A 49,067-nucleotide genomic window follows, 5' to 3' on the forward strand; every position below is an offset into this window, starting at 1 on the left:
CACGCCGCCAGCGTTCGTCCTGAGCCAGGATCAAACTCTCCATAAAATTTATGAAGAACTTAATCAAGCTCTCAATTATCTATTAAAGAAATTGCCGATTGCTATGTTGTTCATACCAATCGATGTTTATTAAGAAACTAAAAGTTTCTTCAAACATCTGGCTTAATCATGTTGCATGATTATTTTGCATTGTTTAGTTTTCAAAGAACAATCATTGTCGCACTCTTCAGAAGTGCCTGTCGCTTCAAGCGACTCATTTATCTTATCACCAGCAGTTCAGCTTGTCAAGAACTTTTTTAAATTCTTTTTTGAAGCTTTTCGGAACTCTTCAGTGCCTCGCCAATCAAGGCTTCGCTACACTGTTTTGTGTCCGTGTCTGTCAGCGACTTGTATTATATTACACGAGTCGGAAGGATATGTCAACACCTTTTTTTAAAAATCATGAAAAAAGTTTAAGGATTGGCTTTCAAGCCCCTTTCGTCAACCGCAGCTGGCACCTTCCCCGCAAGGCAGGATTGAGAGCCGAGATGCTATTTTATTTCTCACACGCCTATACGCAGGCATATGTGCATATATATGTTGCCAAACATTCCATCTCCGTAGTATCCTAATTCCAAGGAGGATTGATTATATGGAATTCTTAGACCTCGGCACAACCGCCTTTTTGATATTCTTTGGCTTTATGGCCGCTTTCATAGACTCGGTGGTTGGCGGTGGCGGCCTGATTTCCGTCCCTGCCCTCTTATGGACAGGCCTGCCGCCAGTATTGGCCCTGGGCACCAACAAGTGCGCTGCCGTGATGGGCTCCCTGACCAGCTTCATTACCTTTGTACGCTCCGGGAAAGTCGATATCTATCTGATGAAGCGCCTCTTCCCCCTTTCCTTCCTTGGCTCGGCTCTGGGGGTATTCGTGGTACAGATGGTGCCACCGGATATCCTGCGCCCGCTGGTCATCATAATGCTGATTGCTGTTCTTATCTATAGTATAGGCAAAAAAAATTGGGGCAAGGAAAACAAATATGCCGGCATGTCCACAAGGCTCCTGTTCCTTTCTGGCATCGTCGCCTTCTCACTGGGCTTCTACGATGGCTTCTTCGGTCCCGGTGCCGGCTCGTTCATGCTCTTCGGCCTGCTCATGGTCGGCTTCGACTTCTTAGGTGCTGCCGCCAATGCCCGCACCTTGAACTTTGCCAGTAATATCTCCGCCGTGATCTTCTTCGGCGCTCTGGGACAAATCGATTTTTCCCATGCCATTCCCATGGGACTGGCCATGATTGCCGGTGCTTACTGCGGCGCTAACATGGCCTTGAAAAAAGGCGTAGGTTACGTGCGCCCTTTGTTCATCACCATCACAACGATACTGATCGGCAAACTCGTATATGGCTTGTTCTTCTAAACGGACAACAGGATGAAGCAAAGCCCCCCTTGCCTTATGGCAAGGGGGCTTTGCTTCAATCACTTGATCATCATCCACGTCCCGGCCGTGATCAGTACGGCCCCGATTGCAGATTTCATGGTAAATTCTTCATGGAGGAACAAGATGGCCAGTATCAGCGTCAACACAACGCTCAATTTATCCACCGCCACTACGGCTGAAGTTTCCCCCAGTTGCAACGCCTTGAAATAACACAGCCAGGAGGCGCCAGTAGCAAAACCGGATAAAACGAGGAAGATCCAACACTTGCGGCTGATGTCCGCTATCCCGCTTTGAGCATTGGTCAGGAACACCATTCCCCAGGCCAGCACCAATACCACCACCGTGCGGATAGCTGTCGCCAGATGAGAATTCACGCCTTCGATGCCGACTTTGGCCAATATTGCCGTCAACGCAGCAAATACAGCCGATAACAACGCCAGTAACAACCACATAAGCAGACCTCCTGTCTCCAAACGTAACCTTTCCTGCTTTATATTGTAGCACAGGAAAACACGTCCAGATAGTGACTACCGCCCTTGACAACTCTGAGAAGTTTTGTCCGGCATTACTCCTGCGGCTTGATCAATCCATTCTGGTAAGCCAGCAACAGATTATACAGATCCGTAATCTCGTCCTGTATGATCTTCCCTTCATCTGTGTCCCCCAATGTTGTCCGACACGCCTGCAGTTCCACGGTTTCTGATACCGATTCAATATCCTGGTTCTCCTTCAGAGCTTCCCGGACATCCGCAATCTTCTGATGCTGCAGGAGACGCAGGCCACGGGAATTGGAAATCAGCGTGTAGCCGGAGATTCCCGTCTTGCTGTGGTACGCCTTGCAAAAACCACCGTCAATGATGATGGCCTTGCCCCCCGCTTTTACCGGTGTTTCCCCCTTCTTCACCTTGACCGGCACATGCCCGTTGATAATATGACCTTTCGCTGGATCAAGACCAAACTCTTTGAGCACCATAGCACAAGTCTTTTCGCTGTTGATGTACTTGAAATAGGGATCAGACGGCTCCTTCCAGGTGCTTTCATCAGCAATCAGCGCGCGTTCAAAGGTCTTGAATTCCCGCCCCGATACTGGCGACAGCCGTCCGCACCAGAGGAAATACATGAAATCCACCGCACCGGATGTATGGTGCAGATAAGCCTCCCGGGCCATGCGGTCGCAATAATCAAACCAGGCCCGGCCTTTCAGCTCCTGCCCGTCATAGGACACAGACCGCATCGTGCCATCTTCATTGAGCAGCACACAGCCATGAAACAGCAGATTGCCGTTGTAGCGGGTATAGAGACTCCCCTTCTGATAGAGGTAATCCACATGCTGCTGCAACACGGCACTCTCCAGGAAATAAGATTTCAGATCCGCAATGATGGCCGCTTCTTTCTCAGTCAGCCGATAAGGATCATCTGTATCCTCATCAATCGTGGGAAAGTACGCACTTTCCAGTTCATAACGCCTGCCATCCCCCAACACAGCATGGGATGAGCGAAAATCGATCTTATCGAGAAGCAGCCGGCTGTCCATCTGATATTCCGGATGACGGCGGATAAGCTGCCCCTCCAGCTTGAACATCATCATCGTGATGGCCTTTTCCGCGGCCTTGATGGGATTGGCATCCGGATAGCTGCGGGAGGCAAAAGTGGTCAAAGGCCGCAAGCTGATGCCATAACCACGTTCCAGCACATCGGTATTGTTGTAGCGCAGGGAATTGCGCACTACCGCCGCGATACAGGATTCATTGCCCAGTGCCGCCCCCATCCAGAGCACATCATGATTGCCCCATTGGATATCGACCGAAGGATGTTTCATCAACAGATTCAGGATGGCATCCGGCCGGTTTCCCCGGTCGAAGAAATCTCCGACAATATGCAGCCTGTCAACCGCCAACCGTTTGATGAGCACGGTAAAGGCCTCGATAAAATCCGCGCCGCTGTCGATCTGCACGATGGTATTCAACAGCCGCTTATGATAGACAAACTGAGCATTATCCGCCTCAGGCCGTGTATTCATCAATTCCATGATGACAGACTCATACCGCTTAGGGATAAAACCGTGGACTTTGGAAACTGGATACTTATAGCTCATCAGCTTAGACAGTTCCAGTAACTGCGAAAGATTCTTCCGGTACCATTCTGGCGTATTCTTATGAACACTCACCATCTGCTCAATTTTTTCCTTGGGATAATAGATCAAGGTGCAGAACTCCGCCTTCTCCTCTTCGCTGAGACGTTCGCCAAAGACATAGTCCACCTTTTCCCGGATAACCCCGGAACAATTGTTGAGAATATGAAAAAATGACGCATACTCTCCATGCAGATCGCTCATAAAGTGTTCGATGCCCTTAGGCAGTGACAACCGTGACTGTAAATAAATCAACTGTTCATACACGGATTCTTTGGTTGGATATTTCTCTGCCAATAACCGCATAATCTTATTTGGCCTGCCCTTAGCTGCTGCACCACGTACCATCTTTGACCGCCCCCGTATTATTATTTACATTTATTCAGTTTTATTTTACCATAGATTGGGCGTGAATGATATAGGTCAGAATGACCACAGCCATCGAAAATAAATATTCTGCTACAGAACCTACCTTAAAAAGCCTGACTCCTACTTTTTGCCAGGGCAAAAGAAACGGCACTTTGCCGCAAACAGCATCTTCAGCGATATGCAACAGGGCGCCGATAGCCAAAAAGCTGATTCCCCGCTCCACATCAGCACCATGTGGCAGCAGCCCCAGCTGCATGATTGCATAGATTGCAATATAGATGACCGGCCAATGCGACCAGCCGCGATGCCGTGCCCGCCAGCTCCAATAATCCGCCCCTGGCCGTCCTTCCACTTTATCCGGCAAGATGGCACCGGCCATCGAAAAAACGGCTGCCAACGGGTCTCCCGTGGCCCCAAAAACGATAACCCCCGTTACGATTTCATGATTAACCCATTTCATTAAGCTTTCCTGACTCCTTTAATATTGGTCCATTTTTACTTATTCTAACATATCAACAAGCTGAAATTCCATATGCTTCAACCCCTGACTTAACATTGCTACCACTGCATTCTTATAGTATAATGGGGGTACTTAAATGAACGGAGATAACGCAAATGGATGATTATACTTGGCAAAAGCGGCTTAGGGCACGACGCAGCCGGGAACACCGGCGGCTTTACTTCGGCTTTTTCCTGCTAGCCGCCATCATTGGAGCAACGGTGTGGTATTTCTTCTTCTATATACGCACCCCCGAATATGCTCTGCAACAGATTCAAACCGCCATCACCGAACATGACGAAGAAACGTTCAAGCATTATGTAAATGCGGAACTCCTTTCCTCCCGTGCGTATGATGATCTGACCATAGACCTTTTTGCCTATGACTCGGAGCTGACACCGAAAACCAGGTCCATGTTCGAAAAGTTCTATATCCTGATAAAGCCGCAGCTGGCCGAAGGTATGGAAAATGCAGCCCTGCAGCGTATCAGCACCGGCAGCTGGAGCCTGCCCGAAGGCACGGATATCCTGAAAGGACGCCAGCTTGGCATAGACTTCGAACGCTTTATTGAACGCAGCCAGATCCGCAACACAACGATCACAGGCATTGGCAAGGTGGAACACTCCGGCCACAGTGCTACAGCAGAACTGACGATAAGAGAGGATTACACCCAAACCGAGTTCACGCTGCAGCTGGCTATGGAACAAGCGGAGGACGGACATTGGCAGGTAGCCTATATCAAGAATTATAAAGCCTATCTGGATCAGATATCCCCCTTGCAGAACAAAGACATTGCCGACTACATCGCAGCTACCAAAAAAATCGTCAACGACAGCAATGAAACCTTTGAAGTGTATCAGAATCACTTCAAACGGCTGAACAGTTCCAAAAATGGTCATCTCTCTTCTCAGCAAAAGCAGAACATCGCATCCCTGATCGAGGGAGATATCATCCCCAGCCTGCAGGAACGGCAGACCCAGCTGGATACTGTAGAAGTCCCGCCAGGAGCTCAATATCTGGCCCGTCAGCGGCAACAGGCCACGGAAACCAGCATCAAGGCCTGGCAGCATTATGTAAAAGGCCTGCGGGAAGACAATCCTGCCGAATTCGCCACAGCGGAAACCCTCCACAAACAGGAATTGGCCATCGATCTCCGGGTACAGGATATAATCCGCCACACGGCCATCAGTAAGAATATCCCCAATCTGCCCTGATGATTTACTATGGTTCTTTATGGTTTCGCTTGACTTATTAGTATTTCGTAGTAAAATGTAACTAAAGAACTTGTGTGAAAATTCGTAAATACAATCAATTAACTTATGAACCATGCAATTATACAATGAGGAAAGGTGGCTCGATACTATGACTGCAGCAAAGACTTTGTGCCAGGTTCTGCTGGCACCCTTCTCCGGAAAAACCATGGAACTTGCCTCTGTTCCCGACCCTGTATTTGCCGAAAAACTCACAGGTGATGGTTTGGCCATCGAACTAAACAGTGATACCGTACTAGCCCCCTGTGACGGCGTGATTTCCCTGTTTTTCGACACAAAACACGCTTTTGCCATCACCACAGACGATGGCATCCAGATCCTGGTGCATGTGGGGCTGGACAGCATCATCCTGAACGGTGAAGGGCTAACGGCCCTGAAAAAATCCGGAGACCGTGTAACCGCCGGCACTCCCATCATCAAACTTGATCTGGATGTGCTGAAGAAGAATTCCATCAATATGATCTCACCTGTATTGATTGTCAACTACGATAAGGTATCGGAATTGAAGCCCCGTTCGGCCGGCTGTGAAGTTGCCGCCGGCAATGATGAAGTATTGCAATACGCCATAGCCATATAAGAAAAAGCCGCCTATAAGGCGGTTTTTTTATGCACATCAAGGCCCGGCCCTAACGTTGCAGATACATGTTGATTTCTTTCTGCACCTGGCTCAGGGCATTGCTTAGCGAACTATTCTCCTGCAGCACATGGTACAACCGGTTATCAGCCAGATTCATCGCCTCTTTATAACGAGGGAACTTCGGTTCCGTCATACAGTCAACCATGACCTCACTGACGGTTTTAAGGTCCATCTTCTCGCTGCCCGGAGTTGTCTCCATTAATAATTCCTGGGCACGATCGGATTCCACTACATCCCGCCGCACTGGCAAGGCTTGGGATTTCGTCAATACCATTTCCTGGATCACAGGATCATAGCAAAGCGTCTTCAATAACTCCCAGGCCAAACGCTGTTCACCGCTGCGCGCACTGATGCCCACCAGCATGGTCTGCATGATGGAAGAATTGCTACCCGAAGGCCCCGCAGGCAGTTTGATGCAGTCCCATTCAAAAGAGCTGTATTTCTTTATGCGCCAGGGATAAGGCTTATACGTCCGATACTCCGCAAAAGTAAACGGGCGGAAAGCCACCTTTCCCATATCAAAGTCCTTGGCTGTCACTTCCTGCCCCTGACTGACAGCATGCAGTTCGGCCATAAAGCGCATGACTTCCTCCATGTTCTGGCTGGAAAAATCAGCACTCTTCCCATCTTCAGAAAAGATGCGGGCATCATTGGTAAGTGCCGCTTTGCGCCAGGTATAATCATACACCCCGAACTGATCCAGCCGGCCATCCCCATTCGTGTCCTTTGTAACCGCCTTGCAGATGCGCAGGAAATCCTGCCAGGTCCAGGTATTGTCAGGGATGGGTATCCCCTCTTTGGCCAGCAGGGTCTTATTGACGAACATCAGTGTAGTCACGGAACCTACAGGCAAAGCATAACTGATGCCCTTGCAGCGTCCATCCTCCAAGGCCTTGGGATAATAAACCGATGGATCAAAATCCGCATCTTTATTCATCACCCGATCCAAAGGCAGCAAGGCACCAATGGAGGCATAAAGATCAAAATCCTGACTGGGAACCACAAAGATATCCGGCTCCTCCCCCTTCAGCAGGCGCTCTGCCAACCACTCGGAATAATCATCCTTGCGGATGCCGCTGACATACTTCACCCGCACACCAGGGTGTTCTGCTTCAAAGCGCTTGATGCCTTCTTCCAGCAGGGCATAGGAATCCCCTTCTGGCACATTCCAGTTGCTGCCAGCAAAAAGACCGACCGTCAACACCTTCGGCCGCGTGAGATACCAACCCAGGAAACAGGTCATGAAGACCAGGAAAGCTAAATATAGCGCAAACCCACGCTTCACGATACATCCACCTCAGCAGCAGCCAGTCCTGTCTGCACGGCCCAGATTGCCAATTGCGTGCGGTCCCTGAGCCCCAGTTTCGACAACGTACTCGACAGGCTGTTACGCACAGTGCCCTCCGAAAGATTGAGCTTTTCTGCGATTTCCTTATTGGATAAGCCATGCCCCACCAGATGCGCGATATTGCGTTCGGTACGGCTGAGTCCTTCCGTCGCCGGATTGGGCTCCACGGCACTGCTTCCCTGTGCCATCTGGTTGAAGAACTTCACCACCTTCGTGACTATGCCGGGATTTATCATCGCCCCTCCGGATACCACGGTCCGGATCGCCCCTGTGAGTTCAGGAACCGATACGCCTTTGAGCAAATACCCGCTCGCACCATATTTCAGCGCATTGAACACATATTCATCATCATCAAACGTGGTCAGGATTATGATTTTCACATTCGGATAAAGACGCTTCACTTCCCGGGTTGCTTCCACGCCATCCAATTCCGGCATGCGCACATCCATCAAAATAACATCCGGCAGGTCCTGCGTCAGCATCTCCATCAGGATCTGCCCATTTTCCGCCACACCTGTTACCTCGATATCCTCATTCTGATCCAGGACAATTTTCAGGCTTTCCCGGATAAGTTCCTGATCATCGGCAATAAACACCTTGGTCATTCTCATGCCTCCCGATTATTCTCTATTGCATTTTTCCCCATAGGAATCGTGGCTTCCAAAGTAAAGCCATTGTCGCTCCAATAGCGCAGCCGCCCATGCAAGAGCGCCAGCCGTTCCTCCATATGCCTGAGCCCGAAGCCCTGCTGTATCTCAACACAGCCTGCTCCATTGTCGGCAATGATGATATAAAATCTTCCCGGTTCCAAACCGCAGGTAACCGTGACTTTAGTTGCCTTCCCATGACGGCGGGCATTGGTGATCCCTTCCTGTACAATGCGATAGATGACCTCTTCTTCATCTTCCCGCAGTTTGTCCGGCCAGCCCAATTCCACCAGATGGATCTCCACGCCCGAAGAAGCTGCAAATTCCGCGATAACTTTTTTTATAGCCTGTTGCAAAGGCATTTTTTCCAGATCATCCGGCCGCAGCTTCTTCACGGAACGGCGCACATCCACAATGCCATGCTGCGCCGTTTCCCGAATCTTCTCCATCTGCTTTTTCACGGTGCCGGGAGCCGCATCCACCAGAACCAGGCAGGCATCCAGCCCCGCCACGATTCCCGTCAGGGTATGCCCCAAAGTATCATGGATTTCCCTGGCCAGACGGTTGCGTTCCCGCGTTTCCGCATTGCGTTCTGCCTCGATGGCATAAGCACGCAAGCGCACATTCGCCTCTTCCAGCTGTTTATTCAAGCTGGCGATCCGCTCCTTCTCATGATGTTTGTTCTGCACCAGCAACACCAGGTACAGGACAAACAACACGATATTCAAGGAAATCAGTCCGTTCTTTATCGCCAACAAAACAGACTGCACCTCGGGGCGGTAATACGCGGCATAGACATCGAAAGGAGCTACATGCCGCTGGAATATCGCCAGATTATAATTGGCCATGAAATATAATCCCAGCATGGCCCCCAAAAGCAGCCAGCTCTGATTCTCTTCATGATAACGATGCATGAGATCCGCTACAGCCAGCAGGACCACACCATCATAGGCCAGGTTCAGGCTCCGCATCAGCAACATGCAGACACCGATCTCTGCGGCAAAGACCAAATGCCGCTGCCCGCTCGTAATGCCACCATGACGATAGAGCTTTCCCAACAGCAGCAGCAAAGCATAAGCCCCCACTGCCGCCAGGAATCCCCTGAGTGCCGGCAAGGGCACGATCGGCAATGTTGTCAGGAACGCATGCGCCGACATGGTGTTGATTATCTTCTCCTGCGTCAGGCTCATAAACCCTGCCATCATCAGAACGACAAAACCATTATAGAGCCCCAGCAGGCCATAAAGCCATTCCAGACGCCGTTCCTCTGGTGTATAGGTTTCCGTCATCAATCCCATCCTCCCATGTCGGCGTTGATATTTTCCTTCACCAGCAACTGCGTAGGCAAGCGCAAGATCTTTGGCACCGGTTCCCCAGCCAACAGCTTATAAGCCTGCGCCACAGCCTGCTTGCCAAGGTTCCGCGGAGATTGCCCCGCCGTAGCCATCATATGGCCCTGCCGGATCATCTCCCTGGTTTCCGGCACACCGTCAACACCGTAAACCAGCACCTTGTCCAATCTCCCTACGGTCTGCAAGGCGGCCATCGCCCCCATCGCGGTGGGGTCATTCAAGGCCATCACCACATCGATTTCCGGATGACGACTCAGCATTTCCTGCATAGCCGGCATCGCCTGTTCCAACTGCCCTTGGCACTCAGCCTGTGCCACGACCTTGAAAGACGGATTGACGGCAACTCCATCTAAAAACCCCTGGATGCGCTCTACCGAAGACCGGGTTTCTGAATGTTTCAGCAAGGCAATATTACCAGACTTGGCATTTGCCAGCAAGTGCCTGGCACACTGCTGCCCTGCCATATAATTATCCGAAACCACCGTAGTGGCTACATAATCATCATCCTCCACATTGGTATCAATCGCAATCACCAGCACATGTGCCTCCTTCGCCAATTGCAAAGCCGGGCCAATGCGCTGCCAATCCACGGGATTGATGAAGATAACCTCCACGCCGCTGTCAATCAGCTCTCGTACAGCCTCCTCCTGCCGCTCCACCGACAAGACGGGGTCCCGGGAAAGCAGGACATCCCCCCGCTTTTCCACCTCCATGCGGATTTCCTCATCCACGATCTCGTAGAAAGGATTATTCAATGTCATATACACCGCCCCAAACTTACGCCGGTGTTCCAACTGCCGCAAAGAAAAATCCGTCTGCAGGATCTGCCACATGATAAGCCCTGTCAAAAAAAGGGTTAAGGCCCCCATTACGCCCCAAAAGAGTCGCTCGCCCCGTTCCATATCCTAAAATTTCCGCCTTTCTTCTGCCAAGTCTTATAAAATCTAACGCCATTATAACCCTGATATCCGATTTTTTCCATAGGCAATTTTCCCCGCTTGCAGTTGACGATATATCATTGCTTCGTTATAATTAAATGGTTGAATTGTAATTATTATCTCAAGGATATAAATACCAAAGGAAGTGTTGTATTGTGAAAAAAAACCTCCTCTGTGGCCTGTTGGCGGCCCTGGCTTTGCTCACGAATGTGCCTGCAGACGCAGCTGCAACCAACGCTGGTGCAAATGCGGTGGAAGTCCAATCCAATGAGACGGCCCAGCCGGTAGCCAATGGCTATGTAGAAGCCAATGAAATCTTTACAACCGCCGGTCTCACGCGCGGCCAGCTGACCGGAGATTACCGGCTGGCTAAATACGATGTGATCCAGCTCAGTATCCTGGGTTTCCCTCAGGGGCTTGACTATAGCACAGGCTCCACCGACAGCAGTGGTAATACCATAACGATCGGCCCGGACGGCAAAGCCACACTTCCTTATGTAGGTGGTATCAAACTGGTTGGCCTGACGCTGGATGAAGCCAGTGAAGCCATCAAGGAAAAACTGTCACAATACATCAAGATCCCGAGCATGGTCGTTTCGGTAAAAAACTATGGCCCACGCCGCGTATACGTGATGGGCGAAGTGGAAAAGCCCGGCATCCAGGACATGAATATCGATAATCTCAATGCCTATGCTGCCATAACATCCGCAGGCGGTTTCACCAAGCGCGGCCGCAGCACGCGGGTACAGGTTATCCGTGTAGTAGACGGTACCATGTACTATCGTCAGCTGAATATGAAAAACTTCATCCGCCGTCACGACCTGACACAGAACGTCAATCTTCTGGATGGTGACATCATTTATGTGCCAAAATCCAATGGTATCAGATGGCAGGAAGACATCCTCCCGTATTTCCAGGCTTATACCTATTACAAGGCAATAACGGACTAAGGAATACAACAAAAAAAGCAGCCAACGGCTGCTTTTTTTGTGTTCATAGATATTCTTCAAAGCGCTCCATATCCAGCACTTTGATGCTCTTGCCATCCACGGCGAGGATTCCCTCCCGTTGCATGGCCGACAGCTCTCTGGATAGCGAGGGACGCGTCACCGCCAAATAAGCCGCCATAAACTCCCGGCTGCCACTCAGTTCCAACTCACGCCGGCCCTGCATTTCAATGAACAGGAAACGGACAATCTTTTCCCGCAAAGAGCCGCTAGCCAGAACCTTGATCTTATTGTGCATGAAATAGGCTTTACGGGCAAAAATACGCATGAGATTACGCTGGATTTTCAAGGCACTGCGGCTAAGCTCCCCGCCGGCATCCCAGGTGAACAGGTCACTGGATATTTCCAGCAGGAGCACCTTGGTGACAGCCTCCACATACATATCATAAGGCTGCTTCAAGACCTCATAGACTTCCCCGAACATATCCCCCGGCTCATTGATTTCCGACAGGAAAATCCGCCGTCCCGAGAATGTATCCTTGAGGATATGCACTTCCCCGGAAAGCAGGATATAGAGGGAATGCGGCATATCGCCCTCATGGAAGACAATATCGCCCTTGGGATATTCCCGCAAGCTCACCTGAGCCGAGGCCAAAAGTTCCCGTACTTCTTCATCACTCATGCCCTGCGCCAGTGAGCACTTCTTGAGCAGCGGCATGAGTTTTTCTTTGGCTTCATTCGCCATAGCTTACTCCTGCATGAGAATCTTTTCGATTTCGACGATATACATGGTGTGATAATCGTCCTGATACCAACGCTCATCCGCAGCCTTGTCGATGAAGCACTCCTGCTTCAGTTCCTGCGCATAAAGCTTGCGGCAGAGCATGGTCACACGGGCTTCATCATAATAAGTCCGGCCATTGTCATGTTTGACGGTCAGACCTGCTTTGGCAATCTTGTCCTCATCCCGGCCGGATACCGTACCAAAATAGTTCATCATCTGCCGGCGGTCTTCACCGAACACCGAGATGGTCAGCCCATCAGCCTTATCCACGAATTCCTTGGTATAGCGCGACGGACGGATAAAGACATAGGCCACAGGTTTGCCCCACATGATTCCCATGCCGCCCCAGGACGCGGTCATCGCATTGCTCTTGCCATCGGCTTCGCCGGTCAGCAGCAGCCACTCCTTGCCGATTACCTTGAATACGCTTTCATTGAAATCATCCGGGCGTATCTCTTTTACTGCCATTTAGTTCATCCTCTCTGCAAAATAGGGTAAAATCATCTGCTTCTGCGTCTAATTTTACCCTATATGCCTGTAAAAATCCAGCCAGCCTTACTTGACCTTTTTGTCGAGCTTCACCTTGTCGCCATAGATGGTCTTGAATTCATCTTTCATCGAAATGGTATCCCAGCCGCGTTCCTCTGCCAGCTTCTTGAGCTTTTCAGCCTTGGCCGGATTGCCCAGTTCCCGCTCGGTGTCATCGCAAAGCACGAAGAACGAGGCACTCGGGTAAGGATTATTCTGCAGGGTATATTCCAGCATGCCACTATCGCCAGTGGAATTGCCGAAAGCCAGCACCGGCTGCTTGCCAATCTCATAGAAAATGCTGAAAATCTTGTTGCTCTGGCCATTTTCCCCGGCAAAGACACCAGAACGGACTACCTTTTCCTTATGACGGTCAAAGAAATGATGGTCGGGCGCATCCGTCCCCTGATTGCTGGTCACATAATGTACATTGGAGCCAATCATCTTATCCCGGGGCACATCCAGCACGCCTTCCACGAGGCAGCGCAGGATTTCCCGTTCACAAGCAGAATCCATATAAACCGTGAACCCATTGTTCCGCAGATAGGAAACCACTTCCACCATGGGCAGATAATAAGCTTCGCCCCGCTTGAGGTTCGTCAGTCCGATTTCCTTGGTTTCCATGAATTTCTTGACATACGCAGCATATTCATCGGCAGTCATGCCTGCATAGGATTGATGCAGTACCTTGCCCATCCGTGCATTGAGTTCCTTCGGGATTGGCTGCTTGCCTAAGATCAGCGGCTGTACCGCCTTGGCTACTTCCACCATCTCCGGTGTAGGCTGATAGTTCTTGTCCTCCAATACACGGTGCAGGAACATCATTTCCTGGAAATAATAAGGTGCCGTCTCACAGTAAAGGGTACCATCTAAATCAAAAGTGGCAATACGTGCCTCGGGCGGAATATAATTCTTGCTCTGAGGATTCGTTGCCTCTTCCACGAATTTGACGATTTTCGCCTTCGTCGGAGAATTGGGCTGCCAATACTTGAAATCGCTGGCTGTCGTCACCTGGATTGCCGCCAGTTCCGCCCGGCTGGCAGCCTGCGTATAAGTGCTGCCGCCCGCAATCCCCAAAGCCAGCGCGCCAGCCAAAAGGCCTGATAAGATCTTTTTCTTCATGATATCCTTCCTTTCTACGAGCCAAACACAACTTAGCAACATTCATATTTTCTCTCCGGAGAGGCTTTTTTCCTTCCTTTATCCCGGAAACTGCCCCATCTATCCACTTTTACACAAAAAATCCACAAAAATGGTGAGTTATCCACAGTTTTGCCGTGGATATCCACCATATTTTGTGGATAACTTACATTTTTATACAATTTAGCTTATTTCTGTCCTTTGAGGGCATCATCCAGGGTATGCCAGGCCAGGACGGCACATTTTACCCGGGCAGGCATATGGGACACATTCCTGAGGGCCAGCGCTTCGTCCAGCTCCTCCAATTCATCTTCATCCACCAGTTCACCCTTGATCATGGAGATGAACTTATTCGCCAACCGCCGCGCGTCCGCCACGCTCTTGCCGCGGATGAGTTCCGCCATGATATCCGTGCTGGCCTGAGAAATGGCACAGCCAACACCAGTGAAGGCCGCATCTTTGACCACGCCGCCTTCCACCTGCAATTCAATGGTGATTTCATCGCCGCAGCTGGGGTTCTTCCCCTTCATCTGACAGGTCGCACAGCTCAGCTTGTGCTTGTGGTCAGGGTTGCGGCTATGCTCTCCTAAAACTTCCGTATACACATCATCAAGCGCCATATCCTAGGACACCTCTTACTTTCTTCAATGATTCAATCCAGCGGTCGATATCTTCACGGGTGTTGTAAAGATAGAAGCTGGCCCGGCAGGTGGCGTTCTGCCCTAAATAGCGGTGCAGGGGCTGGGCACAATGATGGCCCGCCCGCACGGCTACACCGTCAGCATCCAGAATGGACGCCACATCATGCGGGTGCACATCCTTCACGTTGAAGGCGATGATGCCCGTCTTGTTCTCCCGCGTACTGTCACAGCCGTAAAGCTCGATAAACGGCAGTTCCCGCAGCTGCGGCAGTGCGTAGTTCAGCAAGTCCGCTTCGATGGCTTCGATTCGCTCAAAGGAAATCTTTTCCAGATAGTCGATGGCGGCCACAAGGCCCGCAGCACCACCCACATTCTGGGTGCCGGCTTCAAACTTGGCTGGCACTTCCGCCCAGGTGGATTCCTGCTCTTCCACATACTCAATCATATCGCCGCCCCGCAGGAAGGGTTCCATGGCATCCAGCAGCTCATATTTGCCATAGAGCACGCCAATGCCCATGGGGGACAGCATCTTGTGCCCCGAGAAAGCGAAGAAATCACAGTCCAGCTCCATCACATCCACGGCCATATGGGCCACGCTCTGGGAACCGTCCACCACGCAGACAGCCCCTACGCTATGCGCCTTCCTGACGATGGCCTTGACGTCATTCTTGAGCCCCAGCACATTGGACACCTGCGTCACGGCCACGATTTTCGTGCGCTCGGTAATCTTCGTCTCGATATCCTCAGCCGACAGGTTGCCGTCCTCTTCGAGATAGATATATTTAAGGGTTGCTCCCTTAGCTTTAGCGACCATCTGCCAGGGCACGCAGTTGCTATGATGCTCGGAGATGGAAATGACGATCTCATCCCCGGCCTGCACATTGTGCAGGCCATAGCTGTAAGCCACCAGATTCAAGGCTTCCGTGGCATTCTTCGTAAAGATGATTTCCTCAGGCCGCTTGGCCTTGATGAACTGCGCCGTGCGCGCCCGGGCCCCCTCATAGATGTCCGTGGCCTTAATGGACAGGGCATAAGCGCCCCGATGGGGGTTGGCATTGCAGCCGCCATAGTAGCCGCAGATGGATTGGATCATCTGTTCCGGCTTCTGGGTGGTGGCGCCGTTGTCGAGATAGGCCACCTTGCGGCCATTGACTTTATGGTTCAATAAGGGAAAATCCTTTAAAAATTCCTGTGCATCAGCCATGGGAAAGCCTCCTCTGCAAATAAGCGTCAATCTCTGCTTTCAATCCATCATCATCAATGCGGTCAAGGACAGGCTGGAAGTTCGCTTCGACCACGAGTTTCTGGGCTTCCGCCAAATCCAGGCCACGGCTCATCAGATAGAAGAGCTTGTCCTCGTCCATCTTGCCGATGCTCACGGCGTGATGGCCGTCCACATCATCCTCATGGGACAGCATGATGGGCACGCTGCGGTTCTGCACATGGTCGGACAGCACCATGACTTCCTCGTCCTCGCGCCCCACGGAGCCCTTGGAACCCTCGAGGAAATCCAACGTTCCCCGGAAAGTCTTTGCCGCGCCGCCCAAGAGTGCGCCCCGCACCTGCATATTGGCATCGGTGCGCTTGCCGCCCTGACGGATGATATAGTTCAAATCTATTTTTCGTTCGCCGTCGCCAAAGTACAGGCCCCAGACATCGGCCACACTGTCAGGGCCAGCCATATCCACGGTGAGTTCTGCCGCCGTAGCTTTCGCCCCGGCTTCCACGGTGGTATAGCTGAATTTTGCCCCTTTGCCCACATAGACCTTGATGCGGCTGGTGGCCGCTTCCTTCTCGTCCACCAGCTGGGCATAGATCAGCGTCAGCTCACCACCATCGGCGATATGGGCCTGCACTTCCAAGGCTCCGCCCTCCCGGCGATCCAGCACGATGCGCTTGTTTTCCCCAGACTCCACGAGAATCTTTTCCGTTCTGACCTCCGCACTGAGGTTTTCGGGAACCTTGACCTCATTGACATTCAGCCACCGCCAGGTGCGCATGGGAATGGCGGAAAAAATTTCTTCACTTATCATATTTATCCTCCTTACCCCATGGTACCTTCGAGTTCGATATTTACGAGGTTGTTCATTTCGAGCGCATATTCCAACGGCAGTTCTTTGGCAATCGGCTCCACGAAACCACGGACAATCATGGCGCGCGCTTCTTCCTCATCAATGCCGCGGCTGGTCAGATAGAAGATGGCTTCATCGCTGATGCGGCCAATCTTGGCCTCATGACCGATATCCGCCTCATCCCCCTCGATATCCATGACCGGCAGCGTATCACTGCGGGACAGATTATCCAGCATCAAGGATTCGCAATTCACGGAACACTTGGCATACGGCGCATTTTTCGTGACCTTGACCGCACTGCGGTAGGTGGCCTTGCCGCCCGCCTTCGAAATGGTGCGGGTGTTGATATTGGCCGATGTATGGGGCGCCGCATGGATGACGCTGGCCCCTGTATCGAGATTCTGCCCCTTGGAGGCAAAGGTCACGCCCGTGAACTCACAGCGGGCGTTTTCCCCGTGGAGCACACTGCAGGGGTACAGACAGGAGATATGGGAACCGAAGGAACCGGACACCCATTCAATCAGGCCGTCCTTCTCCACCAAGGCCCGCTTGGTGTTGAGGTTCATCATGTTCCGTGACCAGTTCTCAATAGTCGAGTAGCGCAGCCGCGCCCCCTCCTTGACGAAGAGTTCCACGCAGCCCGCATGGAGGTTGGTTACATTATATTTGGGTGCCGAGCAGCCTTCAATGAAGTGCAGGCTGGCATTTTTCTCTACAATGATCAGCGTGTGCTCGAACTGGCCAGCCCCGGCGGCATTCAGACGGAAATAACTCTGCAAGGGCATTTCCACATGGACGCCTTCCGGAACATAGACGAAGGAGCCGCCCGACCAGACCGCACCATGCAGGGCCGCAAACTTATGGTCTTTGGGCGGTACCAGGGTCATGAAATATTCCTTGACCATGTCGCCATGCTCCCGCAGGGCCGTTTCCATATCGGTGTAGATAACGCCCTGCTTGACCATATCTTCCTGGATGGAGTGATAGACCACTTCGGAATCATACTGCGCCCCCACACCGCCCAGCGAGGTCTTTTCCGCTTCGGGGATGCCCAGCCGGTCGAAGGTATCCTTGATCTCTTCAGGGACTTCCTCCCATTTGCCGGTCATCTTGGCATCGGGCTGCACATAGGTCACGATATCGTCCATATTGAGGTCTTCAAGCGACGGCCCCCAGGTCGGCAACGCCAGAGAATTGTAGACCTCCAGCGATTTCAACCGGAATTCCGTCATCCACTCCGGGTCGTTCTTGCGCCGAGAGATATCCCGTACGATTTCCGGCGTCAGGCCGCTATGGGATTTGTAGACCGAATGGTCTTCGTTCTTGATGTCGTAGAGGGTACGTTCAATGTCCTCCACATAAGTCTTCTTCTTTTCCGCCATAGCTGCCTCAACCTTCCTGCTCTGCCAGGATATGCGTGAAACCGCGGCGATTGATGTCTTCGATCAGTTCCGGGCCGCCTTCTTCCACAATCTGGCCATTCATGAGCACATGCACCTTATCCACCTTGAGATGTTCCAGGATGCGGGTGTTATGGGTGATGATTAGGCAGGAGTTATCCTTATTGTGGAACTTGGCCACGCCTTCCGATACGATCTGCACCGCATCCACATCCAGACCGGAATCCGTCTCGTCCAGCAGGGCCAATTTCGGATTCAGCATCAAAAGCTGCAGGATTTCCGTGCGCTTCTTCTCGCCGCCGGAAAAGCCCACATTGAGGTAACGCTGGGCATATTCCGGATTCATCTTGAGTTCCTGCATGGTGGCCTTGAGTTCCTTGCGGAAGGGCAGCAGCTTCACTTTCTCGCCGGTGATGACCTGCTTGGCCGTGCGCAGCATATTCTCCACGGTGATTCCCGGAATCTCCTCCGGTGTCTGGAAGGATAAGAACAGCCCTTTGCGGCTGCGCTCGAAGGTCTTCATCTCCTTCATATCCTCGCCCTCAAACTCCATGGAACCACTGGTCACGGTATACTTGGGATGCCCCATGATGATATTCATCAGTGTGGACTTGCCCGAACCATTAGGCCCTAAGATAACATGCACTTCCCCCTTGCCCACGGACAGGGAAAGCCCCTTCAAAATCTCCTTATCCTCCACACCGGCATGGAGGTCCTTGATTGCCAACAGCTGCTCTGCCATTTACAAACTCTCCTTTTAAAAACAACAGGGTAAACCTGATAAAACTTACGCTCATTTAATCCTTAGTATTTTTGTCAGGATTAACAATTCCTATTGTAGAGTGTTGCTAAAAAAAAGTCAATAGATACTACACGCATGCATAAACAATTCATATAATTGATATTCATTATCGCCGTTCTGAGACACCAAAGAAAAGTCACACCACGTCCCCTTAATCTTGCAGGAATTTCCCCCCTTATCACGAATAGGAAGTGTAAGAATAATCTCGCAGAATTCTCCAAGGAGGAGGGGGGCCTTTCATGCGGTACCTCACACGGATAATCATACTGACCATCATCATAGCGATAAATTTTCTGCCCCCATGTCTGGGGGCGGAATTCTTGCGCCAAAATCTGCGGGTAGGCTTTGATGATACCGCCGGCAATTTCTGGCAAGGAAGCAGGTTGCTCTACCATGGCGCAGCCTATGAACTCACGGAATACATGGGCACCTACATGAGTGTACATGTCAACTACACCCGCGGCACCTTGGCCGATAATCTATTGCGCCTGCATAGCGGCAGCCTGGATTTTGTCTATCTGCCTGAAAACGGTCAGCCGACCAACCCCAGCAAAGGTCCCACTGACCTTCCTCCCAATACGATTTTCGTCCCCCTGGGTCAGGGTTTTGGCTGGCTGCTGGCAGATGAATACCGGACGGATCTAAAAGAACGGGCCCTGCAGGCCATGGCAGAAATCAAAGAAGTCAATCCCTTGTTCCCCAACAGCCTGCTGGAAAAATACCATGTAAAAGGTCATGCCCTCAACCTTACCCCGGAAGAAAAGGCGTACCTCGCTGCCCATCCGGTCATCCGCACTATGGTGTCCCCCCGTCAGCCTCCCTATACCTATTTTGAAAAAGGCGAGGCCAAGGGCATTATTGCTGACATCATCAAACGGTTGGAAGCTGATCTGGGCATCACACTGGAAATCATTCCCGAAGAGACACAGCACACCATGATGCAACACCTCACAAACGGGGACATCGACATGGTCATGGATTTCTACACCGACCATAACTGGGCCAAAGCACATAATGCGATCCTGACCTTCCCTTACCTGACCCTGAATTATGTGTCCGTTATGCGCAAAGACAGACCTTTGCCAGAAACGCCTACCGTGGCCTGCGCCCGCACCCATTTCTACACACACGATTTCATTGAACGGACCTTCCCTCCGGAACAGCTGCGCTATTATGCTGACGTGCCCGACTGCATGGCCGCTGTCAACCGCGGCGAGGCGGATATGACCTTCGTCAAATCCGTAACGGCTCAAAGTGATATATACCGCGGCAGTTACTACAACCTCTACACCAACGGCAACGTGGTCTTCAGCCACAAGGTCTCCATTGCCATCAGCGATACGGCCGACCCTCTGCTGTTGAAGATCCTCAACAAAGAAGTTGCCCATATCGACCCGCAGGATATTGCCAGCATTGTCAACAGCCAGGTCTACGGCGTACAAGCGCAGGATACCTTGAAGGCCTTTATCTATCGCAATCCCTTTATGTCCCTGTGCCTGTTGGGCGGGGTACTGTCCATCATCATCATCGGACTGCTCTACTTCATGCAGCTGCGGCGCAAATATACGGCTGAACTCTGGCGGCAGGCCAACGTCGTCACAATCACGGATATCTATAACCTGCATTGGTTTGCCCAGGAACTCCCCAACGCCATCGCCTACTACCAGGAAGCCCGGAAAAATGGCGAGTTGTTCGTGCTGGTCGTTTCCGCTCAGCGCGTGGCCTTCCTGAAGGAGCTTCACGGCACCCAGACCTATGCGGACTGCATCGAGCGCAGCTTGCAGGAATTGACCAAAAAACATCCCTGGATTCTCCGCTATGGGCTCTCTGCCGAAATCACCCATGTGTATATGCTCTGCCAAAAACCACCGGGACTGACACTGCGCCAATCTGCCGAGCAGATAGAAAAGGCCATCCGTATCATTCCCGTCAATGGCATTCCCACAACGGTCACGTATCATATCGGCCTTTGCCCGGTTCCCCGCAATGGCGACATCGATGCCAGCCTGCTGATGGACAACGCCATGATGGCACGCAATGAAATCATCGGCAAAAGCAATACCATCGGCATCTTCAACACCAATATGCATGATGAAATGCTGAAGCATCAGCAGATGGAACTCTATATGGAAAAAGCACTGGAGACAGGCGAATTCCAGATACACCTGCAAGCCAAATACGATTTGAACACCCGGAAGATCTGCGGTGCCGAAGCCTTGGTGCGCTGGCAAAGTCCGGAACTGGGCTTCCTTATGCCCAACCACTTCATCCCTCTCTTTGAGCGCAACGGCTTTGCCATCAGGCTGGATTATTATGTATTGGAGCTGGTCTGCAAATGCTTGCAGGAACGCCTGAAGAAAAAACTCCCTGTCGTTCCGATTTCAGTCAATCAGTCCGGTCTCCATATCTCCGAACGGGGCTATCTGGCCAGCATACAAGCCATCGCCGATTGCTACAAACTCCCCCGGAAACTGGTGGAACTGGAGCTGACGGAAACATCTTTCATTGATTTCAACACCAAAACAGAAAACGAAAACGCCTTGCAGATCACAAGGCGCTTGAAAAGCATGGGCTTTGCCCTCAGTATGGATGATTTTTGTACTGGTTATTCCTCGATTGCCATGCTCAGGAACCTGCCCATGGACATCATGAAAATCGACCGCAGCATGCTGCTGTCCGCCGAGCAGGATGAACGCGCCCTGACCATTCTGAAACAGGTCATCCAATTAGGGCAAAACCTCAGCATGCGCGTACTGGTCGAAGGTATTGAAACCGAAGCACAGGAGCGACTGCTCAAGGCCACCGGCTGCCATATCGGCCAAGGCTTCCTCTTTGCCCATCCCGTTCCCATCGAGCAGTTCTTTGCCAAGCTGGACAACAGCCTCAAGCCTTGATGGCCCAGCGCAATTTGGTGGAATGAGCGCGGCTGTTGCGATAGCACTCCTCCCGCGTGGGGCGGATGACCTCCTGAGAGATTTCCCGATAGATTCCCTGCTGCTGAAAAGCTTTGAAGGCCTTCTTCACGATCCGGTCCTCGCCGGAATGGAAGGTCAGGATGGCCGCCCGGCCGCCAGCTTTCAATGCCGCTGGCAGTTTTTCCATGAATTCGTAGAGAACTTCATATTCGTGGTTGATGTCAATGCGCAGTGCCTGGAATACACGGGCACTGCTTTTTTTCGTGAGTTCTTCCCGGGCCAAAGCCTGCTTCTTCGTGCTATAGCCTACCTTTTCCTTGACCTCAGGCGGCAGCTCGACCTTAGCCAGCGCCTTGGCCACTTCCTCATAAAGCTCTTTCGTGGTCTTGATGGGCCAGCGGCGGCGGGTTATCTGGCGGGCAATCTCAGCGGCATAAGGTTCATCCGCATTTTCCCGCAGCATGCCCTCCAACTCTTCCTTGGAAATGTCCGCCAGGCGTTCTGCCGCCGTAATCCCGGCTTCAGGATTAAGCCGCAGATCCAGCGGCCCGTCACTCTTGAAGGTAAATCCTCTTTCAGGATTATCGATCTGCATGGAGGACACGCCTAAATCGGCCAGCACGAAATCAAAGCCGCCCACCTCTGAGGCCAGCTTGTCAATCTCGCAGAAATTCATATTCCGCAGCTGCCAGATTTCTTCGCCAAAGCCCGTCTCCCGAATCCGTGCCTCGGTCTTCTTCGACTCAATGGGGTCGATATCCCCGCTGTAGAGCCGCCCGCGGCCTTCCAGCTTTGCCAGCATGGCCATGGTATGACCGCCATAGCCCAGGGTGCCATCAAAGCCCTGCTCGCCGGGCTGAATGGCGAGGACATCGAGAATCTCCTCCACCATGATGGGAATGTGCATCCCCGCAGGAGTATTGCCCTTGGCGATGACATGGGCCACTTCCTCCCCATATTTTTCGGGGTTCAGCTCCTTGTACTTCTCCGCAAAATGCCGGGGATATTTGCCGCTGTAATGGATGCGGCGCTTATGCTGTTTCTCTTCCATCTTGTTGCTGCCTTTCCTCTGCTTAAATATTTCTGCCCCTAACTATAACACAGGATGGCAGCCTTCACAATATTTACCAGCTCTTGACCAGCTCCATATCGAAGGGAACTTCCTTGTAGAGACTGTCCTCGTCTTCCATCAGCTGCTGGAAAGCGGCCTCCCGCCGTATGTACCCCTCGTCGTAACCCAGATAGGACTTATAGGAACGCAGGTAGCCTTTTCCCATGCCTTCCCAGCTGCGGGTCACATTCTGCAGGCGCTTGCCGGCCGTATAGGCCACATTCAACGCTTCCCGCAGGGTAAGCAGCCCGGAAAGATAGCCCCAGCCGGCATTCTGCAAAGTGCGCAACAGCTGCCAAAGGAGATTTTCCCCAACCATATCCTGAATCGTCTCAATCAATTCCGCCCGCGTGGTAATTTCCCAGGAATCCCGCAGGATCTGCCGGCCATATTCCCGCCCCATAGGGTCAAAACGCGGCATGCCGCCGAATTCATGGACATCCATGCCATTGGCCATATTGTTGATGGCAGCGACGGCGCAAAGCCACTTGCGGAAATTCTCGTCCACCTCTTCCCAGGTCAGGTCATCCTGAGGACGGCGGATAAGCTTATCCTCCTCTGCCTGCCACTGGCGCAGCTGCGCCAGCACCGGCCGTTCCAGATGGGCACGGAAATCGTCCTCCTTCTCCCGCAGGGTATTCAGGCCGTACTGGTAGACGTCCTGCCAGATGAGCCAGGAAAAGAAGCGATATGCCTCCTCATGATAGAGCTGGAAACGATAGTCCTTGTCTCCCTGCATGCTGACCTCCAGGTACTCCACCCCCTCGCCCCGATAATAGATATTGAACCTCTGAACATCATTGGACTCATAGACCTGATCATAACCGGTCATGGTCAGCTTGTCATCCGGCTGAAGTTCAATGGTGCCCTCATATCCCCGGCTCCATAAACGGCTGAAAAATCCCTGTTTGCCCAAAAACTTTGCCTTAACGGAAAATGCTTCCATCCTTATCGCCCCTTCTTAAAGACATTCACTCCACTCACTGGTATCGTACATATGCTCCACTTCTTCCTGCGCCGGTTCGTAGCCTGCCTCGGCCGCCCGCTTGAGCACCTTGCGATAGGCAATCATCTCGCCATCTTCCTTGTAAAAATGGGCCAGCGCAAAGGCCCCTTCCAGATTTCCTTCCCCAGCGGCTTCGCGCACCAGCATGCGGGCTTTTTCATAATAAGCAGCGGCATCCTTGGCTATATAGGCTTTGGCCAGCATGACCCGGCCTTCATTCTGCCAGTCATTATCCACGCATTCTTCATAGGCCACCCGCTCCAGACAAGGGATAGCCGCTTCCAGATCATGCCACTCGCCTTCCTCATCAATGCAGAGATGCGCCCGGGCCAGCATGGCTTCATAATCCCCCATAGCGATGCTTTTCTCATAGCAGGCCACGCCTTTTTCGTAATCCGGTTCCGTGCCGATTCCTTTCAGATAACAGATGCCCAGTTCCAGCCAGGCGGCCGAATCGCCCATATGGGCAGCCTTTTCCAGATAATGCAGGGCCTGCGCGCCATCACCCTGAGCATTTTCCTTGTGGAGCTTGCCCAGAGAATACCAAGCCGATACCACATCGCTCGCATCCTTTGTCCGGGTCGCATTCAGAAACCAGATGGACGCTTCCTTGATGTCGTCACTATGGATGATGCCCAGCAGATTCATGGCATGCCCGCAGCCCAATTCTGCCGCCCGTTCCAGCACCGCAATCCGGCCCGGCCGGTCATCCTGCTGCTTGCATTTCTCAGCCAGACGCAGATAGTGATTCCACTGGCTCTTCTTTTCGGCATCTTCATCAGCCTGCCAATCCTGCCCCTGCAGACCTTCGTTTCCAGCCCAGCCTGCAAGGCAGGCCAGGGCCTCCGCCTGCTCGGTCACATCTTTGCAGACATAGTGGCCGCCCAGATACGCCTGCAGATAATAGCCGCTCAGGCCGTAACCCACAGCCAGATATTCGCTATCCGAGGTTTCCTTGTCCAGCACCACCGTTCCATAGCAATCCCGCGTCAGCAGTTCCAATGCCGCCCGCAACTCCTCTTCTCCGTAATGGACAAAGCCAATGCTCCGGCCACTGGGCAAATCAAGGGCCAGCCTCCAGGGGCGCCGCTTATCTGCCTGTGCCGTGCGCCGCTCCTGCCAGCCGCGAATTGTTTCCCCGTTCAAGGGGCCATCCTCTTCTTTTGTCTGGCTGTACAGCGTGATGGGATTCCGCTCCCAGGACATCTTCTCCAGCATGGCCTTGAAGCCCCCGTATTCCGTGGCCTCCTGCCGATATTTCTCCGCCATTTCCGCATCCCGGGGAATGCCGCCATAACCATTTGCATAGACCTCGGCCATCAGGTATTGCAGCAAAGCCCGCTTATAACCGGGCAGCAATGGCTCAGCTTCCTCCTGGCTCATTTCCTCCTGAATCGACAACGCCGCCAATTTCTCATCTGCCGGCGTGCCCTGCCCATAAAGCTTGCAGTAGCACATCATGGGCAACAGGACATCATATACATAAAAACCATGGAATTCCGCCCCCCTGGCCAATGCCCGCTCACACCATTCATAAGCTTTTGCAAAATCCCGCGGGAAAAAATCGCCCCAGAAATAGATATCGGCCACCTGATACATGGAATTCACATGCCCCTGTTCCGCCAGCGGCAGTAAATATTCCTCAAAAGCCCGCTGGGGATTCGCGGGGATGCCCTGCCCATGGCGCAACATGTAACCCAGATTGAAACGGGCATTGTCCAGCCCTGCTGCTGCAGCCTTTTCATAATAAGTCCGGGCCGCTTCATAGTTCTGCTGGTCATACAGATCTTCCCCACGGCTCCAAAGGACATGGGCAAAGCCCGCCTTGCAGAATCTGTCCTCCAGCTTCCGGTAATTGGCCACCAACTCCTCATTGCACTCTGCCTGCCCAATTATCCGCACACAGTCCTTATAAAGGTCAAGCGCCCAAGCCAAACCGCCCTCCAGGGCTTCCTCCAGATATGGCAGGGCCTTCCGGGCCCGCAACAGCGGAGCCTCTTGACTATCCTGCCCCAACAGGAGCGGTTCGGCACCATATTTATAAGCAGCCCCGACGAGGAAAGACATCATGGGTTCCCCATCCTTGCCCGTATAGGCCTTGGCCTCCTCCCAGGCGGCCTCTACCGATTCCCAGTGCGCCAGCAGTGCCTCCTGCTCCGTAGGGTAAAACCAGCGCTGCGCCACCGCGCATACTGCCCCTGCCGCGCTGCCGCCCGCAATGCTTTTCAGAATGTACGCATGTACCGTTTCCTCATCATTGACCTGCGGCAGGCCGCTGTTTTCCCATACGGCCCCCTGCCCCATATAGGTACGGGCCAGCAACCCCCAGGCATCTGCGTCGCCTGCTTCTGCCGCCTGCTGCAGCATATCCTGCCCCCGGCGTGCACTGTCCGCATCCGCATGACCCCAAATCAGTTCCACTGCCTCATGTACCGCTGGCGTAAATCGTTCCCCCATGTATCTGCCACACCCTTCTGTAATAATTTATATTATTTACCCTACAATAAAATTATTAAATTGGCATTAAATTAGTGACAATTACAATATAATAGGGAACATCTCCGCCGATTTTCCCGGAAATGTTCCCTAAAAAAACAATATTAAATGTCAAAATGACGGGTCAGCGTTATCGCAATGCCGTCTTCATTATTCGTAGCCGTGATTTCATCAGCCATCGCCTTGAGCTCGTCACAGGCATTGCCCATGGCTACGCCGTAACCAGCGAAGTCCAGCATGCTCATATCGTTCTGAGCATCACCAAAGGCCATAACCTCGGACTGTTCAATTCCCAAACGCTCGCAGGCCTGCTCCAGAGCACTGGACTTGCTCACGCCCTTCATCGTGGCTTCATAGAACCAGGGAGCCGACTGCACGAAGGACAGCTTATCCTCGAACCCCCTGCGGATATCAGCCAGATGCGGCACGAGGATGTCATTGGGGGCTGCCGTCAGGATCTTCACGGGGGAGAAATCCACGGCATCGGCGATATTGTCCACGATCTTTACCTGCATATTGTTGTTGCGGCACTCATCCATGACCTTATGACGGCGGGCATCCGTGGTATAGATGTACTTCCCATCATCCACGATGGGAGAAAGCTCCGGCCATGCTTCCAAATGGCGCAGGAACGATACGGCCGTCTCATTATCGATGGCACTGTCAAAGAGGATCTTGCCCGTGGTGGCATCCTGAATGCGGCCGCCGTTATAGGAAATCCGCAAGCCATGATAATCCTCCAGGCGCAGGGCATCGGCTTCCCGCTGCAGCCCTGGTGCCTGACGGCCCGAGACCAGCGCCACGATCACGCCCTGTTCCTGCACCGCCATCAAGGCATCGCGGGTACGCGGGGTAATAATCTTATCATCATTATTGAGCGTACCATCCAAATCCAACGCAATCATCTTATATTCCATAATTTACATTCCTTTCGTCAAAAAACAACAAAACCAATATAACACAAAGCCTGTCAGCTAGCAATACGCTGACAGGCCTTTTGAAACAAGGTTACGCAGATTCATGTTCCGGGACAATCATCAGCCGGAAGACCAGATAGCCCAGCCCATAGCCGATGATCATCATCACACACATGGGAATTGCCGTATTTTCTCCGGCAATCCCCACCAGCGGCATCATGCAGCCGCCTAAAATCATGGAGAAAAAGCCCAGCAAAGCGCTGGCACTGCCCGCATTCTTCCCCTGACGCGAAAGCGCCAACGAAAAGCTGGACGCCCCCAGCACGGACAACGGCGTAATCGTCAGGAAGAGCACCGGCAGGATAACGGCCATGCCAGCCCCCATTGAAAAAGCCAGCAAGAGGAGTACGGAACCAGCCAGAGGTACCAGCAGAGCCCCCCGCATCATCACCACATCGGCTACGCGCCCGGCCAGCCGCGCAGGCAGTGCGCCCGAAACCATCAGGCCAGCACCGATGCCGCCAAAGATCAGGCTGAACATCTGCGGCGATACCTGAAAGATATTCTGAAACACGAAAGACGAACCGGACAGATAAGAAAAGAACGCCCCAAACACAAAGCACTGCACCAGGCAATGTCCGAGAAAATAACGATTCCTGAGCAACATAGGGAACTTGGCGAAGGAATCCCCGAGTCCCTTGAGGCGCTTATCCGCAGGCAGGGTTTCCTTATAGACAAGCGTGGCCAGCAGCTGGAAAAGCCCCACTGCCACCAAAAGCACAAACACGCCGCGCCAACTGGCAAACAACAATATCTGCCCGCCAATCACCGGGGCAATGATGGGGGCCAGTCCATTGACCATCATGAGCATGGCGAAGAACTTCGTGAGCTCCGGCCCCTCGCATACATCACGGGCAATGGCCTTGGAAATCACGATGCCACTGGCCCCTGCAAATCCCGATACAAAGCGGAAGAACAGGAATACCATGATATCCTGCGCCCAGACACACCCTATGGTGGATAAGGTAAAGAACAACATTCCGATAGCCAGCGGCCACTTGCGCCCATAACGGTCACTGATGGGCCCGGCAAAAATCTGCCCCAGAGCCATGCCCAGCATGGTCATGGTCAGCGTCAGCTGGGCCAGTGAAGCCGTGATGCCCAAATCCTGCTGCATGGTGGGCAGCGCCGGCAGATACATATCCGTGGCCAAGGGTGCCATCGCCGACATCAAGCCCAAAAACACCGTCAGCCAAAGTTGTTTGCCCTTAGACATTGCCATATATTTATACCCTCCTGTCAACATTCCGATAAAGGGTTATTATAACACATTTCTTTCCTATTTCAATCAAAAAATCTTTCCCCGTTATCCACAATCGTCAGAAAAATATCAATATCCAAGCAAGCAAAAATCTTACACTTATCCACATTGTGCACAGTTTTTCCTGTGGAAACTGTGGATAAGTACCGTTTTTTCTGAAAAAACACTGAAAAATCGCCACGAAATCATCACTTATCCCTCTGTATGTTGTGGATAACTATGTGGATACAGCAGCGGCCCCCTTCAGACGGAAGTGAGTCCGCAGGACGCAAAGAGGGTAGCTCCTGAAGAGCCGGTTACTACCAGCCCGTCAAAGAGTTACCCTCTTCGGTCACTTACGCGACCACCTCCCCCTCAAGGGGGCGGCATGATATTTCTTACAGCACCTTGCTCAGGTAAGCCTTGATTTCGTCACCGTCTTCCATCTTCATCACGTCAGCGAGGATTTCCTTAGCCTTCGTGGAGCTGATGTTGCGGATTTTTTCCTTAACGCGCGGAATGGACGGAGCACTCATGGAGAGCTCGCTGATGCCCATAGCCATCAGGATAACAGCAGCGTTCGGATCGCTGGCCATCTCGCCGCACATACCAGCCCAGATGCCGTTCTCACGGGCGCTGGTGATCGTGCGCTGGATCAGCTGCAGTACAGCCGGGTTGAAGTGGTTGTAGAGCTCAGCGATGTTGGCATTACCGCGGTCGCAAGCCAGCGTGTACTGAACGAGATCGTTCGTACCGATGGAGAAGAAGTCCACGTACTTAGCCAGAACCGGCGTCATGACAGCAGCAGCCGGCGTCTCAACCATGATACCAACCTGAACATCTTCCGCATAAGCCTTGCCTTCATGCGTCAGTTCGAGCTTAGCTTCTTCGATGAATTCTTTAACCTTCTTGAATTCAGCCACGTTGATGACCATCGGTACCATGATGCCCACCTTGCCGTATACACCAGCGCGCAGGATAGCTTTCAGCTGCGGCAGGAAGAGATCCTTGCGCTGCAGGCTGATGCGGACTGCACGATAGCCCAGGAACGGGTTTTCTTCTTCCGGAATGTTGAGGTACGGCAGGGGTTTGTCACCGCCGATATCCATCGTACGGATAACGCAGAGGTTGCCCTGGCACTTTTCAACAGCTTCTTTATAAGCCTTGAACTGGTCTTCTTCGTTCGGGATGTCCTGACGGCCCATGAACACGAACTCAGAACGGAACAGGCCTACACCCTTGGCACCATATTTCAGGGCGTTGTCCACGTCCATATGCGTACCGATGTTAGCCATCAGGTCAACTTTCACGCCGTCCGTGGTAACAGCCGGCAGATCTTTGAGCTGTGCATAGTGAGCAGCCAGTTCCTGCTGCTTCTTGATCTTTTCGTTGTAACCAGCCAGTTCTTCTTCGCTGGGGTTCACGATGATCTTGCCTTCTTCACCGTCCATGATGACATGGTCGCCATCAGCGATCTTATCGATACGGTCTTCCTTGTTCAGGCCAACAATGGTGGGGATAGCACGAGCTTTAGCGATGATAACAGCATGAGCCGTCGTGGAGCCGGAACCCAGGATAACACCAGCGATCTTGTCCGTCGGCATACCTGCAATAACAGAAGGTTCGATTTCACGGCCGCAGAGGATAACCTTCTCATCACCCAGTTCCGGTTCCTTTACGCCCAGGATGTACTTAGCAACGCGCTTACCCACGTCACGGAGGTCAACGGCACGGGCTGCGAAGTATTCATCTTCCATCATCTCGAACATCTGTGCCTGTTCTTCAGCAGCTTTGAGCACAGCCTGCGGAGCATTAGCCTCTTCATCCAGCTTCTCCTCGATTTTCTGTGCCATCATCGGGTCCTGCACCATCATGCGATGAGCTTCCATGATGGCAGCCTGCTCTACCATGTCCTGTTTCTGCAGGCGTTCAATGTTTTCACGCAGGGTTTCTGCTACGGCCGTCAAAGCGTCCTGAGCCTTCTTGCTCTCTATTTCCTTGCTTTCGGGCTGATAGTTCACCAGATAACCATCCAGATTCTGGCCTGCCAGCATGATTTTACCGATGGCGATACCGGAAATAACGCCTTTACCTCTGATTGCGTCTGCCATTTTATTTCTTTCCCCCTGATATAGATACCATAAATGTTATTGATTCGTAAAAAACGCCTTCCTCCAAAGTCTCCATTCCTTGGAAAGAAGGCGCCCTAACCCGAAGGTCAAAAATTATTCTTCGCCGAACTTGGAATCAACGAGTTCCTTCAGAGCCTTAACTGCATCTGCTTCATCCGGACCGTCAGCAACAATCGTGATTTCCGTGCCCTGTACGAGACCCATGCTCATGATCATGAGAATGGACTTAGCATCTACAGTCTTGCCTTTAGCCTGGATCTGAACCTTGGACTTGAACTTCGTAGCCGTCTGTACGAAGATGGATGCCGGGCGGGCATGGATACCAGTTTTGTTTTCGATCGTTACAACTTCCTGAGTCATTTGAAAATCTCTCCTCTTCACATAACATATCCTAATCGCTTACAGCGATCTGCGAACATGAATTTATTTAACTGCCCTATATAAATGCAAACAGCGTGCCAACTTTTGAAATCTAGGTAAAAATTCCCCAAAATAAGTCCTGTGTCCTATTTTCAGGGGTTCTGCCAAAATGAAAAATAATATTTAATCCCCTCACTATGCAGGGGAACAATTATTATTTTGGTAAATTTTACCAATTTTATTGGTTTTACTGGTAAAATTTACCAAACATGGTATTTTTTACCAGCATCAGGACAATCCATATTTCCGTGCTTTAGCGGCAACGGTCTTATGGGTAATCCTGAGTTCCTTGGCCGCCGCGTTGAAGCTGCCACACTGTTTGAGCGCCTTGGCTATAATGCGCTTCTCATATTCCTCCCAAGGCAAAACAGCACTTTCCTCATCCAGCTGCCGGACTTCCCGATCAGCAGCTTCTCCTTTTATATAGGAAGGCAGCGCTGCCACCGTTATGGTATCGCTGTCCATCAGGGTGATCACCCGCTCGATGACATTTTCCAGCTCCCGCACATTTCCCAGCCACTTGTAACGCATCAGGATGTCCATCGCCTCGGGAGTGATGCTGCGGACAGCCTTGCCGGTAGTCACGCTGATCTTCTCAATGAAGTGCTCGACGAGCAATGGGATATCATCAATACGCTCCCGCAACGGCGGCAGGATGATGGGAATGACATTGAGGCGGTAATAGAGATCATCGCGGAAGGTACCATCCTTGACCATATCTTCCAGATGGCGGTTCGTGGCCGCAATGATGCGCACATCCACATGGACGGTTTCCTCGCCGCCCACGCGGTCAAATTCCTTCTGCTGCAGGACGCGCAGGAGCTTGACCTGCATCTTCTTGTCCATCTCCCCGATTTCATCGAGAAAGATCGTGCCATGGTCAGCCAGCTCAAACTTGCCTAATTTTCGCTTGACCGCGCCCGTGAAGGCCCCCTTCTCATGGCCAAAGAGTTCCGATTCCAAAAGCGTCCCGGGGATGGCGCCGCAATTCACCCGGATAAACGGCCCCCGCCGCCGCTCACTGGCATAATGGATTCCTTCGGCGATAACCTCCTTGCCTGTGCCGCTCTCGCCGCGGATCAGCACCGTAGCACCGGAATTCGCCGCCTTTGAGGCCAGCGCCAGCACATCAATGACCTTGCCGCTCTTGCCGATATAGTTAGCAAAAGCATTGGCGGTCTTCTTCGTGCGCAGAAGTTCCTGTTCCAGATATTCTGCCTTGGCCGATACCTGTGACAGGCGCGCCATCAGATTCTGCAGTTCCGTAATGTCCTTGATGACCGAAACCACGCCTGCAATCTCACCATTGACGAATATCGGATTGACATTGGCCACAACAGTGGTACCATCTTTCTTCCGGCTGATACTGCCAATGCGCGCCACGCCAGTACGCAGGACAGCACAACGATTCCCTTCCGGAGCCGTCTTGAAGACATTCTGTCCCATGACCATTTCCGGCGTTTTATGGACAATCCGCAAATAAGATGGATTGACATACGTGATCTCACCAGTACGATCCACCACACAGATGCCATCCTGCACTGCCTCCAGGATCATTTGCAGGCGTTCCTGCATCAAGGCATTTTCATGCAGGAGCTTATCCATCTCATGGATTTTTCCTGGCTCCCGCATCTCAAAATCGCCTTCCAGGAAGCGTACCATCTCATAAACGGCCTGTCGCCCGGCATCACCTTCGGCGGACACAAAAAGAGAATCCCCCTTGCCGATTTTGAGCGCCACCAATTTCATCAGGCTGCGCATCTCAAACCGCTCACTGCGCTGATTGCGCAAAAAAAGCGGCGTAGCATATTTCTCGCTGAGTTCCTGTGCCCGCTGGACAATCATCGCTGCGATGCGGGCGTGTATGCCGCTGTCATGATGCACCACGGCTTCCTGTTCATACATCACTTTCCATCGATCCTTTCTGCTCTTCATTATACTACAAAGACTTGCTAAAATCAGTGATTAACCAAAGGAATACAAAAATTTATCTGCCCAAATCCGTCAGAATATGATATACTGTGGGAGAAGGTTTGCTAATTTTGCACAAATGTGTAAATACTGGCAGGAAATTTTCTATAATTGTCGAAAAGTTTATAAGATGGTGAGTATAATGCTCACTTTCAGGAAGAGGTGAGAAACATGACATTCATCCTGATAACAGGCTCCATCATGACCATCAGCATCTTCCTCATATATCGACTATGTCACTTTTTTGATATCGAAATGAAGTGGACTTCGTTGGTGCTCTGTGCCGTGATGGCTTTTATCGTCAATGGCATGGCTATCACCATGAGTCCCTTCCTGGACAAAGGACACTATCTACGTCTGGGGATATTAGTCGTGACGGCAGCGGCAGTGGTAACTATCTTCAATGAACGCATGCTGCGCCGTGAGGAAGTCGTTGCCAATGGCTGTACACTTTTGCACACCGAAGCCCTGCCTATCGAAGATCAGCCGGAACCGCCTGCAGAAGACACCGTCTTCGAGGCCCGACGCAAAAAGACAGAAACGGCAGATGCAACAGCCGTTACGCCTCCAGCGAAAAAAGAGCCTGTTACCGAACAGGCCATCGCTAAGGAAGAACGTCCTGTAGAAGCAAAACCAAAAGCCGCCGACAAACCATCTGCAAAAGCAAAACCCGTTCCAGCAGATGATGCACAAACTGCGATAGCTGAAGCACAGCAAGCCGCGCAGGAAATGGCACGGCAAGAGGCAGAAGCCAAGGCCAAAAAGGCTGAAGCAGAAGCAGAGGCCATGGCCAAAGCTAAAGCCGAAAAAGCTGCCAAAGAAAAAGCCGCACAGAAGAAACGGCAGGAGGCAGCCCGCAAAAAAGCAGAAGCCAAAGCAAAGGCCGAAGCAGAAGCTAAAGCAAAGGCCGAAGCAGAAGCTAAGGCAAAGGCTGAAGCAGAAGCTAAGGCAAAGGCTGAAGCAGAAGCTAAGGCAAAGGCTGAAGCAGAGGCTAAGGCAAAGGCCAAAGCAGAAGCTGAGGCAAAAGCAGCTGCTAAGAAGGCACGCCGCGAACAGGAACAGGCTAAAAAACGTCAGGCACACGAACAGAAACTCAAACAGGAACTTTCCTCTATGGACAGTCTGGATGCCATTCTGGATTTCGCCTACGAAACAAAGGATGCCCAACCCAAAGATGCCATCTTTGCCTATCATGAGGCTATCGACCGTTACAGTGACGATGATTACACACCATTCCTCGTCATTGAACTCGGCAACCTCTATAAAGAACAGGCTAACTACAGCGGTGCTATCGCTACTTACAAACAGGCTCTTAAAATGCCTATCATTGCCCAAAACGATGCCATGTGTCAGGAATTCACCAAGAATATCCACTACCTTGGCACCGTTCAGGATATACTTGCCAAACATGCTGCGCTTTCAACGCCCTTCCCGCAGATACCGGGGAATATCATGCAGGAAATCGAAGACGAATTCCAGGCTCACAGTGGCAGCGCAAAATAATTGGAGGAATTATTAATGAAGAAAAGTGTAGAAATCCTTGGTCTTCCGATCATCAGCATCACAGAAGGCCGCGAGCTGGGCGTCAGCAAAACGCTCCTCATCGATGCCAAGAACGGCACGGTAGCAGCTATCACCATCGAGGATGCTGACTGGTACCGTGGTGTCAAACTGATTCCCTACGAATCCGTTATCGCCATCGGTGACGATGCCGTCACCATCACCAACAGCGAAAACATCCTGACGCTGGATGCTGCCGGTGATTACGAAGCGCTGCTGGATGAAAACATCCGCATCATCGACACCAAGGCCATCACCAAGTCCGGTACGATTCAGGGCAAGGTTACCGAGCTCTACATCGGCGACGATGGCAAAATTGAAAAATGCGAAATCACTGCACCCGATGGTACAACTTCCGATGTCGCTACCGACCAGATTTCCATCTTCGGTAAGCAGGTAACGGTTATTGATCCCACCGGGGAAAAAAAAAATAATGTAATGACCAGAACCGTTCCGGCAGCACCAGCTGCTCCGGAAAAACCAGCTGAACCCGAAGCCCCAAAGGCTGAGGAAGCTCCGGCTCCGGCACCTCAGGAAGAAGCTGCCAAGACGGAAGAAACTCCGAAAGCAGAAGAAGCTCCTAAGGCTGAAGAAGTCAAAGCTGAGGAACCGAAGGCAGAAGAAGCAAAACCGGAACCCAAGAAAGAAGCTCCCAAAGCAGCTCAGGCTCCCAAAGTAGAGCCGAAAAAAGAGGCACCGAAAGCCGATGCCGCAAAACAGGCTGCTGCAGACAAGGCATCGGAGGAACGCCATCGTCGATTTCTCCTGGGTAAAAAAGCCGCTCGCGACATTAAGATGGATAACGGCATCGTAATCGTCGAAGCAGGTCAGGACATCACCGAGGAAGTCCTCCAGAAGGCTAAACTGGCTAACAAATTCATCGAACTGTCCATGAACGTACAGTAAAACGTAAGCAAAAATGACCGCAACACATTGACGTTGCGGTCATTTTTTACTTATTTGTCTTCCGGAGGCATCTGCCCCAGTGCATACTCACAGCACTGCTTAACTAAATTATTGACAGAAACATTCTGCTCTTTCGCAACCTGTTCCAACTTATCTATCAATTCCTGTGGAAAACGAAATGTCTTATTCACCATATCCTGACTCTGTTTTACGACAAACAATCTTTAAAACTGCCTGCCCCCTATAATGGAGAGCGGTGGTCATTGAAAACTACATTTATTGTGTACTTTGCCATAGGTTCCAGTACAATCCTTTTTTCGCATCAGCTCTTCATGCGTCCCAACCATCTGGCAAGATACAGTTAAGCAATCAGGCATTACGGCTGCTCAAAAGCTTCAATCAGCTGCCTGCCACCATCCAGGAGTGGTATATTGCCCATATGGCATTTGATGTCAGGCGGAATCCTTCCTCTACCACTTATGCTTATGATGCCCCGACCGTTTCTTATGTCTCCGATAGCGGACAAAAAAAATAGGCATTCCGATTCGTATTGAATCGAAATGCCTATTTTTCTTTTTGCGATTGAATCAGCGTTCTGCTATGCACTCAGCCAGAAGATCCGCTACATGTTTCACTCTGACACGCGGGTTCTGCTGGTTAAGGCCGCCGCCTATCTGCATCATGCAGGCAGGGCAGGCCACAGCCACCGTATCGGCTTTGGTATTTTCGATATTCTCCAGTTTGTCATGGAGTATCGGTTTGGAAATTTCGCTGTACTTGACACCGAAGGCACCAGCCATGCCGCAGCAGCGGTCGCTGTCCTTCATCTCCACAAAGTCAGCACCCGTCATCTTGATGAGTTCACGCGGCTGCTCCCATACGCCTAAGCCGCGGCGCATATGGCAGGAATCGTGGTAGGTGATGCGGCTGCCGCGTTCAGCCTTCGGCAGAGTGCGGCCCTGAGCTTTGTACTGCTCAGCCACAAAGCTCGTGAATTCACGAACCTTGCTGGCGACTGCCTCTGCTCTGTTCCGCCACTGCACATCATCCTTGAAGAGTTCTCTGTAGGTATGTTCCAGAGTTTCTGCACAGGTCGGGCAGGCACTGATGATCACATCTGCCCCCGTAGCTTCAAGTGCTTCGATATTCTGCTTGGCAATGACCTTGCCTGTATCCCTGTCACCCATGCCCAGTACCGGTTTGCCACAGCAGGTCTGTTCCTGCGGATAAGCCACGGCAATATTGAGATCCTGCAGGACCTTGACCACGGATTCGCCTGTATCCGGGAATACGAAGTCCATATTGCAACCGCTGAAGAAGGCTGCCGTCATCACGGGATTCTTGGGATTATGTTTGCACAGATCTTCCGTCCGGTCACGCAAAGGTTCTGCCGCAATTGCCGGAAGGCTTCTGCCATCTGTCATGCCGGAGAAGAACAAGGGCAGATGGCGGATAAACTTGCCGGACTGCACGGGCTTCTGAGCCACGGAGCCGATGCGCAGGAGAGAATGGAACACCTTGCGGTGTGTGAGGATATGCTGGAATGCGGTTTTTTCCGGCATGGAAAGACCATATTTCTTCACATAACGTGCCCGGAGTTCGTCGATGAGATCCGGAATGGGGATTTCGCCCGGGCAGATAGTGGTGCACTGACGACAGCCAATGCAGAGGTCACTGAACTTGGAGAATGCCTCCATGTTGCCCAGCAGGCCTGTCAAGATGGCACCGATGCCGCCGGAATAGATATGTCCGTAAACATGGCCGCCGACCATGCGCCAGATGGGGCAGACATTCAGACAGGACGCACAGCGCACGCACTGATAGACCTGTTTCATCTTGGGGTCTTTGGCCGCTGCCAGACGTCCATTGTCCAGAAGGATCACATACTGCTTGCGGTTTTCTTCCACCCATTTGCCATCTTTCTTGTAGATGATGGGCGTCGGGCCGGAAACCATGGTCATATAGCTGGTCATGCGCTGGCAGGTGCCGTTGCGGGGCAGCAGGCGCAGGATCTTCGCTGCATCCTTGACCTTCGGAATCAATTTTTCATAGCCGATCAGCACCACATGGATCTTCGGCGTAGTCGTAACCAGACGGGCATTGCCTTCATTGGTCACCAGACCGATAGCACCGTTTTCTGCAATGCCGAAGTTAGCCCCCGTGATGCCCAGATCTGCATGCAGGAATTCCTCGCGCAGCACGCGGCGGGCCGTATGGATCATATAGGAGATGTCGCTGGGCACTTCCTCGTGCAATTCCTGTTCAAAGAAACCAGCGCACTGCTCCTTGTTGAGGTGGATAGCTGGCATAACCATATGTGAGGGTTTCTGGCCAGCAACGGACAGCATCCATTCGCCCAAATCCGTCTCTCTGACATGCAGGCCTGCATTTTCCAAGGCGCCATTGAGCTTGATTTCCTCGGTGGCCATGGATTTGGATTTGACGATGCGATGTACGCCGTTTTCCTCGCAGATCTGCAACAGGATCTTTTTCACGTCATCTCCGGTGGCAGCCCGGAAGACCTTGCCACCGCGTTCCTCGACCGAATGCTGGAATTCATCAGCCAGTGCATCGATATGGTCTACAGACCAGCGTTTCATGGTGCGCAGATCATCGCGCAGGTCATCAATACTGTCCACATTGGCATAAGCCTTGAGACGGGCCATGGGATATTCGGAGGTGAATTTGGCCAGCGCCCCCTGCATGACATTGTCATCGAGTTTATTATGGATTTCCTTGCGGATATTGCGTTTTTCTTTTACTGCCATGATCAAGCCCTCCTCTGTGCCGGTTCATCAACGGCAATCACGATAAATCTGCCGGGTCCATGTACCCCCAGACTCAATACGCGTTCAATGTCTGCCGTGCGGGACGGGCCGGTGATGAAGCCCATATACCCTTTTTTGTAAACCTTGGCAATCACTCGGAAGGCCGTGTCGATATTCTTCACCATATGGTCAGCCTGCAGGAAAACAATATGTGTCGGGGGCAGCATCCCCGTGACCCGGGATTCGTAGGAGGCTGTATCCACACAGACGCTGCCACTCTCCCCTACACCGAATTCTGCCGTCGAAATGCCCAAATCGGCCTGCGGTGCATGTTCAGCTATGTCAAACTTGTCCGTATAGACCGTGCGACCGCCGCTTTGCAAGTGATGATACATCATACCTAAGCGCGGATTTTCCTCCCCGCCTACAGCCAGAATCTTTCTGGCATCCATATCCTGCACCAGTCCCTGCAACAGCTGTTCAGCCTCCTGCCAGGTACCGGCATGGATCAGTTCTGTCGCTGCCGCCTTGGTATTCTCTGCGAATTCGTCCCAGTATTTACCACTGACCAGCTGCTCATCAAAGGCTTTCGCCGGCCAATCTGCACATACTTTTTCCATAAAGGCTCCCCCTTCTAGATAAAACCACTCTCCTATAATACCTATAAATTCATCATATGACTATTATATATTTATTTTCTGAAAATGTCAACTTTTCAATATAGGTATACACAATATAAGATAAAAAAATGAGGCCTGAAACGGCCTCATCTTTCCCCTTCGACGAAGGATATCTTATTGCATTTTTTCTCTGGCAAATTCCCGCAAGAGCTGCAAGTGCATATTCATATAGCTGGCTGCATCATTGGGATGGCCACCCTTTATGGCTTCGGCAATCTTGCGGTGATAGCGGATCGTATTGCTGTCCCGCTGGCTATCCTTTGTGATCTCAATGTTTTTGGCAATGGATGTATTGAGGATATAGGTCAGATTGCCGAAAACCCGGTTGCCGCTGGCTTCAGCGATCAAGCGGTGGAAACGTGCATCTGCCGCGACATAGGATTCACCTTCAGCGATGCAGCGTTCCACTTCATCTGCCTGTGCCACGATCGCTGCTTTTTCTTCCGGGCTGGCCTTGGTTGCGGCCAACCTTGCCACATGTGGCTCAAACAGCAGGCGCACGTCCAGCATATCGACGATCAGATTGTCATCCTCTTCGATAAAGGTCAGTCCCAGCGGATCATCGGGAATGCCCCGCTGATGGGAGACAAAGGAACCCGCCCCTTGACGGATATCGAGGATATTCCGGGCTGCCAGCAGCTTGATTCCCTCTCGCAGGGTTCCCCGGCCCACGCCCAGTTTTTCCATGAAAACGGGTTCTGTGGGCAGCTTATCTCCGGGCTGTAATTCATTCTTGATGATGTAGTTGATGATGGCCTGAGCGGTTTCCTCGGCCAGTGTTGCCTTGCTCATTATTTCTCAAATACGCTCATGTCCAGGCTATTGAAGCCGGCGAGCAACTCCTTTACTTTATCAGCGATGATTTTTACCCCGCCAGCTTTGCGGCTTTCTACGTTCAACGGCATGTTGGGATCATGCAGGGACATGCGCAGCAGTGCCCAGCCATCCGGGAATACCAGGCGCACGCCTTCATAGGACGGCTTGGCAATCTTGATGCCGGCTTCCACAGCACGTTCCTCAAAGGTCTTGAGTACGCCTTCGCCATAAGCACGGAAGTTCTCTTCGCCCTTGATTTTCAGGCGGAATTCCTGCCCTTCCACAGGCTCACCCAGCTTAGCGACCAGATCAGACAGTTTTTTGCCCTTGGCACGCGCCTTGGCAGCGGCAATCAGCAATTTCACGGCCAGATAAGCGCCGTCATCGAGGTAATAGTTCTCGGACAGAGCGCCATGGCCGGAGGTCTCGATGGCCAGCGGCGAAACCGTACCAGCCTTGTTCTGGCGGATGCACTCGTCGATGACATTCTTGTAGCCGCGCATATAACGCAGATGCTTGAGGCCCAGTTCCTTTTCAAGGAAAACGGTCAGCTCATCACTGGTCACGGAGTCTGTGATGATGGTGCTGCCCGGATAATCCGGTGCCAGGATGGCGGCCATCATGGCAATCAGGGCGTTGCGGCTGATTTCTTTGCCGTTCTTGAGCACAGCGCTCATGCGGTCAACGTCCGTATCGAAAATCAGGCCGAGGTCGGCACGGCTGTCCAGCACTGCCTTCTTGATGGCTGCCATGGCCTGCTTGTTCTCAGGGTTCGGAATATGGTTGGGGAAGTTGCCATCCGGTTCCAGGAAAACACTGCCGGAAGTATCAGCACCCAGACGGCCCAAAACCTGGGAGGCGAAGAAGCCGCCTGCACCGTTACCGGCGTCTACGACAATATGCATACCCTTGAGCGGTTCATTCTCCCCGCCCAGTGCCTGACGGATCTTCTTGCGCAGATGATGGCCATAGCGCTCAATCAGGTCGTATTTCTGTACTTTCGTCAAATCCCCTTCGACAACGGGGTTGCGGGAGGCATTTTTCAGGATGGCGATAACGTCATCATGTTCCACACCACCATCTTTGGTAAAGAATTTCAGGCCATTGCGATTATAGGGCAAGTGGCTTGCTGTAATCATGATGGAACCATCCATCTTGGTTTCCGGGAACACGATGGACATGAACATAGCCGGTGTAGAAGCCAGACCGCAGTCCACAGCCACAACACCAGCAGCCGTCAACGCGTTCAGCACGGCTTTCTTCAAGTCGCCGGCGGACAGGCGGGAATCATGGCCTACCGCAATGCGCAGGTCCTTTTTCTTCTTGCCAAGCTTTTCAGCCAGGAAATCCAGGAATCCGCTGGTGATGACATTGGCAGCTTCCACGCTCAACGTCACCGGTTCATCGGGCACACCTTCAATGGCTACACCGCGCACGTCACTGCCGTTAGCCAGTTTCATCAGATTTTTTTCTGGAATAATCATATATATGCCTCCCTTATGGTTTTCATCCAATATTATATCATTATTTCGCCACAGATTGGACTTTTTCCTGCCTAAAAACACACGCTAAAAACGTTCACAGCTTCTTCACACAATAAATTGCAGTTTGCTGATGCGAACTGGAACACAATTCGTCAAAAAGCAGTGGGGCGGCGGTGGGAATACTTTTTCGCCGCTCCACTAAATGACCCGCCAGCAGGAGTACGCATCTTCCAGCTACCTGCGCCGGGCAAGCCAACGGCGCTCCAATCAACGAAGCTTCCAGCCAATGCTGTTTGCGGGCCAGCCTTCACTTCGTTCAGGCAGTCGTTCCGTCGGCGAAAAAGCATCCCCACCGCCACCCAACGTTACGTTTGTGTATATTGCTATGTTCCAGCTGTAAGGTGCAAACACATCGATGTTCTTGTCACAGGAGAACCGAGTTCGTGCCAATTGCCAAAATCGTGCCTTAGGGCGAACGGGGGAGTGCTTTTTCTGTGGGAGCGATCGTCTGAGCGCAGCGAAGACCGGCCCGACGCAGGCAGCAGCTAAAGAGCACGCTGAAAAACGCGCCGCTGGCCTGCCCGGCGCAATCCAGCTAAACAACTCTAACCTTACAGGGAGGGTCGTTTAGCGGAAACAGAAAAAGCACTCCCCCGTGAACCCTTACGGCGTATGAACGGGATACCTTCAGCACGAATTCATCAGCAAACCGCAATTTGAAAAAGTCCGTTGACACTTTCTGTCAGCGGACTTTTTGTCTGTCAGGGAATAACGCCCTTCATCATCGATTCTTAGGCGAACGGATTTTCTGTGGGATAGAGCATGCCTTTCGGCTGGTTGAAGGAAATATCGCCAATGCCCAGATAGTTGAAGATGGAATACAGGCTCTTGCCGAAATGACCGAATGCCACTGCACCATGATGCGGGAAGCGCTTCTCGATCAGCACATGACGATAGAAGCGGCCCATTTCCGGGATGGCGAAGATGCCGATTCCACCGAAGGAGTTCGTAGCTGCCGGCAGGATCTCGCCCTGGGCAATATAAGCACGGAGCTGTCCATCGGACGTGCTCTGCAGACGGAAGAACGTGATATCGCCATCGGCAATATCGCCTTCGAGCGTGCCGCGGGTGAAGTCCGGCGTACCGCCATTTTCGAGCAGACGATTCTGGATCAGCTGGTATTTCACGCCACCTTTGCGCAGTTTGCAGAGCGGCGTATTACCGCAATGGAAGCCCATGAAGGTATCTTCGAGCTTATACTTGCCAGCGGGCTGGATGGATTCCTCATACATATCCTGCGGCACGGAATTGTTGATATCCAAGAGCGTAACCGCATCGCCGCTGACGCAGAGGCCGATGTATTCGCTGAGCGCACCATAGATATCCACTTCGCAGGATACAGGGATGCCACGGCTGACCATGCGGCTGTTGACATAGCAGGGTTCAAAGCCGAATTCTTTCGGGAAGGCCGGCCAGCATTTATCGGCAAAGGCCACATATTTGCGGGCACCTTTATGTTCTTCTGCCCAATCCAGCAGAGTCAGTTCAAACTGTGCCATACGGGGCAGCATTTCCGGATAAGGATTGCCTTCCTGGCCAAGTTCTTTGGCCATATCCTCAGCAACTTCCTTGATGCGCGGATCATCCTTATGCGCACGGTAAGCCACCAGCAGATCCAGCTCGGAATTTTCCTCGATCTCCACACCGAGGTCATAGAGCGGCTGGATCGGAGCGTTGCAGGCAAAGAAGTCCTGCGGGCGCGGGCCGAAGGTGATGATCTTGAGATCCTTGAGGCCCAGCAGCGTGCGGGCTACCGGCTGGAATTCTGCAATCATCTTTGCGAGGCCATCCGCCGTTCCTACCGGATATTCGGGGATAAAGGCTTTCAGATGGCGCAGGCCCAGATTATAGGAACAGTTCAGCATGCCGCAATAAGCATCGCCACGGCCATTGATGAGGTTCTTGCCCGTTTCCTCAGCAGCAGCCACATACATCACCGGGCCGTCAAACTCTTTGGCAATCAGGGTTTCCGGCGTTTCCGGGCCGAAGTTGCCCAGGAATACAGCCAGCGCATTGCAGCCAGCGTCTTTTGCTTCCTTCACCGCTGCCAGCATATCTTTTTCATTCTCTACAGTCTTCTGCACTTCGTACAGCTGGCCATAGTTTTTATTATAAGCTTCGACAATCGCATGACGGCGATTTTCCGACAGGGAAATGATGAAGCAGTCACGGCTGACCGAGATAATACCACATTTGACATTGGGAATGTTGCTCATAGACATGATAAAGCGCTCCTTTGTTTTACATCATATTTGCGTGCTCAAGCACGCTCATTACATGCAAAGCATAACACTCCTCCGCCAGTTTGTCAATCGTTTTATTTTGTTTTTTATTGTCATGCTAAAAAATACGCCGTATTTTATATTATTAGTGTGCTGTTGTTTGGGCATTAGGAAAATAAAAAATTGTCATACAAATGGTATTGCTTATTGTTTTCTCCTGTGCTATATTGATTACTGTGAGTTGCGTACATAAGCACGCAAATGTTTTAGGGGAGGCTTGAAAAATGAACTATTTGCTCGGCGTGGATATCGGCACCTCAGCCACCAAGACGGTACTGTTTGATGAAGAATGCCATGTGGTGACCGAGGCTTCCGCAGAATATCCCCTGTATCAGCCCCAGAACGGCTGGGCAGAACAAAATCCCAAAGACTGGTCGGCAGCTGCCGCCAGCACGATCCGTGAAGTGCTGGCCAAAGCACAGATCAATCCGACTGATGTCAAGGGTGTCGGCTTATCCGGCCAGATGCACGGCCTGGTGATGCTCGATGAGGCAAACGAAGTCATCCGCCCATCCATCATCTGGTGCGACCAGCGCACGGCGGCGGAATGTGCAGAGATAACGGCCAAGATCGGCAGGGAGAGACTGATTGAGATCACCGCCAATCCGGCACTGACCGGCTTCACCGCTTCCAAGATTCTCTGGGTGCGCAATCATGAACCGGAAAATTACCGGCGCTGCCGCCATATCCTTCTGCCTAAGGATTATGTACGATTCTGCATGACCGGCGATTATGCTACGGAAGTTTCGGATGCCAGCGGCATGCAGCTTCTCGATGTGCCGAAGCGTCAGTGGTCGGATGAGATCCTGGAAAAGCTCGACATCGACAAGGATCTGTTGCCTAAGGTCTATGAATCCCCTGAGGCAACGGGGCATATCAGCGCTGAATTCGCCCAGCTGACCGGCCTGACTACGGACTGCGTGGTAGCAGGCGGGGCTGGCGACAATGCAGCCGCCGCAGTAGGCACTGGCGTCGTGGAAGACGGCAAAGCCTTTACTACGATCGGCACCAGCGGTGTGGTCTTCGCTCATACGAGCAGCCCCCGCATCGACCCACAGGGGCGCGTACATACCTTCTGCTGCGCCGTACCAGGCTGCTGGCATGTGATGGGCGTGACCCAGGCCGCCGGACTTTCCCTCAAATGGTTCCGGGAAAACCTGGCGGAGAATATGGATTACAACGCTATCAATGAAGCCATCAACAGCGTCCCCAGAGGCAGCCGCCGGCTCCTCTACCTGCCCTATCTGATGGGCGAACGCACGCCGCATCTCGATCCCGATTGCCGTGGCGCATTCTTCGGCCTGTCTGCCATGCACAAACGTGCTGACATGCTGCGGGCTGTGATGGAAGGCGTCAGCTATTCCCTGCGCGATTGCTGGGATATCCTCAAGGAAATGGACGTGGAAGTCACGGACATGATGGCCTGCGGCGGTGGCAGCAAGAGCCCCATCTGGCGTCAGATGCTGGCAGATATGTATGACTGTCCCGTAAAGACCGGCAGCGAGGCCGGCGGCCCGGCATTGGGCGTAGCTATCCTGGCCGGCGTGGCAGCAGGCATCTTCACCGATGTCCCCAGCGCCTGCCGCAAATACATCAGTACCACGGCAGTATGCCAGCCGGAAGCGGAAGCGCATCAATATTATGAACGCGGCCATCAGCTTTACCAGAAACTCTATCAGCAGCTTAAAGACTGCTATCAGGAATTGTCTTTGTTATAACCGTATCCCTATATTTATCTCGAAATAAGAAAGGATGTTGGTGTTATTATGGAGAGCATGTCAGTACACGCCCCGAGCGTGGATATGGAAAAACGGGCGTCACGTTTGAAGGTTTTCATCTACTTTGCCGCTGGTATGGCCGGACTGTTGTTCGGTCTTGACCAGGGCGTCATTTCCGGTGCACTGCCATTCATCAGTCAGGAATGGAATCTGAGCAGCAGTGCACAGGAATGGGTTGTAAGTTCCATGATGGTAGGTGCTGCCGCTGGTGCCATTGCAGCTTCCTTCCTGGCCAAACAGATTGGGCGCAAGAAGAGCCTGATGATCGGGGCCTTCCTCTTCATTGCCGGTTCCCTGGGCTCCGGTCTGGCTGGCAATGTGGATATGCTGATCATTTCCCGCCTGGTATTGGGCTTATCCGTCGGCATTGCCTCTTATACGGCGCCGCTGTACCTGGCTGAAATGGCAGATAAAGATGCCCGCGGCAAGGTGATTTCCGGCTATCAGCTGATGGTCACCGTAGGTATCCTGGCCGCCTTCCTCTCGGATACAGCCTTCAGTTATACAGGCAACTGGCGCATGATGCTCATGGTCATTGCCATCCCGGCGGTAGTCCTGATCATGACGGTCATCAAACTGCCGGACAGCCCGCGCTGGCTGGCAGCAGTTGGCCGTACCGAAGAAGCAGACGAAGTCATCAAGAGCCTGAATCCTGACCCCAAGGCCGCTGACGAAGAAATGGCCGATATCAAGGAATCCCTGAAGGTGAAACAGGCTGGCTGGCAGCTTTTCAAAACCAACAGCAATGTTCGCAGAGCCGTATTCTTAGGCGTACTCCTGCAGGCCATGCAGCAGTTCACCGGTTTCAATGTCATCATGTATTATTCTCCGAAGATCCTGAGCCTGGCTGGTTTCTCCACTACTGAAGAACAAATGATTGGTACGGTTATCAACGGTATCGTATTCACCTTGTCCACCTTTATCGCTATCTGGATGGTCGATAAGTCTGGCCGTAAACCGGCACTGAAAGTCGGCTTCGGTGTCATGGCTGCTTCCATGGCCGTTGTGGGCTGGTGCATGTCCCTGCTGGAAAGCGGTGCGGCAGCCACCTGGGTATCCTATCTTGCCGCCATCATGACTATGGTCAGCATTGCCGGTTTCGGCATGAGCGCCGGTCCGATTGTCTGGGTGCTCTGCTCCGAGATCCAGCCCCTCAAGAGCCGCGAATTCGGTATCGCCTGCTCCACGATGACCAACTGGATCACCTGTGCCATTGTCGGTGCCACCTTCCTTTCCCTCGTGGACACGCTGGGTTCGGCACATACCTTCTGGCTCTATGCCCTGCTTAACGGCTTCTTCATCGCCCTGACCATGATGTATGTACCGGAAACCAAAAATGTTTCTTTGGAAAAAATCGAACATAATCTCCTTTCCGGTAAAAAATTGCGCAATATTGGCGTATAATATAAGTATTATGAATTATTTGAGGTGTTAATCATGAAAACAGTAATGGATGCAGAATTCCGCGCTTATGGCCGCGTCCTGGATGTGGATACCCAGGAATTCGTCGATGCCATCAACGCTCACAAAGAAGTACCCGCTGGCGAAGTTGTCTATGAACCTTCCGTAGCAGAATTTGAAAAACTGCCGCTCTACAAGGAGATGACGGAATCCGTTTACGGTGATATGCCCGTGGAATTCGGCCATTGCAGCGGCTGGAACAAGACGCTGAACGCGCTCGAATACCACCGCAGCTCCGAAATCGACATCGCTGCTACCGATCTGGTACTGATGCTGGGCCGTCAGCAGGATATCGATCCGGAAAATTACACCTACGATACCGATAAAGTAGAATGCTTCAAAGTTCCTGCAGGAACCGCTGTGGAACTCTATGCCACCACCCTGCACTATGCCCCCTGCGGCGTGGATGGTCAGGAATTCCGCTGTGGCGTGGTGCTGCCCCGTCATACCAACGAAGAGCTGAAATCCCAGCCCGAAGCCAAAGGCGAAGATGAACTGCTCTTTGCCGTCAACAAATGGCTGATTGCCCATAAAGACAGCGGGCTGGAAAAAGAAGGCGCCTGGATTGGCCTGCAGGGCAAAAACATAACTTTGGCGTAATCATAAGGGAGGCTGCACATACAGCCTCCTTTGACGTTTGCAGCATAACCTGTTAAAATAACAGAAAAAATTGAGGGAATGCGGGTGGTAATATGGTCACGATGAAGAAGATTGCCGAAATCTGCGGTGTATCCCGCGGGACAGTGGACAGAGCGTTGAATGCCCGGGGCCGGGTAAGCGAAGAAACAGCGGAAAACATCCGCAACGTCGCCCGCCAGCTGGGATACGAGCCAAACCCTGCGGGCAAGGCCCTGGCCGCCCGCAAAACCAGACCGGTGATTGGCGTAGTCATTCCCTCCGAAGGCAATCCTTTTTTCACCGAAGTGCTGCGGGGTATGGAAGATGCCGCCAAGGAATATGAGATCTATGGCCTGCAGATCAAATACTACAAAGTCAAGGGCTATGATGTGCAGCAGCAATTGAGCCTGCTGCAGGAAATCACCCCGGAAATACAGGCTTTGGTCATCAATCCGATCAATGAAACCGTCATTGCCGAACAGCTCAATGCCATGATTGCCCAGGGCATCTTCGTCGTCACCGTCAATAACGACATCGCGGGAACCAACCGCCATTGTTATGTAGGCAGCGACTACTACAATGGCGGCACAACCGCCTGTGCCCTCCTGGAAGCCCTGCTGGGGCAATCCGCCCGCATCGCCCTGGTCCTGGGCAACCAGAATGTGCTGGGGCACCGCCAGCGCCTGGAAGGCTTCCGGCATCGCACGGAACGCGTCAACGACTTCCAGATTGTCGAAGTGCTGGAACATGAAGATGATGACATCTTAGCCTATGACGGCACCCGAAAACTCCTGCAGGAGCATCCGGAGATCAACGCCATCAGCATCCTGGCCGCAGGAGTCTACGGAACCTGCCGCGCAGTGATGCAGCTGCCAGAAGAAAAACGGCCTTTGGTCATTGCCTTCGACACCGTGCCCACCACCGTGGAAATGATGGAATTCGGCCTGATAAAAGCCACCATCTACCAGCACCCCTACCGGCAGGGCCATACCGCTATCAACAAAGCTTTCGAATATCTCGTGCATGGCCGTCAGCCGGAAAAAGACAGCTATATCCTCAAGAACGAGATCAAACTGCTGGAAAATCTCTGATCCGAAAAGAAAAGAGGCCATGAAGAAGGCAAAAAAGGGGCTGTGAAATAACACGCCCCCTTATAACAAAGGCGGTTAGCTGACTAAAACCAAGTCAGCTAACCGCCTTTTGTGGTAAAATTTACTTGCTATGAAAAATTCAACCACCAATTATTCTAAACCAAAACAGGCTGTTTTGCCAATATTTATTTCAGATTATCTGGATATCTGTGATCCGGTGCTGGTTTTCGACCGATTTATGGAGGAAATCGACTTGGAGAAGTATCTGAATCAGATTCCGGCTCATGTTGCCGGGCGTATCAGGTACAACCCGGCCAGCATGCTGAAAACAGTGCTATTCGGATTCATGACCTACGGTTATATCTCACTGCG

41 protein-coding genes and 1 pseudogene are annotated in these 49,067 nt (G+C 52.1%); 12 read left to right on the plus strand and 30 right to left on the minus strand.

All coding sequences use genetic code 11. The annotated features are described in order from the left end of the window. The first annotated feature begins 631 nt into the window (after positions 1-631). Positions 632-1,396, plus strand: coding sequence for a TSUP family transporter (locus BUB68_RS11495; RefSeq protein WP_073091487.1), 765 nt, complete (start codon positions 632-634; stop codon positions 1,394-1,396). Positions 1,397-1,455: 59 nt separating this feature from the next. On the opposite strand, the gene BUB68_RS11500 is transcribed toward BUB68_RS11495, so the two are convergent. The 3 genes from BUB68_RS11500 to BUB68_RS11510 all read right to left on the minus strand — a co-directional run bounded on the left by BUB68_RS11500 (position 1,456) and on the right by BUB68_RS11510 (position 4,377). Further along, positions 1,456-1,869: an EamA family transporter gene (locus BUB68_RS11500; RefSeq protein WP_073091490.1), complete on the minus strand. Its 414-nt coding sequence runs from the start codon at positions 1,867-1,869 to the stop codon at positions 1,456-1,458. Between the two features lie 113 nt (positions 1,870-1,982). After that, positions 1,983-3,896, minus strand: a complete 1,914-nt coding sequence (locus tag BUB68_RS11505; RefSeq protein ID WP_073091493.1) for a fructose-1,6-bisphosphatase — start codon at positions 3,894-3,896, stop codon at positions 1,983-1,985. 40 nt (positions 3,897-3,936) lie between these two features. Further along, the gene (locus BUB68_RS11510; RefSeq protein WP_073091496.1) at positions 3,937-4,377 is read right to left on the minus strand and encodes a metal-dependent hydrolase; all 441 of its coding nucleotides are present in this window, start codon (positions 4,375-4,377) and stop codon (positions 3,937-3,939) included. A gap of 155 nt (positions 4,378-4,532) precedes the next feature. On the opposite strand from BUB68_RS11510, the gene BUB68_RS11515 reads away from it, so the two are divergent. Both BUB68_RS11515 and BUB68_RS11520 read left to right on the plus strand, forming a co-directional pair. Continuing rightward, entirely contained in the window at positions 4,533-5,630 is a 1,098-nt protein-coding gene (locus tag BUB68_RS11515) for a hypothetical protein (protein WP_073091499.1), read from the plus strand. 148 nt (positions 5,631-5,778) lie between these two features. Further along, entirely contained in the window at positions 5,779-6,264 is a 486-nt protein-coding gene (locus tag BUB68_RS11520) for a PTS sugar transporter subunit IIA (protein WP_073091501.1), read from the plus strand. Between the two features lie 49 nt (positions 6,265-6,313). On the opposite strand, the gene BUB68_RS11525 is transcribed toward BUB68_RS11520, so the two are convergent. The 4 genes from BUB68_RS11525 to BUB68_RS11540 are packed head-to-tail and all read right to left on the minus strand — an operon-like array spanning position 6,314 to position 10,573. Next, positions 6,314-7,609 carry an ABC transporter substrate-binding protein gene (locus BUB68_RS11525; protein ID WP_081371983.1) on the minus strand — a complete coding sequence of 432 codons (1,296 nt, stop codon included), beginning with the start codon at positions 7,607-7,609 and terminating at the stop codon, positions 6,314-6,316. Beyond that, on the minus strand, positions 7,606-8,277 hold the full coding sequence (locus tag BUB68_RS11530) for a response regulator transcription factor (protein ID WP_073091503.1): 672 nt from the start codon (positions 8,275-8,277) through the stop codon (positions 7,606-7,608). The genes BUB68_RS11525 and BUB68_RS11530 overlap by 4 nt, the downstream gene beginning before the upstream one ends. Positions 8,278-8,279: 2 nt before the next feature. After that, a complete protein-coding gene (locus BUB68_RS11535; protein WP_073091505.1) occupies positions 8,280-9,608 on the minus strand; it encodes a sensor histidine kinase in 1,329 nt (442 codons plus the stop codon). Further along, positions 9,608-10,573: a sugar ABC transporter substrate-binding protein gene (locus BUB68_RS11540; RefSeq protein ID WP_073091508.1), complete on the minus strand. Its 966-nt coding sequence runs from the start codon at positions 10,571-10,573 to the stop codon at positions 9,608-9,610. Before BUB68_RS11540 ends, BUB68_RS11535 begins: the two co-directional genes overlap by 1 nt. Before the next feature lie 191 nt (positions 10,574-10,764). Between BUB68_RS11540 and BUB68_RS11545 the strand changes: the two genes are divergently transcribed. Further along, on the plus strand, positions 10,765-11,559 hold the full coding sequence (locus tag BUB68_RS11545; protein WP_073091510.1) for a polysaccharide biosynthesis/export family protein: 795 nt from the start codon (positions 10,765-10,767) through the stop codon (positions 11,557-11,559). 43 nt (positions 11,560-11,602) lie between these two features. Here BUB68_RS11545 and BUB68_RS15290 read toward each other — a convergent pair whose 3' ends face one another. From BUB68_RS15290 to sufC, 8 genes are all read right to left on the minus strand, one after another. Further along, positions 11,603-12,301 (minus strand): Crp/Fnr family transcriptional regulator, encoded by a 699-nt coding sequence (locus BUB68_RS15290; RefSeq protein ID WP_178139521.1) that lies wholly within the window; start codon positions 12,299-12,301, stop codon positions 11,603-11,605. 3 nt (positions 12,302-12,304) lie between these two features. Further along, on the minus strand, positions 12,305-12,808 hold the full coding sequence (locus BUB68_RS15295; protein ID WP_178139522.1) for a flavin reductase family protein: 504 nt from the start codon (positions 12,806-12,808) through the stop codon (positions 12,305-12,307). Between the two features lie 87 nt (positions 12,809-12,895). Beyond that, complete coding sequence (locus BUB68_RS11555) at positions 12,896-13,990, minus strand: HAD family hydrolase (protein ID WP_256625913.1); 1,095 nt, start codon at positions 13,988-13,990, stop codon at positions 12,896-12,898. A gap of 206 nt (positions 13,991-14,196) precedes the next feature. Beyond that, a complete protein-coding gene (gene sufU, locus BUB68_RS11560) occupies positions 14,197-14,628 on the minus strand; it encodes a Fe-S cluster assembly sulfur transfer protein SufU (protein WP_073091513.1) in 432 nt (143 codons plus the stop codon). Then, positions 14,618-15,853 carry a cysteine desulfurase gene (locus BUB68_RS11565; RefSeq protein ID WP_073091515.1) on the minus strand — a complete coding sequence of 412 codons (1,236 nt, stop codon included), beginning with the start codon at positions 15,851-15,853 and terminating at the stop codon, positions 14,618-14,620. The genes sufU and BUB68_RS11565 overlap by 11 nt, the downstream gene beginning before the upstream one ends. Then, on the minus strand, positions 15,846-16,682 hold the full coding sequence (locus BUB68_RS11570) for a SufB/SufD family protein (RefSeq protein WP_073091517.1): 837 nt from the start codon (positions 16,680-16,682) through the stop codon (positions 15,846-15,848). The genes BUB68_RS11565 and BUB68_RS11570 overlap by 8 nt, the downstream gene beginning before the upstream one ends. A gap of 11 nt (positions 16,683-16,693) precedes the next feature. Beyond that, on the minus strand, positions 16,694-18,103 hold the full coding sequence (sufB, locus tag BUB68_RS11575) for a Fe-S cluster assembly protein SufB (RefSeq protein WP_073091520.1): 1,410 nt from the start codon (positions 18,101-18,103) through the stop codon (positions 16,694-16,696). Positions 18,104-18,110: 7 nt separating this feature from the next. Further along, positions 18,111-18,863: a Fe-S cluster assembly ATPase SufC gene (sufC, locus tag BUB68_RS11580; protein ID WP_073091522.1), complete on the minus strand. Its 753-nt coding sequence runs from the start codon at positions 18,861-18,863 to the stop codon at positions 18,111-18,113. A 299-nt stretch (positions 18,864-19,162) separates the two neighbouring features. On the opposite strand from sufC, the gene BUB68_RS11585 reads away from it, so the two are divergent. Then, positions 19,163-21,817 (plus strand): EAL domain-containing protein, encoded by a 2,655-nt coding sequence (locus tag BUB68_RS11585; protein ID WP_073091524.1) that lies wholly within the window; start codon positions 19,163-19,165, stop codon positions 21,815-21,817. On the opposite strand, the gene rsmH is transcribed toward BUB68_RS11585, so the two are convergent. The 8 genes from rsmH to BUB68_RS11625 form a co-directional block, all read right to left on the minus strand. Then, the gene (rsmH, locus tag BUB68_RS11590) at positions 21,807-22,889 is read right to left on the minus strand and encodes a 16S rRNA (cytosine(1402)-N(4))-methyltransferase RsmH (protein WP_073091527.1); all 1,083 of its coding nucleotides are present in this window, start codon (positions 22,887-22,889) and stop codon (positions 21,807-21,809) included. The genes BUB68_RS11585 and rsmH overlap by 11 nt on opposite strands. A gap of 73 nt (positions 22,890-22,962) precedes the next feature. Continuing rightward, positions 22,963-23,895 carry a DUF1266 domain-containing protein gene (locus tag BUB68_RS14915; protein ID WP_081371985.1) on the minus strand — a complete coding sequence of 311 codons (933 nt, stop codon included), beginning with the start codon at positions 23,893-23,895 and terminating at the stop codon, positions 22,963-22,965. 15 nt (positions 23,896-23,910) lie between these two features. Further along, the gene (locus BUB68_RS11600; RefSeq protein WP_073091529.1) at positions 23,911-26,412 is read right to left on the minus strand and encodes a tetratricopeptide repeat protein; all 2,502 of its coding nucleotides are present in this window, start codon (positions 26,410-26,412) and stop codon (positions 23,911-23,913) included. Positions 26,413-26,555: 143 nt separating this feature from the next. Further along, positions 26,556-27,368, minus strand: coding sequence for a Cof-type HAD-IIB family hydrolase (locus BUB68_RS11605; RefSeq protein ID WP_073091531.1), 813 nt, complete (start codon positions 27,366-27,368; stop codon positions 26,556-26,558). Between the two features lie 91 nt (positions 27,369-27,459). Then, positions 27,460-28,650 carry a multidrug effflux MFS transporter gene (locus BUB68_RS11610; RefSeq protein ID WP_178139523.1) on the minus strand — a complete coding sequence of 397 codons (1,191 nt, stop codon included), beginning with the start codon at positions 28,648-28,650 and terminating at the stop codon, positions 27,460-27,462. Between the two features lie 416 nt (positions 28,651-29,066). Continuing rightward, positions 29,067-30,779, minus strand: a complete 1,713-nt coding sequence (ptsP, locus tag BUB68_RS11615) for a phosphoenolpyruvate--protein phosphotransferase (RefSeq protein ID WP_073091534.1) — start codon at positions 30,777-30,779, stop codon at positions 29,067-29,069. Between the two features lie 114 nt (positions 30,780-30,893). Beyond that, positions 30,894-31,160, minus strand: a complete 267-nt coding sequence (locus BUB68_RS11620) for an HPr family phosphocarrier protein (protein ID WP_014425795.1) — start codon at positions 31,158-31,160, stop codon at positions 30,894-30,896. Positions 31,161-31,448: 288 nt separating this feature from the next. Further along, positions 31,449-33,125 (minus strand): sigma 54-interacting transcriptional regulator, encoded by a 1,677-nt coding sequence (locus BUB68_RS11625; RefSeq protein WP_081371986.1) that lies wholly within the window; start codon positions 33,123-33,125, stop codon positions 31,449-31,451. 237 nt (positions 33,126-33,362) lie between these two features. Here BUB68_RS11625 and tolA point away from each other — a divergent pair, with 237 nt between their 5' ends. Continuing rightward, positions 33,363-34,694, plus strand: a complete 1,332-nt coding sequence (gene tolA / locus BUB68_RS15300) for a cell envelope integrity protein TolA (protein WP_073091539.1) — start codon at positions 33,363-33,365, stop codon at positions 34,692-34,694. Positions 34,695-34,709: 15 nt separating this feature from the next. Beyond that, a complete protein-coding gene (locus tag BUB68_RS11635; protein ID WP_073091541.1) occupies positions 34,710-35,657 on the plus strand; it encodes a PRC-barrel domain-containing protein in 948 nt (315 codons plus the stop codon). Between the two features lie 50 nt (positions 35,658-35,707). On the opposite strand, the gene BUB68_RS11640 is transcribed toward BUB68_RS11635, so the two are convergent. The 7 genes from BUB68_RS11640 to BUB68_RS11665 all read right to left on the minus strand — a co-directional run bounded on the left by BUB68_RS11640 (position 35,708) and on the right by BUB68_RS11665 (position 43,687). Continuing rightward, entirely contained in the window at positions 35,708-35,851 is a 144-nt protein-coding gene (locus tag BUB68_RS11640) for an Arc family DNA-binding protein (RefSeq protein WP_256625916.1), read from the minus strand. 393 nt (positions 35,852-36,244) lie between these two features. Then, a complete protein-coding gene (gene ldhH, locus BUB68_RS11645) occupies positions 36,245-38,425 on the minus strand; it encodes an L-lactate dehydrogenase (quinone) large subunit LdhH (RefSeq protein ID WP_073091545.1) in 2,181 nt (726 codons plus the stop codon). 2 nt (positions 38,426-38,427) lie between these two features. Further along, complete coding sequence (locus BUB68_RS11650) at positions 38,428-39,045, minus strand: LutC/YkgG family protein (protein WP_073091547.1); 618 nt, start codon at positions 39,043-39,045, stop codon at positions 38,428-38,430. A 174-nt stretch (positions 39,046-39,219) separates the two neighbouring features. Then, positions 39,220-39,897 carry a FadR/GntR family transcriptional regulator gene (locus tag BUB68_RS11655; RefSeq protein WP_073091549.1) on the minus strand — a complete coding sequence of 226 codons (678 nt, stop codon included), beginning with the start codon at positions 39,895-39,897 and terminating at the stop codon, positions 39,220-39,222. Next, positions 39,897-41,405, minus strand: coding sequence for a phosphohexomutase domain-containing protein (locus BUB68_RS11660; protein ID WP_073091551.1), 1,509 nt, complete (start codon positions 41,403-41,405; stop codon positions 39,897-39,899). Before BUB68_RS11660 ends, BUB68_RS11655 begins: the two co-directional genes overlap by 1 nt. 152 nt (positions 41,406-41,557) lie before the next feature. Continuing rightward, positions 41,558-41,752 (minus strand): hypothetical protein, encoded by a 195-nt coding sequence (locus tag BUB68_RS15455; RefSeq protein ID WP_218587699.1) that lies wholly within the window; start codon positions 41,750-41,752, stop codon positions 41,558-41,560. Between the two features lie 444 nt (positions 41,753-42,196). Beyond that, entirely contained in the window at positions 42,197-43,687 is a 1,491-nt protein-coding gene (locus tag BUB68_RS11665; RefSeq protein ID WP_073091553.1) for an L-fucose/L-arabinose isomerase family protein, read from the minus strand. Positions 43,688-43,971: 284 nt separating this feature from the next. Here BUB68_RS11665 and xylB point away from each other — a divergent pair, with 284 nt between their 5' ends. From xylB to BUB68_RS15460, 5 genes and pseudogenes are all read left to right on the plus strand, one after another. After that, on the plus strand, positions 43,972-45,465 hold the full coding sequence (gene xylB / locus BUB68_RS11670) for a xylulokinase (RefSeq protein ID WP_073091555.1): 1,494 nt from the start codon (positions 43,972-43,974) through the stop codon (positions 45,463-45,465). A gap of 57 nt (positions 45,466-45,522) precedes the next feature. Then, complete coding sequence (locus BUB68_RS11675; protein ID WP_371914864.1) at positions 45,523-46,929, plus strand: sugar porter family MFS transporter; 1,407 nt, start codon at positions 45,523-45,525, stop codon at positions 46,927-46,929. A 33-nt stretch (positions 46,930-46,962) separates the two neighbouring features. Further along, positions 46,963-47,586, plus strand: coding sequence for a DUF4867 family protein (locus BUB68_RS11680; RefSeq protein WP_073091560.1), 624 nt, complete (start codon positions 46,963-46,965; stop codon positions 47,584-47,586). A gap of 92 nt (positions 47,587-47,678) precedes the next feature. Next, positions 47,679-48,695 carry a LacI family DNA-binding transcriptional regulator gene (locus BUB68_RS11685; RefSeq protein ID WP_073091562.1) on the plus strand — a complete coding sequence of 339 codons (1,017 nt, stop codon included), beginning with the start codon at positions 47,679-47,681 and terminating at the stop codon, positions 48,693-48,695. Positions 48,696-48,870: 175 nt separating this feature from the next. Further along, a pseudogene (locus tag BUB68_RS15460) lies at positions 48,871-49,067 on the plus strand (IS1182 family transposase); the annotation flags it as partial.

Source organism: Pseudoselenomonas ruminantium (assembly GCF_900142515.1).
Lineage (GTDB): Bacteria > Bacillota > Negativicutes > Selenomonadales > Selenomonadaceae > Selenomonas_A > Selenomonas_A ruminantium_D.

What these genes read in the sequence shown, in the direction of transcription:
- BUB68_RS11625 (WP_081371986.1), bottom strand. Translation starts at nt 33,125, where the DNA reads ATGTATGAACAGGAAGCCGTGGTGCATCATGACAGCGGCATACACGCC.
- BUB68_RS11495 (WP_073091487.1), top strand. Translation starts at nt 632, where the DNA reads ATGGAATTCTTAGACCTCGGCACAACCGCCTTTTTGATATTCTTTGGC.
- BUB68_RS11505 (WP_073091493.1), bottom strand. Translation starts at nt 3,896, where the DNA reads ATGGTACGTGGTGCAGCAGCTAAGGGCAGGCCAAATAAGATTATGCGG.
- BUB68_RS11555 (WP_256625913.1), bottom strand. Translation starts at nt 13,990, where the DNA reads ATGAAGAAAAAGATCTTATCAGGCCTTTTGGCTGGCGCGCTGGCTTTG.
- sufB (WP_073091520.1), bottom strand. Translation starts at nt 18,103, where the DNA reads ATGGCGGAAAAGAAGAAGACTTATGTGGAGGACATTGAACGTACCCTC.
- sufC (WP_073091522.1), bottom strand. Translation starts at nt 18,863, where the DNA reads ATGGCAGAGCAGCTGTTGGCAATCAAGGACCTCCATGCCGGTGTGGAG.
- BUB68_RS11585 (WP_073091524.1), top strand. Translation starts at nt 19,163, where the DNA reads ATGCGGTACCTCACACGGATAATCATACTGACCATCATCATAGCGATA.
- BUB68_RS11515 (WP_073091499.1), top strand. Translation starts at nt 4,533, where the DNA reads ATGGATGATTATACTTGGCAAAAGCGGCTTAGGGCACGACGCAGCCGG.
- BUB68_RS11530 (WP_073091503.1), bottom strand. Translation starts at nt 8,277, where the DNA reads ATGACCAAGGTGTTTATTGCCGATGATCAGGAACTTATCCGGGAAAGC.
- BUB68_RS11680 (WP_073091560.1), top strand. Translation starts at nt 46,963, where the DNA reads ATGAAAACAGTAATGGATGCAGAATTCCGCGCTTATGGCCGCGTCCTG.
- BUB68_RS11660 (WP_073091551.1), bottom strand. Translation starts at nt 41,405, where the DNA reads ATGATTATTCCAGAAAAAAATCTGATGAAACTGGCTAACGGCAGTGAC.
- BUB68_RS11535 (WP_073091505.1), bottom strand. Translation starts at nt 9,608, where the DNA reads ATGACGGAAACCTATACACCAGAGGAACGGCGTCTGGAATGGCTTTAT.
- BUB68_RS11640 (WP_256625916.1), bottom strand. Translation starts at nt 35,851, where the DNA reads ATGGTGAATAAGACATTTCGTTTTCCACAGGAATTGATAGATAAGTTG.
- BUB68_RS11655 (WP_073091549.1), bottom strand. Translation starts at nt 39,897, where the DNA reads ATGAGCAAGGCAACACTGGCCGAGGAAACCGCTCAGGCCATCATCAAC.
- BUB68_RS11620 (WP_014425795.1), bottom strand. Translation starts at nt 31,160, where the DNA reads ATGACTCAGGAAGTTGTAACGATCGAAAACAAAACTGGTATCCATGCC.
- xylB (WP_073091555.1), top strand. Translation starts at nt 43,972, where the DNA reads ATGAACTATTTGCTCGGCGTGGATATCGGCACCTCAGCCACCAAGACG.
- BUB68_RS11540 (WP_073091508.1), bottom strand. Translation starts at nt 10,573, where the DNA reads ATGGAACGGGGCGAGCGACTCTTTTGGGGCGTAATGGGGGCCTTAACC.
- BUB68_RS11520 (WP_073091501.1), top strand. Translation starts at nt 5,779, where the DNA reads ATGACTGCAGCAAAGACTTTGTGCCAGGTTCTGCTGGCACCCTTCTCC.
- BUB68_RS11565 (WP_073091515.1), bottom strand. Translation starts at nt 15,853, where the DNA reads ATGGCTGATGCACAGGAATTTTTAAAGGATTTTCCCTTATTGAACCAT.
- BUB68_RS11675 (WP_371914864.1), top strand. Translation starts at nt 45,523, where the DNA reads ATGTCAGTACACGCCCCGAGCGTGGATATGGAAAAACGGGCGTCACGT.
- BUB68_RS11600 (WP_073091529.1), bottom strand. Translation starts at nt 26,412, where the DNA reads ATGGGGGAACGATTTACGCCAGCGGTACATGAGGCAGTGGAACTGATT.
- BUB68_RS15290 (WP_178139521.1), bottom strand. Translation starts at nt 12,301, where the DNA reads ATGGCGAATGAAGCCAAAGAAAAACTCATGCCGCTGCTCAAGAAGTGC.
- BUB68_RS11650 (WP_073091547.1), bottom strand. Translation starts at nt 39,045, where the DNA reads ATGGAAAAAGTATGTGCAGATTGGCCGGCGAAAGCCTTTGATGAGCAG.
- BUB68_RS11610 (WP_178139523.1), bottom strand. Translation starts at nt 28,650, where the DNA reads ATGGCAATGTCTAAGGGCAAACAACTTTGGCTGACGGTGTTTTTGGGC.
- sufU (WP_073091513.1), bottom strand. Translation starts at nt 14,628, where the DNA reads ATGGCGCTTGATGATGTGTATACGGAAGTTTTAGGAGAGCATAGCCGC.
- BUB68_RS15295 (WP_178139522.1), bottom strand. Translation starts at nt 12,808, where the DNA reads ATGGCAGTAAAAGAGATACGCCCGGATGATTTCAATGAAAGCGTATTC.
- BUB68_RS11500 (WP_073091490.1), bottom strand. Translation starts at nt 1,869, where the DNA reads ATGTGGTTGTTACTGGCGTTGTTATCGGCTGTATTTGCTGCGTTGACG.
- ptsP (WP_073091534.1), bottom strand. Translation starts at nt 30,779, where the DNA reads ATGGCAGACGCAATCAGAGGTAAAGGCGTTATTTCCGGTATCGCCATC.
- BUB68_RS11510 (WP_073091496.1), bottom strand. Translation starts at nt 4,377, where the DNA reads ATGAAATGGGTTAATCATGAAATCGTAACGGGGGTTATCGTTTTTGGG.
- BUB68_RS11635 (WP_073091541.1), top strand. Translation starts at nt 34,710, where the DNA reads ATGAAGAAAAGTGTAGAAATCCTTGGTCTTCCGATCATCAGCATCACA.
- BUB68_RS15455 (WP_218587699.1), bottom strand. Translation starts at nt 41,752, where the DNA reads ATGCTTTTTCGCCGACGGAACGACTGCCTGAACGAAGTGAAGGCTGGC.
- BUB68_RS14915 (WP_081371985.1), bottom strand. Translation starts at nt 23,895, where the DNA reads ATGGAAGCATTTTCCGTTAAGGCAAAGTTTTTGGGCAAACAGGGATTT.
- rsmH (WP_073091527.1), bottom strand. Translation starts at nt 22,889, where the DNA reads ATGGAAGAGAAACAGCATAAGCGCCGCATCCATTACAGCGGCAAATAT.
- tolA (WP_073091539.1), top strand. Translation starts at nt 33,363, where the DNA reads ATGACATTCATCCTGATAACAGGCTCCATCATGACCATCAGCATCTTC.
- ldhH (WP_073091545.1), bottom strand. Translation starts at nt 38,425, where the DNA reads ATGGCAGTAAAAGAAAAACGCAATATCCGCAAGGAAATCCATAATAAA.
- BUB68_RS11570 (WP_073091517.1), bottom strand. Translation starts at nt 16,682, where the DNA reads ATGATAAGTGAAGAAATTTTTTCCGCCATTCCCATGCGCACCTGGCGG.
- BUB68_RS11665 (WP_073091553.1), bottom strand. Translation starts at nt 43,687, where the DNA reads ATGTCTATGAGCAACATTCCCAATGTCAAATGTGGTATTATCTCGGTC.
- BUB68_RS11605 (WP_073091531.1), bottom strand. Translation starts at nt 27,368, where the DNA reads ATGGAATATAAGATGATTGCGTTGGATTTGGATGGTACGCTCAATAAT.
- BUB68_RS11685 (WP_073091562.1), top strand. Translation starts at nt 47,679, where the DNA reads ATGGTCACGATGAAGAAGATTGCCGAAATCTGCGGTGTATCCCGCGGG.